Below are 57,671 nucleotides of genomic sequence, written 5' to 3'. Positions count from 1 at the left end.
GGATTCAATGTCTGAACCTGATCCGTATTTCTGGGCCAGCAAACTTCATTTCTCAATTTCTCAGGTGAGCTTCTATAACTACCCATATCTGTTTGGTTATCTGTTCAGTATTGGCGTATACGCACAGCGTGAGAGTAAAGGTGAACAATTCTACCAAGATTACGTTAATTTGCTTCGTGATACTGGTTCAATGATGGCGGAAGACGTTGTGCAAAAACACCTTGGTATGGATTTATCTAGCCAAGAGTTCTGGCAGCAGAGTATTGACCGTGTGGCAAGCAAAATTGATGAGTTTGAATCTTTGCTTGATCAACTATAGTCACGCTTTGTTTGTGGTATTATTGCGTAGCCGGGCTTGTTCCCCCGGCTATTTTGCATTTGCGAGCGCGCTTAGTAGTGATTAACTGAGTGCAAACTAAGCAAATTATTATGTGACACGTCAACGAGTGTTTATAAGTGAGATCCTCTCCATATAATTTGCGAATACAATTCATTAACATACTCGCTGTGCAATAAAGGAGTAGCGCATGACGAACAACCTCTTTCGCCAATCTTTTCTTTTTGACAGCTTAGATTTAGAACAAGAAATGCCCGCTGCAGAAATGACAGTGGCTGGTGGAACTGTCTTTAAACTGCATCAACGCGGTGTTTTGGAAGTTATCCCTAAGAATCTTTCTAACGACAGTAAACACATTATTTTATCTTGCGGTGTTCATGGTGATGAAACTGCACCGATGGAAATCGTAGATAAAATCATTTCAGATATTGAGTCCGGTTTTCAACCAATCACTGAAAGATTGCTATTTATTATTGCTCACCCTGAAGCAACCAATGCACATACGCGTTTTCTGGATGTGAATTTAAATCGTCTCTTTGATGATAAAGAGTACGAACCATCTAAAGAACGCGACATCGCGGCCAATCTTAAACACATCGTCACAGACTTTTATCAAGATACCGAGCAGCAACAGCGTTGGCACCTTGATTTGCATTGTGCTATCCGCGAGTCGAAACATTATTCATTTGTTGTCAGTCCCAAGACTCGTCATCCGGTAAGAAGCAAAGCGTTGATGGACTTCGTGGCAAGTGCTCACCTTGAAGCGGTGATGTTCTCTAACGCGCCGTCTAGCACGTTTAGCTGGTTTAGTGCCGAACACTTTGGTGCGCAAGCTCTGACGGTTGAACTTGGTCGCGTCGCACGCATTGGTGAGAACGATCTGGAAAAACTGGTCGCGTGTGATCTGGCTCTTCGTGATTTGGTTGCGTCGACAAAACCTGAGCATTTACCACGTAAGCCAGTGATGTACCGAGTAAGCCGTACTATCGTCCGTTTACATGATGACTTTGATTTTCTGTTCGATGACAATGTCGAAAACTTTACCGCGTTTAAACATGGCGAAGTGTTTGGCCACGACGGCGATAAACCTCTGATGGCTAAGAATGAAGGCGAAGCGATCGTATTCCCCAATCGACACGTTGTGATTGGTCAGCGAGCCGCATTGATGGTTTGCCCAGTCAAAACTCGTTATGAAGAAGATCAGATCGTTTACGACTAACCCCTTCACTGTCTAAATTCATGGTTCAGGCTTCCTATTTCAATGGCTTAACGGTATCGTTAAGCCATTAATTGTTGTGCCAAAATAATGGGCAACAAACTCAATTTTATCGAGCATTCATGGAATTTAGTCAGTTAATCCAGCGCAAGCAGCGCCGTTGGAATCTTTTTGCGATAGTCGCCACTCTCAGTCTCGTTTTCCTGAGCATTATCTACTTGATGGTCGGGGAAGTAATCATCTCGCCGTTTTCAGAAGTAACGCCATTAATGGAGAAACTTGTTCTCCAACTTCGTTTCCCTCGTTTATTGACTGCTATCGCGATTGGTGCGGCACTTGCTGTCTCTGGTGCGGTGTTGCAAGTGTTACTGGGTAATGTGCTTGCAGAACCCGGTGTCTTGGGTATTTCCGGTGGCGCCAGCGTCATGATGGTTCTGGTAATGTTTTTTCTTCCGATGTTTGCCACCCCTATTGGTTTTATGGTTTCTGCGGTTGCGGGGGCACTGCTTTTTACGTTGCTACTGGTCTTTTTTGCGCGCTCGGCAAGATTAACCACGACTCGGCTTCTATTAGTCGGGGTTGCTTTAGGCATACTCAGTGGGGCTGTGGTCACCTGGGCGTTCTATTTTAGCGATGAACTAAGTCTGCGTCAGTTGATGTACTGGCTAATGGGAAGCGTGGGCGGTGCAAGTTGGCATCACCATATTCTGACCTTATTCCTAATTCCTGTGTTGGTGTGGCTTTGTTTTAAAGGGCAGGTGCTGGATAAGCTCATGATGGGCGAGCTCCATGCCAAGCAGTTGGGGATTGATGTGGAAGCGGTTCGATGGAAACTGATCCTTGCCGTTTCTGTGCTGGTTGGTGGCGCAGTTGCCCTTGGCGGGATTATAGGTTTTGTGGGGTTAGTGGTCCCTCATCTATTACGATTGGCGTTGGGTAGCGAGAACCGTTATTTATTGCCGTTGTCTGCGCTAAGTGGTGCCACGCTTCTGGTGTTTGCGGACATTATCGCTCGTACCTCTTTGGAGTCAGCAGAGTTACCTTTAGGAGTCGTAACGACAACCATTGGTGCCCCTGTGTTTATTTGGATGCTGGTGAAAAATCATGATTCGCATTAATAGCCTATCTGTCGGCTCAAGACTGCTTCCTCTCTCGTTAACTGTCGAAAAAGGGCAAGTTCTCCATGTCATTGGCCCAAATGGAAGCGGAAAAAGCACGTTTTTATCGGCTTTATCAGGTCTACTCGAATGTGGTGGCAATGCGTTTATTGATGAGTTGGATGTAAGGCAGTCATCCCTTGAGGCATTAGCGAGTTATCGGGCTTTTTTAAGTCAGAGTGATCGACCTGCGTTTAACCTCATCGTTGCGCAGTACTTAATGCTGTCCATTCCAGCCAGCGCACAGGCAGATACTACTCAAGTAGATAGCACGGTCCGTGAGCTAGCTTGTTTATTAGAATTGGAAGATAAGTTGCTCAGACCTATTCATCACCTGTCTGGCGGTGAGTGGCAAAGAGTTCGGTTGTGTGCAATTTGTCTACAGATATGGCCGACATTGAACCCTAACGCAAAACTATTGATTCTGGATGAACCCGCCGCACCACTCGATATTGGTCAGGAAGGGCTGCTTTATAAGCTGATCCGTAAAGTAGCTGATATGGGCATCACGGTCGTAATGTCGAATCATGATCTTAACCGAACAATGCACAATGCGGATAAAGTATTGCTGTTGGAAAACGGCGTCATTCAGCAGTGTGGAGCACCGGAAACGGTATTAACAGAAGAAGAGTTGGCTCGCGTGTTTAAAACGCAGGTGACGAAGGCATTGGTTGACTCAAAACTGGTACTCATTTTTGATTGATGCGCCTGAACAGCATGTTCAATTTGGTGCATTTTGCACTTTCTCGGCTCATCGGGACGTTTATTTTGAGTAATACAGGTTTTAGTACTTAGTAAAATCAATGAGTTAGTTTAAATAAAAACTGGCACACAAATGGCTTTAGTTAGAACGATACATTCTCGTTCTTGTTAGGCTAAGCCAATGTAAAGGGAGACCGGCAGGTTGGTGAACGTTAAGCCTTGTTGCTTTATGGCAGCTTCCGCCACCTATGGTTAGCCCAAGGTGGCGGTTTTTTATCTGTACTTTACGCGGTTAGCGCCGCTAAATCAGCAGGACGGTAGTAAACCGATTTCAGTACTTTACCTTGGCGAATGGTTTTACTCTCTGAAACGAAATCTTCTGCGCACTTAGCAATAATGTAGTCGCCTTTTTGCACAGCCATCAATTTGATGCCTTGTTCTGCGTAATACGCTTCTGTATCGGCGTACTCTTTTTCACTACGACATACTTTGCTCATGTTACTTGAATGCACTTCGTCCCAGCATGGGATGAAGTCGATACCGCGGTTTACCGCAACATTAAGAAGTAGGTCAATCAGGTAAGTGATCGCGAGATTATCTTCAATCTTGTCATTGCCTAGGTGAACCAAACGGCCCATCAAAACATAAACGCTATCAACGATTGCATCTGCTTGCTCTGTTTTGCTATCTGCTTCTGCCAGTTCAGTCAGCTCTTCAATCGCTAGAGAAGTGTGTAGCGTATCTGCTTTCTCATCTAGGCTGTCTGGAGAAGCGACAGGGAGATCAAAAGTGCTACGGAACTCTGTGATATCGCGGTAAAGATGCTCAAAGATTTCGTTGGTAAGTTTAGAAAGGTGCATATCCTGGACCTAGATTGATTTACGGTGCCGCAATACTACCAAAGCAGAACGTAAGCCGCCATTTTTATGGGCTCTGTAGCAAAAAACAGCCCTAAACATAAGATTAAACTGCTGACTGTGCTTAAGATAACTCGATATCCATTAATTTTGTTCGCCGAGATTGCTTATGGTTAAAGAAAACGAAAGTGAAAAAGTCATCAGGCGCTTGTATCAAATCACCAGTAATTATCAGTGTGGCTTTGAGGTGCAAATGAGCCAGTTGCTGAAAATGGGCTTGGAACGTTTTGATCTTGATATTGGCATTCTTTCTTGTATTGAAGGTGATGTCTATACCGTACTTCATTGCGAAACCCCTGAAGGGGCGGAGCTAAACCCAGGTGATACATTTAACCTTGAGTCGACCTATTGCCAAATCACCTGTAGTGCACGTGAACCTATTGCGATTGAAAGTATGGGTAAGAATGACAAATACGCATTTCATCCTGCCTACAAAGCGTTTGGGTTAGAGTCTTATATCGGTATTCCTATTTTGGTTGAAGGGATGCTGTTTGGTACGTTGAATTTCTCTTCTGCGAAAGCCTATCCTCGGAAGTTTAAAGCGATTGATATCGATGCACTAAAGTTGATGGCATCTTGGATAGAAGTGGAGGTGATTCGAAGAAAACAGGAGCAGCGACTTCTGGAGCTAAACGAATATCTAGAATATCAAGCTCACCACGACCCTCTCACTAAGGTGGCTAATCGACGTAGTTTGTTTAAAACACTGAATTTGGAGATGGAGCAGCTCAATCGAAATTCTGGCCAAGGTAGCTTATTAGTCATTGATATAGATAACTTTAAGCGAGTCAATGACACCTACGGCCACCAAATTGGCGATGATGTTTTAAAGAAAACGGCCAATCAGCTCAAATTGGTACTGAGTGAGAACGATTTTATCGCCAGAATGGGCGGGGAAGAGTTTGTAGTGTGGCTACCAGAGCGCAGTCTATGGCGAAGAAGAGCGTTAGTTGAACAGTTGCATCGCGCTGTGAATGAGATTGTCTTGGATGGCGAACCCGTCACTGTATCGATAGGTGTGTGCGAGTTGGATTTGACTCACTCTTTGGCTGAAAGCTACAACAAGTCGCTTCTCGAACAGTCTCTGGCAATGGCAGACAGAGCTTTGTATGGAGCTAAGGATGAAGGTAGAAATCTGGTGCGTTATGAATCGTTAAGTATTGAGGCCGCCACGCAGTGAATGCAGTGAAGAGCACCACACGTGATGCTCATTAATACTCTGTTTATCGAAACAGATACGGGAAGAGCTTGCGACGTTCTTCTGCGGTGAGTGCTTCGACGCGAGCAATGTTGGTGTCAGGGATCGCTTCCGGGTTAGGGTAATGCTTCAACACTCGCTCCATACTCTCTTCACGAATCAAATGGAACACCGGATAAGGAGAGCGGTTAGTAAGGTTTTCATCGTCTTCTGGATCAGCGCCACCAAAGCAGTAATCAGGGTGGAATGTGGCTAACTGAAATACGCCTTCCCAATCTTGTTGGCGAATTAATGCTTCGACCCAATCGATAAACAAATTGTAGTCATAGAAATCATCTAACATATTAGGTACCACAACCAGTGTGGTCTCTAATTCATCGGGTGATTTTGACTCTAGCTCCAACAGCTGGCTAAGAATATCTTCCAATAAAGCTTCTTCTTTATCCGCTTCACTCACAAAGATCTTAATCTGTTTATTTCGTTGTGGTTTCGCAGCAAATGGGCACAAATTTAATCCAATAACGACATCGTTGAGCCATTGGTTCACTTGTTCTGCAATAGCAGTTGTTGAACTTTTATCCGTCATTTTGATTCCAGGTTTGAATTTGCTGCAAGAATAGCAGAATCCTCCAAATGTGGCTCGTTTTGTGTTTTGCCTGAATAGTCTTTGGCTAACTTATAGAACAAGATAAACATGAGTGCGTAGAGAGCGAGTCCGCCTTGTATTACGGTGCTCCACCCGCCACTTTGCCAACAATAAATAAGGAAGAACCCACCGATACTGCCTCCCACATAATAATGGACAAGATAAAGTGCAGTTGCGGTTGCTTTGGCATGCGTCGCTTTTTGGCTAACCCAAGCGTAAGCAAGAGTATGGGTGAAAAATGCTCCAGAGCTAATCAGCAGCAAGCCCAACACCATCATTGGAATACTCTCAAAATATGCGATTAGCATGCCCGTCAAACTGATCAAAGAACCCGCAATCATGCCCGGAATCTGTGGGTAGCGTTTGCTCCATACCGACGTAAGTTTAGAACTCAGTGTACCTGCCAAATAACACAAGAAGATAAATGAGGCTAAGCCTATTGGCAGCGAGTGGGGAGCCGCCACCATTCTAAAGCCCATCACCGAATAAAGGTTAACGAATAGGGCGAAATTAACGCCGCCAATCAGCATGGCAATCCAAATGGTTTTATTACGCAGATGTTTGACGAGCGCTCGGTTATGGTAACGGAGCATGCCTCGTTGTGGTTTGAAGTGTTGCTGTTTAGGTAACAAGTATGCTACGGCAATGCTTCCTACCAGCGTGACAGCCGCGATTGCGATAACCGCTTGTTGCCAGCCAAACGCGTCAGTCAGGGTTCCTCCGGCGATACGCCCGACGATGCCCCCCAATGAGTTGGCTGCGATATATCCACCAATTGCTCGGCTAAAAGCTTGTTCTGAAAGTTCTTCCACCATATAAGCAACGGCGACAGAGGCAAACGCCGCGAGCGCAATCCCCAGCACTGCTCTTAACAAGATCATAGCCATTAACGTTTGGCTAAACAGCATGGCGACACCAATGACTGGCATAGCAAGCAGTCCAAGCAGCATGACGCTTCTTCGCCCGAATGATTCGGACGCCACCGCCCACGGAACCAAACATACCGAGAGCGCTAACGTAGACGCTGCAAAAATCCAGTTGATTTGAGTTTCACTAACGGAGAAGTGTTGCGCCATGAAAGGCAGCATCGGCTGGAAAAGGTATAAATTACAAAACACTAAAAAAGAGCCCAGAGCGAGGCATAGTGTGACTTGTCGATACTCTTTAGTGCCAGATTCTATCATGCTAATGAAATACAAAATGAGTGGATAATGTGATCAAGTTATCAGTGGATGGTGGATTGATAAAATATATTAAAAATATCGATGTGATATATTTTTTATATTGGGTAATTATGGACTCGAAACACCTACGACATTTTGTTGCGGTTGCTGAACACAGCCATTTCACTTTGGCGGCAAAAGCGCTTCATATTGCGCAACCTGCGCTGAGTATCTCAATCAAAAAGTTTGAGCAACACCTAGGCGTAGAACTCTTTCGCCGTGAAGATCGCAAAGTGACGTTAACTCACGAAGGGAAAGTGCTGTATGAACATGCCAAGCGCGTTTTGCAGCAGCTTGAAGACGCGCAGCTTGCCATTGATGAGCTAAAAGGATTGGAGAAAGGGGAGGTCAGACTTGGGGCACCCAGTATGATGGGCTCTTACTTTTTCCCTGAGATAATGATGGCGTTTAAGATGCAGTACCCGAATCTTAAACTCACTCTGGTTGATGCAGGGACAGGCTCAATCAAACAAATGTTGCTTGATGGCGAGTTGGATTTCGGCGTTATCAATAACGAAGACGTGCCAGAAGATTTGGAGGTTGACCCTTTACTGGACAGCGAAATGGTTGCCGTGGTTGGCAAGCAGCACCCTATTGCACAGCAAGAAACCATTACCTTTGAACAGTTTTTTGACAATGAACTTGTGATGTTTCAGCCGGGGTATTTTCATCGGGATTTTATCGATAAAAAGATAAAACAATATGGAAAAGAAGTGCAGTTTTCCTTTGAAACCAATCTTTTACCAGTCATTTTGAATATTGTGAAACATGAGTTCGCTATTACGGCCTTGCTTGAGTTGGTCACCCAGCATGAAGCTGACGTGGTTGCTGTGCCGTTCGAAGAACGCGTCCGCTTAAACCTTGCGCTTGCATGGCGCCGAGATGGTTATTTATCCGTTGCAGATCGCACCTTTATCGAATTTGTAAAGCAATACACCTAGCCCGACGGTGCAAACTGTCAGTTTCACACTTTTATAAATATGGATCGCGCGAAATGGCTGATTGAAGTAGTTTGTTCTGACTAAAAATAAAAATGCCGTTATGAAGGTAAGGATACCCACCAATGCAAATCAACATACAAGATCTGAGCGTAGACTCGGGAAGTAACCACCTAAGAATCGATAGTTGGAGTATAAAAGAAAATCAATCGTGGGGAGTGTTCAGCACCGAAGGAGATATAGGTTCGGCCCTCGGTTGTCTATTGTGTGACGAACTGGAGGCCCCAGCCCATGCGCTGGATAAAAGTGTCGGGAGAGTCGCTCAAGTGTCGCTTGTTGAGCAACAGCGATTATTGGACGAGGAGATCGCCAAAGATGACACCGATTTTCTCGATAGGATTGATACAGGCAGCAGCGTGTATTCACTGATTTTCTCTCAATGCAATGATGAGGTGTTAACGCAGAAACTCCTCACTGATCTTGATATCGAGCACTTACAGAAAAGTGGCTTCCGAGTTCTTTCTACCGGGGAAACGCGCCGGGTAATGTTAGCCCGCGCTTTGGCCACTAAGCCCGATCTTGTCGTGCTTGATAACCCATTTACTGGTCTTGATATTGGGCACCGCGAGACCTTGGCGCAATACCTTGAGGAGTTGGCAAAAACGACGCAGATGATCGTCACGTTCAACCGAGAAGAAGACATGCCTACGTGGGTGGAACAAATTGCGTTGTTCAATCATGGTCACCTTGACAGCATTATGGATAAGGCTGAGTGGGAGAGTCACCCTGTTATTGCGCAGATTAAGGCACAATCCAAGCAACAAAGTGAAAAAATGCTGGCACTGATTCAGCGATATCAACACGACCCATACTTTTCGAATCCGTTGTTTGAAATTCATCAAGGGGAAGTGGCTTATACCGACAAGACCATCTTTACGGGGTTAAATTGGCGGATTGAAAATGGTCAGCATTGGCAAATCAAAGGCCCCAATGGTTGCGGGAAAAGTACGCTTTTAGGGCTGATTTTTGGTGACCACCCTCAGTGTTACTCCAACGATATCCATATCTTTGGTAAGAAGCGCGGCAGTGGAGAGTCAATCTGGGAGATCAAAAAGCACATTGGCATGGTTTCTTCAGCCTTACACCTACAATATCGAGTCAGTTGTAAAGCGATAGAGGTGATTCTATCCGGCTTTTACGATTCGATCGGTTTATATCAGCAGCCAACCAAGAAAGAGATTGAAATTGCCAGAGAATGGCTTGAGATCCTCCATATGTCTCATCATGCCAATGATTCGTTTCGAACGCTGGAATATGGACAGCAACGACTATTACTGATTGCTCGTGCGATCGTAAAACAACCTGCTTTGCTTATCTTGGACGAGCCATATCAAGGGTTGGATTATCTAGGACGTCGCTTGGTCAAAAATACTTTAGAGTTGATAGCGCGTGAGAATTTAAGCCAACTGCTTTATGTCTCACACTATCAAAAGGACAAGCTAGAGAGTATTCGCAACGAGCTGGAGTTTGTGTTTGATGATAGCAAACAGTGTTATCGCGCAGAGATAAACAGTGAGTTCTGAGGTTGCGCATTGCAGTGATGTAGCAAGATCTTTGATGTCACAGCGGCCATAAACCGATTACCGTGACGTCTGGCGAGTAAAATACAACAGGCGCGGACAAAACGTTCCGCGCCTATTTCGATCATTTACCCTTATACATACGTTCGAAGTTTTTCGGGTTCCAGCCAATCATATATTGGTCACCAACTTTCAGAACGGGTAACGAACGAGCGCCAATGGCGTCTAGCTCTTTACGGCCACGTTGCATTTTCGCGTTGGTCAGGCGGTACTGGTATCCTTTAGAATCCAGGTAACGCTGAGCGTCTTTGCAATGCGGGCATTTGTCTTTTACATACAGGACAAGTCGTTTCATTGGTTTTTCCTAATTCAAGCTCGTGGGAAGTGTAATGAAAAGACGGTGAATGGCAAGTCTGATTCGGGTAGACTACGCCTCTTCCAATCTAATAGCTAACCAACTGACTCATGAAACCGGTACTTAGATACATTCAAGGATATCCAGAGCATATCGTCACACCAGTCACGCAGCTGGTGGAATCTGGCAAGCTCACCACCTGGTTTGAGAAACGGTATCCGGAAAATCACACCATCAAGAGCGAAAAGGCACTGTTTGACTACACCATGGCGATAAAGAATCGCTATATGAAGAAAACCGCCCCTTTAAGCAAAGTGGTTTACGATAACAAGATTCATTTGATCAACAACGCGCTTGGTCTGCACACCTATGTAGCGAAAGTCCACGGCGGGAAGATTAAATCAAAAAATGAAATTCGTATTGCCAGTGTGTTTAAAAATGCCCCAGAGCCACTGCTGAGAATGCTAGTTGTTCACGAGCTTGCTCACTTAAAAGAGAAGGAGCATAACAAATCTTTTTACCAGTTATGCTGCCACATGGAGCCGGATTACCATCAGTTAGAGCTGGATGCTCGTTTGTTTATGATTTACCTTGAAACCGCAAAACAGAATTAAAACGCATGAATCAAGCTAATAAGCCAAACAGAGCGAAAGCCAAGCAAAATAAGTCATCTAAGGCAGAAACAAAGCAGCCAGAAATGAAAGTGACCACAGTGAAAGGTATCCCTGGCCTGCATAAGCGCAATCTTCACCAAGGGCGCTACGACTTTTCTAAACTCGTGGCAGCGCTGCCTGAGCTCAAACGTTTTGTGATTAAAAACCCTAGGGGTGAGCAGAGTATTAACTTTTCTGACCCAATGGCGGTTAAGTTATTAAATAAGGCGTTACTTGCGCATCATTACGGCGTCACGTATTGGGATATTCCGCAAGGTTATTTGTGTCCACCCATTCCAGGGCGTGCTGATTACGTCCACCGATTGGCCGAGCTCTTGAGCAAAGAATGTAAATCACTAAACCATAATTTGGTTCGCGCATTGGATATTGGTGTCGGTGCAAACTGCATATACCCGATTGTTGGTAGTACTCAATATGGGTGGGAATATGTTGGTTCCGATGTTGATCCTATATCGGTGAAAAACGCTAATCGGATTGCAGAACACAATCACGTGCTTAAAGGCAAGATTGAATGTCGACTGCAAAGCGATAGCCAGCACTTTTTTAAGGCCATTATTCAGCCCGGCGAGCACTACGACCTTACAACTTGTAATCCACCTTTCCACAAGTCTCTTCAAGACGCGCAACAAGGTACAGACCGTAAGTTGAAAAACTTGTCTGCCAACAAAGCAAAAAGAGGGCAGGAAGTTCAAAAACAATGCTCGAAAGAACCTAGTAAATTGAACTTCGGTGGCCAAAATGCAGAGTTATGGTGCCCGGGTGGAGAAGCGGCATTTATAAAAAATATGGCATTTGAAAGTCGTGATTTTTCGCGGCAAGTTCTTTGGTTTTCAACGTTGATCTCAAAGAAAGAGAATGTGCGCTGGATGAGGAAAAACCTAGAAAAAGCGGGTGCGAAAGAGGTACAAATCGTAGAAATGAGCCAAGGACAGAAAGTGAGCCGCTTTATGGCTTGGACGTTTAAAACCCCACAGCAAAGACAAGAATGGTTGAAGCTGAAGAGTAAATAACGCTAAAAATGCCCCCAACAACTGACAACGTTATTGGGGGCAAGGCATATAGTTAGACTCGAACTAGCATCTTACCTTTGTTTTTACCTTCAAACAGGCCGATAAACGCGTCTGCAGCATTGTCTAGACCTTCATATATGGTCTCTTCTGACGTTACTTTTCCTTCTTTCATCCATTGGCCCATTTGCTCAACGAATTCACCATAATGCTCCCAGTAGTCCATGACGATGTAACCTTGCATAGTGATCTTTTTAGTGTTGATCAGCAGTAAGTTGCTTGGGCCTGGCTGCGGAGTTTCGGCATTGTAATCTGAAATCATGCCACATACAGGAATGCGTCCATAAGGGTTCATCACATTAAGTGCTGCTTCTAGGTGAGCCCCACCAACGTTTTCAAAGTAAACGTCAATACCTTCAGGTGCGGCTTCACGCAGTGCTTTTGTTAAGTCATCTGTCTTCTTATAGTTGATAACCGCATCAACGCCCATTGCTTTGACCATCTCTGCTTTTTCATCTGAGCCGACAGAAGCGATCACCTTGCATCCATTGAGCTTGGCAATTTGGCAAACAACGCTACCTACAGCGCCCGATGCGGCGGAAACAAACACAGTGTCAGTAGGCTTAAGTTGTGCCACTTTGAACAAACCGACCCAGCCTGTTAGACCAGGCATACCCATAACACCAAGGAAGTGCTGCTCAGGAACACCAATAGCTGGAAGTAGCGCTAAATCGCTGCCATCGCTGATGAACGTGGTGCGCCATCCGCTGATGTGGCTTACTTTTGACCCGACAGGAAACGTTTCATTTTTTGATTCAACGACTTCGCCTACTGCGCCGCCTTCCAGAACGGCATCAATTTCGAAAGGCGCAATGTAAGAGTCGCTGACTACCATACGCCCACGCATGTATGGGTCAACAGACATCCATGTGTTTTTGACAAGTACTTCACCGTCTTTTAGTACAGGCAGTTCAATGTCAACAGACTTGAAGTTTTCTTTTGTAGGCATACCTGCTGGTCGAGATGCTAGGTGGATTTGATGGCTGTTCATTCTTTATCTCTCTTGCTATTTTATTTACTTACTCACAAATAGCTTGTGCGCAAATCATTTGTGAGTAAGTTAACTTTTAAAAAAGAAGAATGCAATATATTTGTTCAAAAATATTTTGCGCACAAATTATTTTAAAAGTCAGAAAATTTGATAACATATGCGCCCATACTAGAAAAGTTGGACCAACTCATGACTCAGAAATTATCAGATAACGTGTGTTTTGCTTTGTACACTGCGACGAACTCATTAGTTCGAGCGTTTCGTCCTATTCTGGATGAGTATGATTTAACTTACCCGCAGTACATAGTGATGCATTCCCTATGGTGCCAGGATAATGTTAGCCTGAAAGAGCTTTCGCATGATACGCATTTAGACTCGGGCACATTAACGCCCATCGTAAAACGGTTGGAATCGAAAGGGTTGCTAACAAGGAAAGTGTCGGAAGTTGATGAGCGAAAAAAGGTTATTTCATTGACTGACAAAGGGCTGCAATTACAAAAGGATGCGAATGAGCTTACGGCTGAACTCGAATCTCGTTCTAGCATGGCGGAAGATAGCATCGAAGCGTTAAGAGTGCTTTGTCTTGAACTGGATAAGAACCTACGAAAAAGTGATTGATGTGTGGTTAGTTGCGGTAAAGTGTGACGCTGGAAGGGCTATTTTCTCCAGCGTCTCGGGTTGTTAGCTGTGGAATGATTAGTTCATTTCTTCGAGCTTCTTACGATACTTGCTCTCTAAAGATTCATTTCCTGCTTTACCTTCCAGATCAGCGAGTAGTTTAAGCGACGTTTTTTGTACGCCATATCGCTGGTGGAACTTCATCAAACGAATTCTGGCTTTAACAAACTCGTCATCATCTATTTCTAATTTTGCCAAGTTAAGAAGCGAGCGGACTCGGTGAGGGTCGTGATCGAGCGTACGCGTGAAGTAGGTTTTGGCTTGCGCGGTATCACCGGATTTTAGTGCACAGAAAGCCGCATTCTCGTAGCTGGCAGATGTCAGATAATAATAGGGTTGTTCAATCGCTTTATTAAAGAACTTGTCTGCCTTTTCATAGTTCCCATGTTTACACAGAAATGTGCCGTAATTATTTAGGACATTCCCGTTTTTAGGGTGTTCTTTTAGCGCCGTTTCATACATCTGAGTGGCTAATTCTTTCTCACCAACCTTCTCGAAATAATGCGCCATAGAAAGTTGCGCACGGTAGTAGCCGGGATAGTGGTCTAACGCTTTCTCAAGATTTTCGCGTGATTTCACCATATTACCTTGTTCAAGGTAGCCAATTCCTAATTCAATCCTCGCTTCGGCACGCTCTTTTGGCGGTGCTAAGCTTTCAGCGTTTTGAGTAGATTCGACGGTAACACAACCAGTGATGGCAAAAGCTATAAGTATTGATAGACGACGCATAATATCTTTCTTATCGAATTATTTGTTGCATGTATAACGTAAAGAAAGCGCCGTGATGAGTTGATTCAAGGAACAATGCGACTGAGTCGGCAATTATAGTTGTGTGCCAGTTTCATATAAAACTAAAGGGCTGCAGTCAGCCCTTTAGTTAACAGTTTTAGTCATCTTTTGTGAAATTAGCTTCGCTAAAGTGGTCAAGGTCGTAAGGTGTTTGTTGGTAAACACAATAGTTCAACCAATTGGCGAAAAGTAAGTGGCCGTGGCTGCGCCAACTTGCAACGGGTTTGTTGTCTGGATTGTTATTTGGGTAGTAATTGACAGGGATTGCAGGTTCCATTCCTTCACCAAGATCGCGAATATATTCGTTGTGAAGGGTTAAAGAGTCGTACTCCGGATGGCCCGTAACAAAGACATTACGTTTATCTTTGGTTGCTGCTAGATAAACACCTGCAACATCTGAGGTTGCAAGAATATCTAGGTCGGTATGTTCTTCCAAATATTCAGGAGAGAAATCCGCATAGCGAGAGTGAGGTGCTAAGAATGTGTCGTCAAACCCACGCATTACAGCGTGGTATGGATGAAGCGTTTGATGATGGTAAACACCAGACAACTTTTCCTTACGCGTTCGTTTCGGTAAGTTGTAAAGCAGCTTTAATCCTGCTTGCGCCGCCCAACAGACGTATAGGGTAGAGGTCACATGCTCTTTAGCCCAGTTCATGATCGTTTGTAGATGATCCCAGTAAATCACATCTTCAAATTGGACCAAACCAAGTGGCGCACCCGTAATAATCAGACCATCAAAGTTCCTTTTTTGCACCATTTCAAATTGGCGATAGAAATTATCTAAATGCTCCGTAGGCGTATTTTTGCTTGGCCTATCGTCAATGCGTAGTAGCTCGATATCGACTTGTAATGGGCTGTTGGATAAAAGGCGTAGAAACTGAGTTTCCGTCTCAATTTTCTTCGGCATAAGATTAAGGATCAGGACCTTGAGCGGACGAATCTCCTGGGTAGAAGCACGAGATTCCGGCATAACGAAAATGTTTTCCTTTCGCAATACGTCAGATGCAGGTAGTTGATCGGGTATCTTAATCGGCACAGCTTACTCCCTAAGCAATGTTATGGACGTCTATACATCTAAACTTAACCCAATAACTTTGGCTTGTCGATAGCAATTTAGGGCCATTTCATATTAAGATCGGCGGCTATCGATTTTAATAATTATACCAATGACTTTTAAACTCACCCTAATTCGTGGTTTACCTGGTTCAGGAAAAAGCACGCTCGCAAAGAGCTTAGATATAAACCACTATGAAGCGGACATGTACTTCTTAGATCCAGAAGGGGTGTACAACTTCCAACCGAGTAAAATCGCATTGGCTCATGAATGGTGTCAGACCATGACGGAGAAAAGTTTGTCTCAAAAGCAGAGTGTTGTGGTCTCTAATACTTTTGTTCGTCGCTGGGAAATCGCGCCTTATTTTAAAATGGCAAAGCGCTATGGGGCAGAATTTCACGTTATCGAATGTGACGGTGAGTTTGGCAACGTTCATGGTGTTCAGCCCGATACGATCGAGCAAATGAAACAGCGCTGGCAAACATGGCAATAGACTAAAAATGCAATTGGCTGTATTTCCAGTTGTTTAATATGCTTTGGTGTTATTGAGCATGGGAACTGTTGTATCATAGTGATTTAAAGTCACATCACACCTATAATTTAGAGCTGCATCAAACAGGCTCTCATTTATTTCGCATACACTCGCATTAAAGTAAAAAAATAATAACAAAGCATGACAGGAATTCGATCAATTAACCTAAAGTTGCAAACCAAAACTGCTCTCTACTTTGTACTAGGCCTACTTGGTGTCATTCTGAGTAGTCTTTTTATTGTCCGATACTTTTTTTTGGTGAGCTTAGATAGCTTAGAAATCACCGAATTGAACACGGCTAGCCAGCAGGCCAGCAGTGTACTAAACATGATGATAAGAGAGCAGGAAGAGCATTCATACGATTGGGCATACTGGGACGAAACCCATAATTTGCTGATTGGCGGTGACGTTGAGGCGTATCGTGAACGTAACTTAATGATGGAAAGCCTAGACGCTCTCAAATTGGACTTGATGATATTCATTAATCTACATGATGATGTTGTCGATCATTTAGCTCGTGATTCGGATGACTACCCAAACCTTGTGCCACATGTTATCAACCATCCTAGTGTTTCTGACCATATTAACTCAATGAATCAGGTACTGGATGCTTATCGCGATAGTATCAGTGGCTTAATTAAAGTCGATGAACAAATATGGTCTATCAGTGTGACACCCGTTCGCAACAGTGAGGGTGTCTCAGCGTCTTCAGGCTGGCTTATCTGGGGACAACATATCTCGGCTCGTTTCCCTGGGGATTACGCCAGTATATTGATTGCGAAAAATGAACTGGTTCCGCTATCCGTGTTGGAAACTGGCACAGAGATTGTCAGTAATAAGATGCTCAAAACGAGTAACACTATCGTCAATTGGAATCAGCTTAAAGGACTCTCTGGCGAGCCTATCGTGGCCCTCAGATCAGAAATAGAACGCGTTCACTACGCTAAAGGTAACTTACTGTTTTTGTACTTGCTTGCTAGTGTCATCTTTACGACTACGATTATTGCTGTCGCTACTTTCTTACTGTTCAGAAAAAAAGTGGCGACACGTTTTTCTGATCTAGAAAGAGATATTGATGATCTGTTTACTTCTTATCAGCTAGAAGGGAAATTTGCGGGTAATCAAGATGAGTTTGAGCGATTAACGCATATGGTCCAGATACTTGCGGACAATACCTCAATAACTCAAGACAGGTTAAATGATACTCTGCAAAAATTTGATGCACTTTACCACAACCGAAGTATCGCAATGGTTTTGGTGAGAAATCGCGAGATCATCGATGTTAACCAAATGGCGTTGGGAATGTTGGATTATCGCAAAGACCAAATCTTGCACCAGCCTATAGATATTCTCTGCCCAGATCAAGGCCAGCCAGAATGTCAGGTTGATATGATGTACCGCGAGTTCAATAAAGGCAAAAAACACTTTGAAGCATGCGTTCTAACTCGGTCTGGTGAGCACGTTGACTGCCAGATAGAAACCACACTGATCAAGCATGAAGGTGAGGATGCACTCATGTTGTCTATTCATGATCTGCGTGAGAAAAGGCAGCAGCAGCAATTGATTGAAGACCTGAGTGAGCGAGACTACTTATCCAGTCTCAGTAACCGTAGAGCCATCCTCGAAAAAGTGGACCATGCCATCACTGAAACTGCTAATGAATTCTCATTTATTTACGTCACCATGCCTCGGTTAAAAATGGTGTCTGAAGTGTTTGGTCACCAGATTTTTGATGCTGCGATTAAGTATATCGCCTCAGTATTCCATGGTTGTTTTTCCCAGTACTCCATTGGGCGTATTAGCGTGAATGAATTTGTTGTGCTGGTTCCGAATAAGAGCGAATACGATGAAGCCGTGATATGTGCGCAAAAGCTGATTGATGAGCTTTCATCGAAGAAACCAATTTTAGGCGTTGAGCTGGATTTAAGTTGCCAAGCTGTGATTGTTGATCCTGAAATTACACATGAGCCTCTCGATTACCTTCTACAAGCGGCGATTTATGCTGTGCAGAGTAATCAAACACCTGCTCGCGTTGGCGTTGTTGGTAGTGAAATGTCTGAAAAAGCCAAGACGTCATCTGTTATTTGCCGAGAGCTTGGTGCCTCCATTCGTGAAGAACAAATATGCGCTTACTATCAGCCGATAGTCGAGGCAAAAACCGGAGAAGTGAATGGGTTTGAAGCACTCGCTCGTTGGCTCCATCCAACGCTGGGTATGATTTCACCCGCTGTATTTATTCCATTGACAGAGCAAAATAATCTTGAGATTGAGCTAGGGGAATCCATTATTTTGCAGACATGCCGTTTTATTGAGCAGCTCAATCGGCAACGTAAAGGCAGCAATCATCGACCGTTAACTGTTCACGTCAATTTAAGTGCGACGCACTTTTATCACTCTCAATTGAGCGCGTATTTAGCCTCAGCTATTGCCAAGTATAATGTCCAGCCGGGCCAGCTTGTTATTGAGATAACGGAAAGCATGTTGATGGGCGCAGAAGAGGAAGTGATTAGCCGCATGGAAGAGATTAAGGCACTGGGGGTTCAAATCGCGTTGGATGATTTTGGCACAGGTTACTCCTCGTTTAGTACATTATGCAGTTTCCCGTTTGATATCGTGAAACTTGATAAGTCTTATATTGATCAGATTGAGAATAATGATCGCGCGAAAACATTAGTACGCAATATTGCCAAAATGTCGCAGGAGTTAGGCTTAACGACGGTTGCTGAAGGGGTAGAGACGGCGTCGCAAGCGAGAAAAATCAGAAATTGGAATATTGAAGAAATCCAAGGTTTCCATTTCTATAAACCTCTTCCGAGAGAAGAAGCCATGAGCATTATCTGTGAGTAGGGTGATGGGGAGCTATTAGATCAGTGAGAATAAATGTTTAGAGACTGGTTTAAGTGACAATAACAAAGCGCCATCATTGTGATGGCGCTTTGTTTTAATGGTTAAAGGCTAGCCATTAAAGCGTGGTAGTAAACTTCAGGCGTTGCTTGGTTAGAAGCAAGCTTGTCTGCCATTTCATTACGTACGGAAGCAATTACTTGTTCGTGAGTTGAAGCTTCTAGTTCCAACATTTCAAGCATCGCCGTTAGGTGTTCACCAGAACCTTGAGAAGTTTCTTCTAGAACTTTGTTGTAGTTATCTTGGATAAATTGCGCTGTTTTTACTTCGCTGCCTTCACATGTGTATTCAGATGATACTTTTGAAGAGACAGCCGTTGTACCTAAATCCCAAATCACGTTAGAAATAGCCGCTGCTGGTGCCGTTTCTTGGAAAATCATTGCGCCAATACCACATTGAGTCCAAGGGTTAATTGGCTTTTTTTCTTCAGCCATAGCTTGAGTTGTAAATAGAGTGCTAGCAATGATTGAAACTAAAGTTAATTTATGCATTGTGTTTACCAATAAAATGAAAGGTTTACGGCGTATTCAAAATCATCTGCATATTGAACAGAGGTTCTAAGATCGATGCGGCGATCGTTAAGAAACCGCTGAGTCCACGCCAGATAATTTTGATACTCACCTATATCGTTGATATAAAAGTGACTGCCTAATTTAATTGAAGTTTTCCAATAAGGAGTGACAGTCCAAACTCCTCCTATCTCAGGGCCGCTTAATAAGTTGGCCTTTTTGAAGTTGTCTATGTTGAGCTCAGAAGACAACGCAATATAACCCGCAAAGTCTTCGAATAAGCTGGTGCTTTGGCCAATAAAGCCATTCACATAGGGATTTGAGCAGTCAACGCAATCTAAGCTTGTGGGTTTATAACCCGCGGCGAGAGCCCAGGCATATTGTTTATCTTCTGGTAAACCAGTTTGAGAAACATTGAGATTAATTATATCAAATAGAGTTAATTCTCTAATATACCATTTGTCTAATTTATTGGTATACAATAGACGCAGATCAAATGTGCTTAGCTGAGAGTGGGGAATTCTACCCGCGTTCAAGTTAAGCATATCGTAATAATTTGCTCGAAACCTGAACTCCATCCCCTCCCCAAAACTTTCGTTGTATAGAGGCGTGATTTGCATCATCGTCGTATTTTGCGATTGATGTGGTGGGTGCTTTTCAGGCTTTTCCCATTGTGCTTGGCCGCTCGGCAGAGAAAAGCTTTCTACGAGTAAGCGCTTTCTTTTTTGTATTTGAGCCTCGGTTAAACCTTTATTTTTAACATCAATAAATGCGTAGTAGTCAAACAAGGTATCAAGAATTTTTTTCGCCGTGAAATCATCATGCTGCTGAAGTAAACGATGTATGCTCTCTTCTGGTTGTTCTATTATTTCGGCGATCGTCTGCTGCTCTTTTGACGAGAGCTGTTTAAAGCGAGTATAGAGGCTTTCTTGCCTTGACTCGTGGTAAATGACGTCTGTTAGATAACTTGATTCACCAGCATCATGAACCATTTTTACCACGTCGTAAGGCATGACCCAGAGCTTATTTTCTTCTAATAGTGGCTTATTGATCACCAATTCTAAAAGCCTTGCCAACTGATGAGCGCAATTTTCATTAAAGAAATAATACGTCATGCTGTGATTTTCTAGCTCCCACAAGTGTGCAAGAAGAAAATTGATGTCATTTTGGGGTAATTGAAGCCGATATTCCCATAGATCTCTCAGCTCTGACTCGTTATAAGTTAAGTTCTGGTGATGGTATTTCTGGTTGGCAAAATAGCCTTGATACCTGCCCGTGATCCCTTTGACGATGTATTCGAGTTTATTGTCTGTTTCAGGAACCGTCGCGCCATAGCTAAAGGTATTATCAAGCAGCTCATGGTTTGATGAACTGTTAAATTTCAACAAAATATGACCGTACATCGACGCAGGGTTGCCTAGATAACCACTGGCGTAAACTAAGCTGACGCTATCTGCGGAGAAGGCAGTGCGATAATCCTGATATTCGTTACATTCAACTGAAGGTAAAGTTACATTGCTGATTTGCTGTTGCAACCAGAGCTTTCTCGCAGGGAATTTGCATTGCGATGTAGGGTTCTTATAAAAAGCGGCGATCATGGCTTTTAATTCGGCCTCAGGATCAGTGTTTCCCTCTTCAGAAAAGAAAAAACCGCCACTGCTGATTAAACTTTTAGTACCTAATATCCCTTTTTCGTAGTGGAGTAATCTATGCCAAATAGGATGCTGAGAGAGAGATTGCTGTTTCGCCGCTACAATCAATTCGTGGCGATCACTTGCTTGGCTGTTAAACGAAGTAAAGGCGATTAAAGTGGCTGCTGCGCGAACCCAAAAAGATTTCAAGAGTAATTCCGAAAGTAGTTGTGTGTTTAGCAAATGATTTCTCTCTTAGCGGCGTGACTTTTTAAGCCATTGATCGAAGAGAGAGGAGTTAGGTCCTAAGAACAGAGAATCCCCCGTATAAATCGGTGGAGTGTTCATTTTTCTTATTATTTTATGTAGGCCCAGTAACCCGAAAAGTTACTGGGTAGGTGATATGGTTACCACATTAAATCGTCAGGTACGACGAAATCTGCGTATGGGTCATCTTCATCGAAGCTGTCTGAGTCTGATTCATTTTGTTCAATGATGGCGTTCTCATCGCGCTGAGCAATCTTTTTCGCCACGCTAGATGGGATGACAACGTAGGTCTCTTCATAGCGAGCTATAGATAAAATACCTTTGGCCAATTGATCGCGAATGAGTGAAGGCACATACAAAGATTTTACAAGCGTGCCATCAGTGAAATTGTATTTAATATCGCCGTCAGTCAGTTCCAGCTTGTTCATCTCGATCAGTTGCTTAATCTGTGCTTGGATCTCTTTAGTTAGCCGCTGTTCTTTTTGTTGAGTGTTTAACTCTTTGTCACGCTCTTGCTGAAGGCGTTTGCTTTCTTCTACTGCTGCTTTTACTTCACGTGCTTGTACGCGGGACTTTTTAGAACCTTTTTTAGCCTTTTTGAGTTTCTTCTCATTCACTAAGCCTGCTTTTAGCATCTGTTCTTGAAGCGTTAGTTTTGCCATGGTATTTCCGTAATATTCGATGTTTTTAGCATTGTATAAGCTCACACAAATCAAATAAAGAAAACGCTTGAATCTTTGCTCGGTATCGATCGAGTATTAGTCAAAATAAGCGTGTATTGGGCAAAAATGTAGGAGGGTGGCCTATGATCAGCTGCAACGAATATGATTACATCGAAATCGCGTGCATGTACCGGTTTTCAATCCGTCTGACTTTGAAATCGGGAAAGGTAATTGAAGGGACAGCGATGGATACGGCGCGAAACCAAGAAAAAGAAGAGTGCATTAAAGTGGATCAAGGCGGAACTAACGTGCTGGTGGAACTCAACCAGCTTTCAGTTTTGGAAGTTATTGACGACAACCCTCATTTTCGCGAAGTGCGTTTTAATCCATAGTCAGAGTTATGCTTTGTACCGTCAAGGAAACACTAAACGTGCTAGGCTGGTATGAATATGAGCTTTATTTCATTTAAGGAGCACTACTTGTTTTCACTACGTAAATCTTTGTTCTTATTGCTGACTGCTGTGTCTTTTACGTCTTACGCAGAAGAAGCGGTGGATTGTGATAATGCCATTTCCACCTTAGATATCAATTATTGCGCTGGGCTGGAATTGGGCCGAGCGGAGGACAAAATGAATGCCTATTTGCAAGCGAGCTTCAAACACAATTCGTATGACCCTGAGTTGATTAAAGCGATTAAAGAGGCTCAAGTCGCATGGCAAGGCTACGTGGATTCACACTGCGACTCAGTTTACACCCAGTGGCGTGAAGGTACGATTAGGGGAGTGATGGGTATAACGTGTCAGACTCAATTGACCAAGCAACGAACGCATGTGATCTGGGAAAATTTCCTCACCTATATGGACAGCACGCCTCCGGTTTTACCTGAACCTACTCTTGAATAGTATGACAGAGTAAACAAAGTGGCTGGTATCTGCATAAAGGCGATCTTAATGGTCGCCTTTGTTGTATCAGTCAATCGCTGCAGGTAAAGAGCCTAGTCACCTAGTACTAAGAATGCCTGATGAAATGTGAGTGTCATCTCTCATATCTATGTAAGTATATGTTATGTGATTGTTTAAAGTTGTCACTGGTCACATTTAGAGCTTTGAATCTAAAATATTATGCGCGCGATTTATTTACAACAGAATGAATAACGACATGAAGAAGAACCTCCTCTCTAGCGCTATCTTACTCTCCCTCTCACTACCAGCATGGGCCGCGGATGGTGATATTCACCAAGTCACCGTTTTGGGTACATCTGACTTACATGGTCACTTTATGCCTTGGGACTACGCAGCCGACAAGCTCAATATGCGTGGTAGCCTGAGTCAAATTGCCACCAAGGTAAAATCCATTCGCCAAGAGCAACCAAATGTGATTTTGGTTGATGCAGGTGACACTATCCAAGGCAACTTTGTTGAAACGTTTAAAGATGAACCGATCGATCCAATGATGCTAGGCTTCAACGAAATGAAGTACGACGTTTGGGTCTTGGGTAACCACGAATTCGATTTTGGGCTCAATGTACTAAACCGATCTTTGACCCAGTTTAAAGGCCACTCCTTGGGTGGAAACATTAAGCGCCCAGACGGTAATCCGTTCTTGCCGGGTTACACCGTAATTGAGAAAAACGGCATCAAGATTGGTGTGATTGGTATGGATACACCAATGACGCAGGTCTTTGCTGAAGGTACTAACCGTCTAGAAGGGGTGACATTCACTAACCCAACTCTTGAAGTGAAAAAGCTGATTGCTGAAATCGATAACAAAGTCGATGCGATTGTTTTGGTCGCGCATATGGGCCTAGAGAATGAGAACGACATCGCCAATACCGGCGTGACGGATATTGCCAATGCCAACCCTGAGCTAGATGCGATTGTTGCTGGTCATATGCATACGCGTATCGACAAAGCAGTCGTGAATGGCGTTATCGTGACTGAACCAGATAAGTATGGACGCGCACTGTCGCGCATTGATCTTCAGTTTGAAGAGCGCGATGGCCAATTCACTTTGATTAACAAAGACAGCTTTACGTATAAGATCAAAGGTATCGACTCCGATAAGAAAATGGAAACGCTTTACCAGCCTTATCATAAGCGCCTGCGCGAGATGGCTAACCGCGAAGTGGCTGAGCTGAAAGGTGTGGATTTAGTGCCTGAAAATGAGATCCGCGGTATCCCTCAAGTTCATATTCAAGATACGGGTATCAGCGCACTTTTCCAAGAGGCGAGCTTCTTTTACGCGCCTAAAGCAAACGTGATTGCCCTTCAGATTGATAACGACAACGCGGAATTGGATGTTGGCCCAATCAAAGCGAAAGATATTGCCTATAACTACCAATATGCGGGTGGCGAGATCACCGTTTATAAGATGACGGGTAAAGAGCTGAAAACCTATATGGAGTGGTCGGCAGGCTACTTTAATTCGGTCAAACCGGGAGATGTGACATATAGCTTTGACCCTGAACGACGCGCTTCAAAATACTCGACCAATGATTTCTTCGCGGGTGTCACGTACACCATCGATCTGACCAAACCTAAAGGCGATCGCATCACGGATCTGAAGTTTGCTGATGGCAAAATGGTGCAAGATGATACTGAAATCCGCATCGGTATGAACAGCTACCGAATGGGGCATCTCACCAAAAAAGGTGGTGTGTTAGAAGGACGTGACTTCCCAGTATTGTTTGATACCGAAGCAGAATACGGTGAAGAGCAAGGCACTATTCGCAACTTGACTATTCGCTATCTAACCGAAGAGAAGAAGGGTGTTTACACTGGCAAGCCAATGCAGCGCTGGACGCTGAAAGGCCTAGACAACCAATACGCCAAGCAGCGTGAGGTAGTAAAAGAGCTGATCAACAGCGGCAAATTGGATGTTCCAAGCAGCGAAGATGGCCGTTATAGCAACATCGCTTCTATCAATGTGAAGCCACTGCTGTTTGGTTCTGATAAAGCCAAGAAAGAAGCAATGAAGGTACGTAAAGACAAGCTAGCTAAAGCAAGAGGTGCAGAAAAGGTCACCCTAGAGCGTGAATTGATTCTGATTGAAGCTTTAAACTAATTTTTCTAAAGCAATAACGACAAAGGCTTGGCAATGCGCCAAGCCTTTTTTATAAATAGTCAGGAGCTAAACATATAAAATACGTTAAGGGGAAATCAGCTTTAGACCTGTTTTCAGTAATATTTCTTTAGTTTGAAACTAATTAAATCTGATTCGTTTTAGAGAAGAAATCGTGCATTGTAGTAACAATGTTCTTTTCTAATAATTTAGCAGCTAAGTCTTGGCCAATATCAAAACCATCAAATCCACCACGTTCATGATCTACTTCATCATGGACAGTGTATGTATCTTGAAGTAGTAACTTACCATTACGATCTAGCAACTTATAAGTCACATCAAAATCAGCAATAATAGTGTACTCTGATGAGCCAAGTCCCAAGGTCAGGAGTTTTTTACCTGTGCTTAAAGCCATGTCATAGTCTGCGTATGCTGGGCCAGATTTATCTTTAGCTTGCAATTCTGTAATGAATAGAAAATCACCATTCTCACTAGAGGTCACTTTGGTATTCATTGGTAATTGGTTTGTTAATAGCTCATTGTAACGCGCTAAAACACGACTTGCACCTACGGATAATTCCGACTCTTCAATCGGTTTCATCGGTAGAACTTCTCCGCTGGAAAATATCCCAGGTTTCGGTTGACTATAATAAAGTTTTGTTGAAAAAGTTTTATCAGTAAAAGCTGGATTTTCTACTGCGCTCTGCACTGGTACTGTTACTACACCGTGTGTTGCACAACCAGATAAAATAATTAAGCCAAATAGCAAAGAGATTTTTTTAAACATATTATAACCTAGACGTTGAAATAACGGCAGGCATTGTAACACATTGAATTTAAAGCATGAATGCTATACATAAAAATTAAGTATTAAATTATTAATAGGAAAGTGAAATATTATAAGTAGCGGTTTTGGTTCTTTTAAAGAATAGTGATTGGTTTATAATTTGTAAGCATGTTCCGTAGTTTGTTAAAGCTATTATTTCCTTATGATAACGGAAATAATAGCCTTCACTCTGTAGTTTAAACTGTAGTTTAAAATTGATGATTATTAGGTAGCCAAGGAAATCCCCTTTTAACAAACAATAAACAGGTCAATACCTAGCCGCTCTAAAATCCAGATTCACACTCTTCTGATACGAAAAATAACCCACTAAGCACCAAACAGCAGCTTGTAACCAGAGCTGTGAATACTCTACGCGGATTTGTGTCCAGTCGGCGCCCATTTGATTTAATGCCAAGAAGCTTTGGATTGCTGGCGTGCTTGGGAATAGTTGTGAAAGCCAAACAATCGGTGATGGAATGGCTTCAACAGGCCAGATAAAGCCAGCACTAAACACCAGCGGCATAGAGCTGACTAGCACTACCAAAGTCACCAGCTCTCGCCTTGGGGTGATAGAACCCAGCCAAATACCGATTGCGCACGAGGCGATCAAAAATGGCAATAGCAGAGTGAGCAATTGACTAGCGTGGGCGAGTTGACTGACGCCTTGCAGCGAAAAGCTCGCGCCGAAGTAGTACATACTTAGCACATAGTAGATGGCGGTAAGCAAGGTAAAACGGACCACCAGCAGTCGGGCAGGGTGAACCTTACGCCAATAACCTTTGCCCAGTTTTTGTGTGCCTACCATCAAACCTGACGCCATGGCCATGGTTTGTTGCAGAATCAACACAAACACGGCGGGTACAACGTAATCCACATACCCCATGCGTGGGTTAAAGGTTGGCTTAAGGTTGAGTTGAGTCGCGGCGTATTGATCCGCGGCCAGTGCAAGTGGCTGACCATCTAATAGCAATTTGGTGACTTTGGTCTGCGCGGCCAGTGTTCCCCCCGCTTTGGCTAAACCTTCTACAATCGTGCCGTAAACCAAGAAGTAAGACGCGTCACCTGCATACGCTAGGGTAGGGCTCTTGCCGAGCAGTATGTCTTTGTAAAAATGCTCTGGAATCACCAAAATGCCGCTAACGTCACCCTTCATAAAGGCATCGCGAGCTTGCTCTAGTGTGTGGTCACGTCTCACGACTTTGACCTGAGGCGTGGCATCGACCATCCGTTCCAATTTAAAGCTGGTCTGACTCATATCCAAGTTCACAACGCTGATATGTTGTTCTCTTGGGGTTTGACTGCTGTACGGAAGTGGGTACAAGAAAGAGTAAAACACCACTCCGCCGAATACTGTCAGTACAACCACTGGGTTGCTTAGTAACGCTTTGAGCTCTGCTTTTATTAGAGTAAACAAGTTCATGCCGATTCCTTCAACGCAATTTGTTGAGTGGCTTTTAGGTGTTTATGAATCAAGGCAATACACAGCAATAGCGGTAAAATGTAACCTAGCATCGGAGTCAGATGACTAAGGGACTCATACCATGCATGCCCATAACTGACCTGGCTCACTTGTACTTCAATATAATGGCTTGCGGGTAACAGGCCTCGCCACCACTGCGCTAGGTTGTTCATGTCGGTGACGGGGAAGGTGATCCCCATAAAGGCAAAGCTTGGTGCGGTAAATGCGCCAGCAAAGCTCATTGCACGAGCGGGATCTAAAGTCAGGAAGAAGAATAAGCTCCCCATAATCATACAGGCGATCAGCGTGATCCACTGCGCAAGTAAAATGACTTCAAAGCTGCCATTCATTGGCCACTCAAAACCAAGATAAAACCACATCAAGAAAGCGAACCCTTGCAGCGCAAATACCAATGTATAGGGAAGTAGGGTACGCACAACAGATCTAATAGGTGAAGTGCTTAGCCAAGGTTGTAACCCTTTGTCCCTGTGATTGGCGGCCAAGATCAAAATGGTGCTCACCACCACCACAATTTGCCAAAGTGCAGGAATAATGGCGGACACAAGAAATTGTGCGTAGTTAGAGTTCTTATTAAACAGCGGTGTAATTTGCGTTCTAACCGGAACGGCTTGCCCCATTGCAGATAATAACGTGGCGTCACCTTTTGCCATATTGCTTATGGTACTTAACTGTGCGTTAAACGTGCCTTGCGCTTGAGTAAATGCCGAGCTAAGCAGCTTACCGACCAAAATCATTTGGCTGTTGTAATACACACTGACTTGAGGCGCGAGTTTTTTGTAGATATCTGAGTCGAACTGAGAAGGGATCACGGCATAGGCATAAATGTCACCACGTACTAGGGCATCTTTTGCTTGGGTTACGTCCGAATATTGTTGACGCACGCTCATGGTAGAAGTTGCATCGTAATAGCGAACCAGCTGCTGTGATAATTTTCCCGGGGCAAAATTCACCACACCGATAGGCAAGTCGCGGGCTATCCCCTGAGAGAAAATGGCCCAAATCATGACAGCCAGAGCGATCGGTAGCCAAGTCAAGCTAGAGAGCAGCCACTTATCGCGCCGGATGATAGACAATTGTGAGGAGAGTTGTTTGCGCATATTTCTGTTCGACTTATCCGTTCGCTCAGTTCAACTCGACGGCTAAACTCATACCCATTCTCAACTCGTCTATCGGTTGGGTTGGGCGAGCTTCCACTTCAAATGTCCTAAGATCAAACCCTTGAGAAGCATCAGTTGAACGCCATGTCGCAAAGTCACCCATTGCGGCAATGTGTGTCACCTTGAAGTTCACTTCTTTATCCAGTGCGGGCACATAAGCGGCGAACGTTGCGTCTTTTGTAAAATGTTTTAGGTAATCTTCACGCACATTTAAAACCGCCCAAGAATCTTGGGTGTCAATCACGGTCACAACAGGGAAGCCTTGCGGAGCCAATTCACCACTTTGCAGTAGCACTTGCGACACTTCGCCTTCAAACCAACTTTTGATGGAAGTATCTTGTGCGTAAGCTTCGACTTCTGCTACCGCGCCTGCTGCCATACGTGCTTTCTCTGCCGCGGCTATCTTGGTTTCATTGCGCGCACCTTCTTTCGCCATTTGATACATTTGCAGCGCGGCACTTTCGGTGTATTTGGCTGCATCCCACTGTGTTTTGGCTTCGTCACGTTTTTGCTCGGCAATCACGCCATCTTTGTACAAATTATTCACGCGTAGGTAGGTTTTTTCTCGTAGCGCTGTTGCAGCTTTGGCTTTCAACCATTGATCTTTAGCCGCTTGAACTTGCTGGGTACGCGCGCCTTTCTCTGCTTCCATAGCTAATGCGTCAGCTGCTTTTTCGCCCGCTTTGGCTTGCTCTAGCTTTGCTTCGATTTCTGGGCTGTGAAGGGTAAAAACTAGCTGACCTTTTTCTACGTGCTCGCCTTTGCGAACCAATACTTGATCGATACGCCCCGGGACTTTGGAGGAAATACTGTATTGCTGTGATTCAATTTGGCCTTGCAGACGAACAGGCTTAGGTTGGTAAGCCTGGTAAAAGCTGTATCCGACCCAAGATGCTAGGGCTAATGCGGCAGCCTTAAGAACAAGTGGTTTGGCATTTTTCATCTTAGATCCTTATTTATTCGAAATCTTAATTGCGTTGTGTTGGTACTGGCTAAAAGCGTCCATTTCACTTGAAAGGGCAAGCAGTTTGGACAGCGAGAGTAAATAATTGAAACTTGCCGCGGCTTTTTGTGTTTGCACGCTGGCCACATAAAGCTGTGCGTCGACAACATCAGTTGATGTAGACAAACCTTGCGAGAATGCTTTTTGTCTGAGTTTGAGGTTTTCGTCGGCCAGTAAGATAGAAGACTCTAAACCTTGCACCTCTTCTTGTGCTTGTTGCGCTTCAAGATACGTTTTTTGCACCAGTACGCTTAAATCTTGCTTGGCTTGCGCTTTCAAATATTTCACCTGTGAAACCGCACTGTGCGCTGCGCGAACTTGGTCGGTTCTACCGCTAGATTCAAGCAAGGGAACATTGACTCCTACACCTACCAACCAATCTGGTTTCATTTGGCTGGCTAGAGAGTCATCTTCATGAAGGCTGTAGTTTCCGTATAAGTAGACTTCTGGGTAGTACTTACCTTTTTCGGCTTTAATCAGGCTATTAGCTTGCTGTTCTTTGGCATCGAGCAAATCAAGACCAGGATAAGTCTCCAGTGTGCGTTCAATGAACACATTCAGCGGCGGCAGAGTGGAATTGATGAAAAGCGCATCGGCCGGTTCGACCGCTGAGTCTTGGTTCAGAATTTGAGTTAAGGCGGCTTTTGCTATCTCAAGATTTTTCTCGGCTTTTTTACGTTCGATTGTTGCTTGATCTAAGGCCGACTCGGCTTGCAAACGTTCAACACGAGCAATTTGCCCTTGCTGTTCTAGCTTAAGGGCATCATCTCTATGTTTAGTGAGGCCTTGTTCGACTAGCTGGCGTGTTTGCACCACCTCTTGAGCAAGCAATACGGAAAAGTAGTATTTACTTAAATCTTCAAAGCGGGCTTGCGTTTCCATCGCCAACTCACTTTGCGCTTGGTCTTTTTTACCTTCGGCTGCTGATTGCGCGGCGTTGATTCGACCACCAGTGAAAATCGGCCAAATAGCTCGGATGGAAGAAGTGAAAATCTCGCGTTCCGTAATCGTCGAGGTTGTGGCCGCTGCTCCAGCGATTAGGTTAGCAAGACCAGGAATAGGTACCGCACTCAAATCAGGTAGAGAACCGCCAGTACTTTCGAACAATTGCTTTCCGGAAACGGTTACATCTGTATCTAAACGCGTGTAGTTTGCGCCGACAGTAATCGAGGGAAGGTTGAGGCTGTCGGTTGCGTTTTGCAGGTGCTGATAGCGTTCGACATTAGAACGCTGAGCGGCCAGTGAGTTGTTTTCTTGCTGTAAAACCTGCCAAGCTTGTTCAAAACTGATCGCCGCACTGTGGGTGAGCGGGGCATACAAACCTAAGCAACCAATCAACAAAGCAATGGGACGCATCGACATGGTGATGTTCTCTAATTGTGAAAAAATAGAGTATATGCTCCATTAAGTTTTGGGGCAATGATGCGACGCAACTAACATCAAAAACAAAAAGTAGAAACGAAAAAAAAGGGGCGATATGCCCCTTAACGTACTCTATTCTATATTATTGTTCAACTTTGGCGGGTGTCGGTTTTAACTTTTGCACTAGCTTAACCAGAATTGGGCTTGCCAGAACCATCACCGCTAAGATGGTAAATGTCATGGTAATTGGTCGTTCCCACAAGAAGCTCAACTCACCATCGCTGATCATTAATGCACGGCGTAAGTTCTCTTCCATCAATCCACCAAGGATAAAGCCGAGTAGCAGCGGCGCGAGAGGGAAGTTGGCTAACCTTAGCGCAATCGCACCCATCGCAATCAACAGCATAATAAAGACATCCATAGTGTTGAAAGAAACCAGGTACACCCCAGTGATGGAGAAGAACAGAATCATCGGAAGTAGTACGGTTCTTGGTACTGCCAGCAGCTTAGAGATATAAGGGATAAGCGGCAGGTTCAAAATCACCAGTACGATGTTACCAAAGTACATAGAGATAATAACCGACCAGAACACGTCCGGATGCTCAACGAACAGACGTGGACCTGGCTGAATACCGTAAGCGATAAGTGCACCCAGCATGATTGCTGTGGTACCTGAGCCCGGAATGCCCAGCGTTAAAAGCGGTACGAATGAACCACTTGATGCTGCGTTGTTCGCTGACTCTGGTGCGACCAAGCCACGAATGCTGCCTTTACCAAACTCTTCTTTTTTGCCTTTTGGCGCTAGGTTACGCTCCATACCGTAGCTTAGGAATGCAGCAATCGTTGCACCCGCACCTGGAAGTACGCCTGTAAAGAAACCTAAGATAGAAGAACGAATAGAAACAGGGGCGACATCTTTGATTTCTTCTTTGGTGACTTTCATGCTGCCGATGTTGCTCATTTTGTTCTGCTCTTCGGCGCTGGTATCTTTCTCTGGCTTTAAAATGCCCATTAGGGTTTCGCCGAGAGCAAAGGTTGCCATCGCAAGTAACAAGAAGCTAAAGCCATCCATCAAATCTGTCATACCAAAGGTGAAGCGCTCAACGCCGACGCCTTTATCGATACCCACAGTCGAAAGCATCAAACCAAGGATCGTCATCATCCACGCTTTAATTACCTGACCTTTGCCCGCAAACGCCGCCACAGCAGAAAGACCAAGTAGCATCAGTGCAAAGTAGTCTGAAGACTGGAAGCTGAGTGATACACTCGCCAATGCTGGAGCGGCAACAAGCAACATGATTGCCGAAAGAGTACCACCAGTAAATGAAGAGTAGGCTGCAAGTGCCAGCGCTTTACCAGCCTGACCTTTTTGTGCCATTGGGTAGCCGTCAAACGCGGTAACCACCGTTGATGAACAACCCGGAGCATTAATTAAGATTGATGACGTAGAGCCACCGAATACCGCGCCATAGTACACACCCGCCATCAGGATTAAACCGGAAGAAGGGTCTAATCCATAAGTGATTGGGATCATCAACGCGATAGCTGAGATAGGGCCAAGACCCGGAAGCATACCGATAAAGGTACCCACGAAACAGCCAACGATCACCATCATAATGTTCATTGGCATTACTGCGGTCGAAAGACCTTGTAAGATTCCATCTAACATATTGTGTTCCTTACCTTAGTTCGACCACATAGTGAAAATGATGCCCGGCTCAAGATAGATATCGAGTCCCTGAGTTAACAGCAGATAGAATGCGATAACAAACGGGAAAGATGCGCCAAAAAGAACGTTTTTACGTCGTTCGCCAAGAATGTAGAAACCTGCCAGCAAGAAGAAGCCAGTGGCCAGAACAAACCCGAGATACGTAAGGCCTAAGCCGTACAACGCCATCAAAACTAAGAAACCACTTAGTAGTTTCCAGTTAAAGTCCATAACTGCGCCGCTTTGTTTATCTGGTTTGCCAGTCACAAGTAACATAAGGGCTAAACCAATTCCGATAAAGGTCAGCAAGGTCGGTAAGGTTCGCGCCGTAAACGGTTCGTATTCGTCACCTGGAAATAAAGGGATTTGTGTTGTTTGGTAGCCGTAACATAGGCAGACGATCAGAAATATCATCGCACCAACACGATCACGGCACAGGAGGTACTCTTTAGTAAAAAAGTTTCCTTTATTGAAAGAGTTCGTTGGCAAGTCTGACATATCCAACTCCATTTGCTGAAAGGAAGAAAAAGCCACGTACAAGGATTAATGAGCATGTTTCATCAATGAAGTTAGCCAATTTGCTGCTAGTCAAAAGGGCTAGGATGTTTATTTAAAGCCATAAACAAGGAGATTGAAGTGATATCTCGTACGCGGCGAAAAGGTATGGGCAGACAGCGCCTGCCCATGTTTACTGGGTTACTTCAGGAAGCCAAGTTCTCGCATTAGGTCACCCATCTGCTTCTCTTGATCTTCAAGGAACGCGTAAAAGTCTTTGTCTGCTTTGTAGTTGTCGATCCAACCGTTGCGGTCACGAACCACTTGCCACTCGTCCGTTTTGTACATTTTCGTCAGAGCGCTGTTCCACTCGTTGATTTTTGCTTGGCTAGTGCCTGGAGCGGCAAAGAAACCACGCCAGTTCGCAAAGACGGTTTCATTGCCATATTCAGTCAGAGTCGGGATGTTTGGTGCAGCCTCCAGACGTTTAGGTGCGGTGACGGCTAGTACTTTCACTTGGCCAGACTTTGACATCTCTAGCACTTCACCTAAACCAGTCGATAGGAGTTGAGTCTCACCGGAAAGCAGTGCTGCCATGGCTTTACCGCCCGCATCGTAAGCGATGTAACGGACTTTTTTAGCATCGAAACCTTCGCCTTTAAATGCTGCCGCAACCACTAGGTGGTCCATACTACCGCGCGCAGAGCCGCCCGCGATTTTGACTTTACGAGGGTTCGATTCAAACTCTTTCACTACGTCTTCCCAAGTGTTGTACTTAGAATCTGCAGACGTCACGATTGCGCCGTAGTCAGCAATGGTTGCGGCAACCGGGGTTAAGTCGCGGAAAGATTGTGGGAAGATACCTGTCAGTGAGCGAACCACGATTGGCGTTGAGTTCACCATTAGCGTGTCTTCTTGACGCTCAGCGGTTTCAATTAGGTGTGCAATGGCTTTACCGCCGCCGCCACCAGATAGGTTTTGGAAAGACACATTGTCGACAATGTCGGATTTAACCAAAACATCACCCGTCCCACGCGCGGTCATATCCCAACCACCACCAGCGCCGCCAGGGATCAGAAAGTGGATTTTGTCGAGATCGGCTGCAAAAGCACTGAATGAAAATGTTGCTGCAATAACGGATGCTGCCAAAGTTGGTTTTAGTACCTTCATCATGATTCACGTTCCTTATGTAGGTGCGCGTTTCTCGTTGGAAACTCGCTTATCGTTATCTATTTATCTGTCGAGTGTGAGGGATGTTTGTTAACAGATAGGATGAAGGTTAATGGAGTGTTAAATCTGTGTCTGCAATGCGTTGATAAAAACAATATTGGTCATTACGACGGTTTTGTTCATAAAGTTCACGGATAGAGTCGTGGGCAATAAAAAGCCGCACTGAACCGTGCGGCTTTGAAGTTGGCAACCCGAATCTCGCTATTCGCGGTCTTGGTCAAAGTCACCATGGAAGTGGTCGTGATCAGACACACTGTCAGCGGCTTTAAGTTTTTCACCAATGCGCAGTTTTTCTGTTGGTTCTGCGTCAACGCCGAAGGTACGCACCATAGGCGCAGGCTCAGCTTGTTGTTCTGGGAAAACAGGATCACTGAATGCGTAGTATGTTGTGACATAGGCAAGTGACTGTGTATTCACGTAAAGCGCCGTTTGGCTGACGTTGTTGAGGTCATCACATGCTTGGTGGTAACAAACGTCGTATGCCACACCCGTATCACCGCCAAATAAATCCGCTTCTTCAGCTGATTTTGCTTTTTCCGCGCCTGTGAATAGGCCACCGAATGCGACACCCCAGTCAGCGAATCCTGCATAGTCAGAACGTTTTGACAGTGCTTGCGGAACAGTCGCTTCTTTTTCCTTACTAAAGAAATCATTGAACTTGGATTCAATGTGAGACGTACCGTAAGGTGGTTTAAAGTCTCCGGTATACGCGTTGTCTGGGCTATCTTTGGTATCAGATAAATCGCCATCCATAACGCCAAATACATAGTTTGGTGAAGCGATCATATCGAAGTTTAGGTATAGCTTAACTTTGTTCAGTTCATTGTAACGCTGTTCAACAAGATCAAGCTGTGCTGGTGAAAGTTGGCTTGGATCACTGAGCTCGAACTGCGCCATAATTTCTTGCTGTGCTTGGTCATAAAGTGGGCCAATAGCTCGTTGGTGTAGTATTCCGAGCCGACTAACCCCGCTTCTTCTGCTGCCCACCAAGCGAAGCGCACTTTGTTCTTCACTGGAGCACGCAGATCGGCCAGCGTCACCGCGTATTCAAGTAAACCAGCGGTACCTGAGCCGTTATCGTTGATACCTGGGCCTTCAGGGACAGAGTCTAAGTGAGCACCCAGCATGATGACTTGGTCTTCGTCCCCGCCTTTGGTTTCTGCGAGTACGTTTTGAGTCAAAACAACGTCATCTTGAACATTGATATTGAGCACCACGGGCAGCTCAGCCGTTTGGCTTGTTTCATGCCACTGTTGACCTAATGCGAAGCGAGCGCCGAAGGCCGGAATGGTCGCCGTACTGTCACTGCCCAGTGTGCCGTTTACGACTGCGGTGCGTCCTTCTGCATTGCCTTGGTTAAAGATAATGACACCAACAGCCCCAGCGTTTTGTGCGTTGACCACTTTGTCATTGAAGCTACATCCGCCACGCTGGATTATGGCGACATTACCTTCTATGCTTTTGCCGTCAAAGTCGCTTGCTTCACAGCCATCGGTGCTGTCATAGTCTGGCGTGTCGAAGCGAAAATCTGGAGTCACAAATACCGCAGGTGCATTGATTTGGCCTGCCGAGCCACCAGAGTAGGACATTGCGGCGAAGTCGGGTTCTTGCCCTTCAACTGAGGAGCGCACGCTCACCAGATCGACACCACTCACATTCAGTGCTGTGCCTGCTAGCTCTTCCCATGCGCGGAAATCAAACTCTTGGATTTCGACTTCATAGCCATTGTCTTCCATGGTTTCAACAATGTAGTCAACCGAATATTGGTATCCATCGCTACCGGCGGCGCGGGTAACTGAACTGCCATCGGTGGTTTTAGAGGCTCTGCCTTCTAACTCAACGAGGTGTTCGACTACCGCTTTGCGGTCAATTTTATTACTGACGTGCTTCGCTGCTTTGTCGGGATCATCCCAGTAGCACCCAGATAATAGGGTTGCACTAATGACGCTAGCGAGAAATGTTTTTGTAGTTGTGATGCTTACTTGCATGTGTGACTCCTTGTATTAAATAAGCGACACAATGGTTGCTGATAAACAAGGTTAATAAAATGTTAAATTAACGGTGGTTTTCAGATTAGGAAGCCATGTCAATTTAGGTATAAGTGTGTGGTTTACTGGTTACATCTTCGTTTGGCAGGCAGTCACGTATTCAACAGTTTGATTAATCATGGTTTAACTATTGCGTGAGCGATTAGCTTAAATGGTGTTCAGCGCGCAAAGTTTCATTTCTTTAAGCATCGAGTGTGATCTATGTATCTTTACGCGACTAATGTCTTATACCTTAGTCTAAATTGTCGACACTTCTCTTGATTGTCGACAATTTAATGGTCTATTTTAAATCATAAGTTATGAGATTGTAGACACCGTAAGGTGTTATAGAGCGAGTGCCTTTAAATGAATGTAGAGCTTAAAACTCCTCTTAAAGCGGTTGGCGCTGATAAAGAGAACACAAAATCAGAGACGCTCACCGAGTCTTTGGTGGAAGCGATAGTCAGTGGGGAAATTGCACCAGGTAGCAAGATCTCCGAGCCAGAGCTAGCAAAGCGTTACCAGGTAAGCCGTGGCCCATTGCGTGAGGCAATCATGCGTTTAGAGGGATTAAGCTTAATTGAACGTATTCCTCATGTGGGTGCGCGTGTGATTACCTTTTCTCCAGAAAAATTGATCGAGCTTTATGCCGTTCGTGAAGCGCTAGAGGGCATGGCGGCGAGGCTGGCAGCCCGACACATTACGGAAGACGAGTTGGCAGGGCTGAAAAGACTATTGTCGACACATTCAAACCACATTGAAGAAGTTGAAGGTTCGTCTTACTTCCATCAACACGGCGATTTTGACTTTCACTATCGCATTATTAAAGCCAGCCGTAACAGCAAGCTAATTTCGCTGTTGTGCAACGAGCTTTATCACCTGCTGCGTATGTATCGTTATCAGTCTCCACGTTCTCAATCGAGACCAAAAGAGGCGCTAAACGAACACAAATTTATTCTACAAGCGATCGAAAACCGAGATGAGGAATTGGCCGAAATGCTGATGAGACGCCACATTTCAGGCAGTCGCTTATTAATAGAACAACAAATCTTGTTTGCTGAAAATGACTAGAAGGAAAGTGTCATGAGTTTATCTCCGGGGGCGAAGTTCAGACTCGCTATTGAGCAAAATGATCCACTACAAATTGTCGGTACGGTGAACCCATACTGCGCCATGATGGCAAAGAATTTAGGTCACCAAGCGATTTACCTATCGGGCGGCGGCATCGCGAATGCTTCTTACGGTTTGCCAGACCTTGGCATCACAACACTGAATGATGTGTTAGTAGACGTTGACCGCATCACCAACGCGTGTGATCTGCCGTTGCTGGTGGACATTGATACTGGTTTTGGTGGCGCGTTCAACATTGCTCGCACGATCAAATCGATGGAAAAAGCGGGCGCTGCCGCAGTTCATATGGAAGATCAAGTGGCGCAAAAACGTTGTGGTCACCGCCCAAATAAAGCGATTGTCAGCCAGCAAGAAATGGTTGATCGCGTCAAAGCGGCTGTGGATGCCCGTAACGATGAGAGCTTCGTGATTATGGCGCGTACCGATGCGCTGGCAGTTGAAGGTATCGACAGTGCGATTGAGCGTGCGATTGCATGTGTTGAAGCAGGCGCAGACATGATCTTCCCTGAGGCGATGACCAAGCTAGATCAATATGAGCAGTTCTCGACGGCGCTACAGCAAGCCACAGGTAAACATGTGCCTATTTTGGCCAACATTACCGAGTTTGGTGCAACACCTTTGTATGGCTGTGAAGAACTGGCGAAATCTAAAGTCGACATGGTGCTTTACCCATTGAGTGCATTCCGCGCGATGAACAAAGCGGCGGAAATGGTTTACAAACACCTGCTTGAAGTAGGCAACCAGGAAGCACTAGTAGACTCAATGCAAACGCGTAAAGAGCTCTACCAACACCTGAATTACCACGACTACGAAGACAAACTTGACCAGCTATTCTCCGAAGGGAAATAGCGGGAAAAAGAAACGGAAGCCCAAGAAAGTTAATACGAGAAGATAATCGGAATTTATCAAATCCAATAACGTGAATGATGTCTGGTGAATAAATAGACTCTTTAAGGAGCAGCCAGACTGAAAAGGAGTTCGAAATGCCTACTAAAGAATTAGGTGGCGCAGGTCTACGCGGCCAAAGCGCTGGAAGCACAGCTTTATGTACTGTCGGAAAAACGGGAACGGGTCTAACGTATCGTGGTTACGATATTACTGACTTGGCAAACAATGCTCAGTTTGAAGAAGTAGCACACCTACTGCTACGCGGGCATCTACCAAATCAACAAGAGTTGGATTCTTACAAAACGCGCTTGGTCAGTTTGCGTGGTTTACCTCAAGAGTTGAAAGAAGCTCTTGAGCTAATTCCAGCCAGCGCACACCCAATGGACGTTATGCGTACGGGTTGTTCAGTGCTAGGGAACCTCGAGCAGGAAATGGATTTTTCTGAGCAATTAGATGCGACGGAACGCATGCTGGCTCTTTTCCCCGCGATCATTTGTTACTGGTATCGCTTTAGCCACGATGGCGTGCGCATCAACACCGAAGACCAATCTGAAGATTGCATCGGCGGTTACTTCCTAAAACTGCTGACCGATAAAGCGCCAAGCGAACTGCATAAGAAAGTCATGCACTGTTCACTGATTCTTTACGCAGAGCATGAATTCAACGCATCTACCTTTGCTGCAAGGGTATGTGCATCCACTTTATCTGACATTCACTCTTGTATTACTGGTGCGATCGGTACGCTGCGAGGCCCACTGCACGGTGGTGCAAACGAAGCTGCAATGGAAATGATCGAGAACTGGATGACGCCGGACGAAGCCGAAGAAAACATCATGCAGATGCTGGCTAACAAGGACAAGATCATGGGCTTTGGTCATGCAATCTACCGTGAAAGCGATCCTCGTAACGCATTGATCAAACGTTGGTCAAAAGAGCTGTCTGAGGCGGTGGGTGATACCCACCTTTACGCTGTGTCAGATCGTGTTGAAGCGGTAATGAAGCGTGAGAAAGGCTTGTTCTGTAACGCGGATTTCTTCCATGCATCGGCGTATCACTTTATGGATATTCCAACTAAGTTGTTCACACCAATTTTCGTGATGAGCCGCCTAACAGGCTGGGCTGCCCACGTTTATGAGCAACGTGAGAACAACCGCATTATTCGCCCAAGTGCGGATTACACCGGACCAGATCATCAAGATTGGGTACCAATCGAAAAACGATAGGCGCAACGCCTAATCCTAACGACCTCTCGCACTGAGAGGTCGTTAGATACGCTGTAATTGTGAATGGAAGCAATCTATGACTATAAATACTCAATACCGCAAATCGCTTCCGGGAACCCATCTTGACTATTTTGATGCCCGGGAAGCTGTGGAAGATATCTCACCGGGTGCTTACGACAAGCTCCCATATACCTCTAAAGTGCTTGCTGAACAGCTAGTACGCCGCTGTGAACCGTCAGCTTTAACCGATTCCTTGAAACAGATTATTGAACGCAAGCGTGACTTAGATTTCCCTTGGTATCCAGCGCGCGTTGTGTGCCACGATATTCTTGGTCAAACGGCACTCGTGGACTTAGCTGGCCTGCGTGATGCGATTGCAGAGCAAGGTGGTGACCCTGCGAAAGTGAATCCAGTTGTGGAGACTCAGCTGATTGTTGACCACTCGTTAGCTGTGGAGCATGCAGGCTTTGAATCAGATGCGTTTGAGAAAAACCGCGCGATCGAAGAGCGCCGCAACGAAGACCGTTTCCACTTTATTGAGTGGTGTAAAACCGCGTTTGAAAACGTCAGCGTGATTCCTGCGGGTAACGGCATCATGCACCAGATTAACTTGGAGAAGATGTCTCCAGTGGTGCAGGCAAAACAAGGCATCGCTTACCCAGATACCTGTGTGGGAACTGATAGTCACACGCCACATGTTGACGCACTCGGTGTGATTGCGATTGGTGTGGGTGGTTTGGAAGCAGAAACCGTGATGTTAGGCCGACCATCAATGATGCGTCTGCCAGATATTGTTGGCGTGAAGCTAACGGGAAAACGTCAACCGGGCATTACCGCGACCGATATCGTGCTAGCGATTACTGAGTTCCTCCGTAATGAGCGTGTGGTGTCGTCGTATCTTGAATTCTTCGGTGAAGGCGCGAAAGACCTAACCATCGGTGACCGTGCGACGATCTCTAACATGACGCCAGAATACGGCGCGACGGCAGGTATGTTCTACATTGACGAGCAGACCATCAATTACCTGAAATTGACTGGCCGTGAAGATCAGCAAGTTGACTTGGTAGAGAAGTACGCCAAGCAGACTGGACTATGGGCGGACGATATGGTCGAAGCGCAATACGAGCGTGTGCTTGAATTCGATTTATCGTCTGTGACGCGCAATATGGCGGGGCCGTCGAACCCACATCGTCGTTTACCAACGTCTGAACTGGCTGAGCGCGGTATTTCTGGTCAGTTCGAAGAGAAAGAAGGCGAGTTGCCAGACGGCGCTGTGATCATTGCGGCGATTACCTCGTGCACCAACACCAGTAACCCACGTAACGTTGTGGCGGCTGGTTTGGTGGCGAAGAAAGCCAACGAGCTTGGCCTTGTGCGTAAACCTTGGGTGAAATCGTCTTTCGCACCGGGTTCAAAAGTCGCCAAGTTGTACCTTGAAGAAGCGGGTCTACTTCCAGAGCTTGAGAAGCTTGGTTTCGGTATTGTCGCTTACGCGTGTACTACATGTAACGGTATGAGTGGTGCGTTGGATCCGAAAATTCAGCAAGAGATCATTGACCGCGACCTTTACGCGACGGCGGTATTGTCGGGCAACCGCAACTTTGATGGCCGAATCCACCCATACGCGAAACAAGCCTTCTTAGCATCGCCGCCATTAGTGGTCGCTTACGCGCTGGCAGGTTCAATTCGCTTTGATATCGAGCGTGACGCGTTGGGCAAAGACGCGCAAGGTAATCCGATTTACCTTAACGATTTGTGGCCGACTGATGAAGAGATCGATGAAGTGGTCGGTAAGCATGTTAAACCTGAGCAGTTTAACCAAATCTACATTCAAATGTTTAAGCTTGATGATGCCGAACGTAACAGCAATCCGCTTTACGACTGGCGCCCGATGAGTACTTATATTCGCCGTCCGCCCTATTGGCAAAAAGAGGGGGAAGGGGCCTTGGCGGGCGAGCGAACCCTATCTGGCATGCGTCCATTAGCAGTATTAGGTGACAATATCACCACTGACCACTTATCGCCTTCAAATGCGATTATGGCCAGCAGCGCAGCAGGCGAATACCTTGCGAAAATGGGTGTGCCGGAAGAAGACTTTAACTCTTACGCGACACACCGTGGTGATCACCTAACCGCGCAGCGCGCAACCTTTGCCAACCCGAAACTGTTTAACGAAATGGTCAAAGAGAACGGCGAAGTGGTGCAGGGTTCTTATGCCCGCATTGAGCCAGAAGGCAAAGTAACACGTATGTGGGAAGCGATTGAAACCTACATGAATCGTAAGCAGCCGTTGATTGTGGTCGCGGGTGCGGATTACGGCCAAGGCTCATCACGTGACTGGGCAGCAAAAGGTGTCCGTTTAGCTGGGGTAGAAGCGATCGTTGCAGAAGGTTTTGAACGTATTCACCGTACTAACCTTGTCGGAATGGGTGTACTACCACTGCAATTCAAAGAAGGTGTAAATCGTCAAACACTTGAACTGGATGGTACCGAAACCTACGACGTTGTGGGTGACATTAAAGCAGGTACTGATCTGGCGCTGGTTATTACGCGTGCTAATGGTGAAAAAGTGGATGTGCCAGTGACGTGCCGTTTGGACACAGCTGATGAACTTCTAGTCTACAAAGCAGGCGGCGTATTGCAGCGCTTTGCTCAAGACTTTTTGGCGCAGTAAGGAGAGTGGCAATGAATCAAGCGACTCAAAGTCAAATTAAAGTGCCTGCCACTTACATGCGTGGTGGTACCAGCAAAGGTGTGTTCTTTAGTTTGCAAGACTTACCATTGGAAGCTCAAGTTCCGGGTGCAGCTCGAGATAAGCTACTAATGCGTGTTATTGGTAGCCCCGATCCTTATGGTAAGCAAATCGATGGCATGGGGGCGGCAACGTCTAGCACCAGCAAAACGGTGATTGTGTCGAAAAGCACTGAGCCGGATCACGACGTGGATTATCTGTTTGGTCAAGTGTCGATTGATAAACCGTTTGTCGATTGGAGTGGCAATTGCGGTAACTTGTCGGCGGCGATTGGTCCGTTTGCGATTCACGCTGGCTTAATTCCGACGGATCGCATTCCACAAAACGGCATTGTGACAGTCAAAGTGTGGCAGGTGAACATCAGTAAAACGATCCTGGTGCATGTGCCTATTGTGAACGGTTTTGTTCAGGAAACCGGCGAGTTTGAACTTGACGGCGTGACCTTTCCAGCGGCGGAAATTCAGGTCGACTTTATGGACCCAGCGGACGGCGACGGAAGCATGTTCCCAACCGGTAACCTTGTTGATGATTTGGAAGTGCCGGGGGTAGGGACATTCAATGCAACGCTGATCAATGCAGGCATTCCAACGATCTTCATTGATGCTGAAGCGATTGGCTACCAAGGTACTGAACTGCAAGACGACATCAATAATGATGAACAAGCACTGTCGAGGTTTGAAACCATTCGTGCTTACGGTGCGCTGAAAATGGGGCTCATTGAGAGTCTTGAAGAAGCAAAAACGCGCCAGCACACACCAAAAGTCGCTTTTGTTTCTAAGCCGAAAAGTTATCTGTCATCGAGTGGAAAACTCGTTGAAGACACCGACGTTGATATCCTCGTCCGAGCGCTATCAATGGGTAAGCTGCACCACGCTATGATGGGCACGGCTGCTGTTGCGATTGCCTCTGCGGCTTGTGTACCTGGCACGTTGGTGAACTTAGCGGCTGGTGGCGGCGAGAAAGAGTCAGTCACGTTTGGTCATCCGTCAGGGACGTTAAAAGTCGGAGCCAAAGCCAATAATACAAACAAAGGCTGGGTAGTCGAGAGAGCCATTATGAGCCGAAGCGCTCGTATCTTGATGGAGGGCTTTGTACGTGTTCCCTCCGATGTCTTTGAATAAGAACATTTCGTTTGCTGCAACAAGGCAATGTCGAGACATACTGGAGGAAGCAATATGTCTGCATATCAAAAAGAATATCAATGGGCACAGACTGAACCTGAATCATTCTGGAAAGCTCAAGCTGAAAATATCGATTGGTTCGAAGAACCAAAAACCATTTTGCAAAAGGATGAGAATGGTATCGAACGTTGGTTCCCTGATGGCGTAATCAACACATCTTGGCTAGCGTTGGACTATCACTGTGAACAAGGTCGTGGTGATAAAACGGCCTTGATTTATGACTCGCCAGTGACGGGTGCAAAACGCAGCTTTACCTATTGTGAAATGCGCGACCAAGTGGCAAAAGTTGCAGGAATGCTGGCTGCCCAAGGCGTCAACAAAGGTGATCGCGTGGTGATTTATATGCCAATGATCCCGGAAGCTGCGATGGCAATGCTGGCTTGTGCTCGTTTAGGTGCGATTCACTCGGTGGTGTTTGGTGGCTTTGCGCCAAACGAGTTGGCAGTACGTATCGAAGATGCTGAGCCAAAAGCCATTATGACGGCGTCGTGTGGCGTGGAAGTGAACAAGGTGATTCCTTACAAGCCGATGGTTGATAAAGCCATTATGGATAGCCGCTGGAAGCCGGAAAGCGTGTTTGTTTTGCAACGTCCTGAGTGTGAAGCCGAGTTAGGCCAAGAGCGTGATATCGATTGGCAGCAAGCCTATCAGAATGCATTACCTCATGCATGTGTACCTGTGCTTGCGACTGACCCGCTCTATATTCTGTATACATCAGGTACGACGGGTAAGCCAAAAGGCGTGGTGCGCGATAATGGTGGCCATGCGGTAGCGATGAAATACTCCATGAGTACCATCTACAATATGCCGCAAGACGGTGTATTCTGGGCGGCCTCTGATGTGGGTTGGGTTGTAGGGCACTCCTACATTGTCTACGCGCCACTTATCCACGGTTGCACAACGATTTTGTATGAAGGTAAACCAGTGCGAACTCCCGATCCAGGCGCATTCTGGCGCGTGTGTGAAGAGTACTCGGTCGATGTTCTTTTCTCAGCTCCGACGGCGTTCCGAGCAATCAAGAAAGAAGACCCAGAAGGTGCGTTTATTCAGAAGTTTGATCTATCCAGACTGCAAACCATCTTTATGGCAGGTGAGCGTTTAGATCCACCAACGTTGGAATGGGTGCAAAGTAAAGCGGATAAACCAGTGATTGACCACTGGTGGCAAACCGAAACTGGTTGGGCCATCGCGGGTAACCCAGTTGGTGTTGAGCTAATGCCAGTGAAAGCAGGTTCTTCAACTAAGCCTATCCCAGGTTATCAAGTTGAGATACTGAATGAAATTGGTGAGCCTGTTGGGCCAAATCAGCAAGGTTTTGTTGCGCTCAAGCGACCGCTTCCACCAAGTTGCTTGCCAACTGTATGGCGCAACCACGATCGTTTCGAAACCGGTTATTTGAGCCAGTTCCCAGGTTACTACGTGTCAGGTGATGGTGGCTATTTGGATGAGGACGGCTACCTGTTCATTATGGGACGCATCGATGATGTCATTAACGTTGCTGGGCACAGGCTCTCAACTGGTGAAATGGAAGAGATCGTTGGTGGACACCCAGCCATCGCAGAGTGTGCGGTTGTCGGTGTACACGATGACTTGAAAGGCCAGTTGCCGCTAGGCTTTGTAGTGCTTAAAGATGGTGTAAAAGTTGACTCTCTAGAACTGGAAGGTGAGCTGGTTGGTAAAGTTCGTTCAGAAATTGGTGCCGTGGCGTGTTTTAAACATGCACTGGTGGTTGAGCGCCTCCCAAAAACGCGTTCAGGCAAAATTTTGCGTAGAACGATTCGCCAAATCGCGGATGGGGAAAAATACACTGTACCGTCCACGATCGACGACCCAACAAGTTTGGAAGAAATTCAGAAAGTTCTGAGTTCTTAACCTGCTCAAGTTAGCGTTACTACTTTTAAGCCTCCGATATGGAGGCTTTTTTATTGATAAATTACGCCTGACGTATCACACTGTCAGTTTATTCGCTTCACGAAAATAAGATGTTCCCTTTGATTATCAGAGCCGCCAATCATGGCGATTTAGAGTCGCTTAATAGCCTCATGTATCAATTGCATGATGAGCACCACCAACAATGTCCTGAGCATTTTAAAACAGCAGAAGAAATTGAGCAGGAAAAAAGTATTGCTCGTTATCTCGATAACCCGGAGAGTTTAGTATTTGTCGCATGTGAGCAAGAGGGCGTTTGCGGTTTTATCTCTGGACACTTTTGTGAGCTGACTTCATCTGTTAGTAAGCCCGTGCAAATGGGGAGTATCGATGAATTGTACGTTTTGCCCGAGTTTAGAAAGCAAGGCACAGCCAAAATGCTCATCGAGAGAATAGAAACAACCTTTATCGACTATGGTGTAGAGCAGATGTTTGTTGAGGTTTGGCACTTTAATAAGCAGGCGACATCACTTTACGAAAAGGTTGGGTTTGGCCACCATATTCACTGGTTGAGAAAGCCATTAGCTGGCAGCGAAAGCTAACGTGTGCTCTTAGTGCGATAAAGTGATGATAACCATGCTGAATTGAAAACGCTTGGTGCAATAGAACGTGTGTATATTTAACCGGCTCGCAATGCGAATAAACTATTTAAAAACCTCTTTGGTATCAATGTCTTTTTCTGCTTGTTTATGAAGTAGCACGAGTATCGTGCTTACCAAAATAAGAGGATATTGACTTTGAAACTATCAAAATCATTACTTGCGCTGGCAGTTTTGCCCACGTTCGCAAGTGCAGATGTTTTATCACAGACGCAAAACCACTTTATTCAACCTAAAATTGTTGGCGGTATCACGGCTGATCCTGCCGACTGGAAGTTTTACACCCAAATTGTCAGCCGATATGGCAATCGCTCATACTGCGGAGCAAGTTACATCGGAGATGGCTATGTTCTGACCGCTGCCCACTGTGTTGAAGGCGATCACCCTAGCCAAATCGCCGTCAAAATTGGTGGCTCAATCTACAACGGAACCGACGGTGTAAGAGCCAATGTGAGTGAAATTCATATGCACCCTGATTATCGTCGTGCAACGCTTTCACATGATATTGCCGTGTTGAAACTCTCTTCTGTTCCACAAGGTGTATCAGCAGTCGAGATTGCCGCTGGGAGTCTTAGCCAGTATGCCGGAATCGGTGATTGGCTGACGGTTGCTGGCTTGGGTAGAACATCTGAGGGCGGTAGTTCTCCTACAAGGTTACAAGAGGTTGATGTACCGCTGGTTTCCGATGCGATGTGTCGTCAAGCAGGGGGTAACTATACCACGGTCGGTGATGTTGCATTCTGTGCGGGTGTGCCACAAGGCGGTATTGATTCGTGTCAAGGTGACAGTGGTGGGCCCATTGTGATTAATCGCGGTGGCGTAGTCACGCAGCTTGGTGTGGTGAGTTGGGGAATTGGCTGTGCTCGCCCTGGTCAGTATGGGGTGTACAGTGATATTGCAGCATTACGCAATTTTGTTGATGGCGTGATTGGAGCGTCTACTCAGCCTGTTGAGAATGTATCGGTCGGTTACACTGCGACTCAAACACTGGCTTCATTCAATGTCGGTGAGATCAAGCAGCACGGCTTTGTGATTAGTAATACGGGTAATACCGCCTTCACGGTTGAGAGTATCAATGCGATTGGCTCTGGTGTGGCGAATGCGCTTGTTGTTGCTAACGATCAATGTAGCAAGTCAACACTAGCAGCAAACGCGACTTGTCGTGTGGATGTGGAATTTGGTGCTGCACAAGCTGGCGAAGCTTCAGTCACACTGAATTTTGCGATTGATAAGACCACTACTCAATATCAAGCTGTCGCAAAAGCACAAGCAAAATCCATTACTGCGCCACCAACAGGTAGCTGCGCAAGTGAGTGGCAAGCGAGTGCGGTGTACAACAACGGTGATTTCGTCTCTTGGAATGGGAAATTATGGCAAGCTCAGTGGTGGACACAAGGTGATGATCCTGCAGAGTCTGGGCCGTGGGGAGTGTGGAAAGCCGTTGATGATGCGACTTGTTCATCTAACCAATTGCCAGTAGAACCACCAACAGAACCAGTACCGCCGACTGAGCCAACACAGCCAGCTACGGGTGATGCTTACCAAACGGGTGTTCAGTACCTCGCCGGCGATGTAGTGACAAACCACGGGGCATCTTATCAATGTCTGTCTTGGCCAAATAGCCTTTGGTGTAGTTCAACACCGAATGCGTATGAGCCGGGAGTTGGTTCAGCTTGGACTCACGCTTGGCTAAAACTCTAAACACTTAAGTGAAGAGGTGTATGGATTTTATGTCATACACCTTCTTTCTTGTGTTATTTTATAATGACTGATTGTTTATACAGTGGTGTGTGGTCTTCGTTTAATTTATGGCGAAAAAGTTCGGCTACACATACCATTATGTTTTGATACTACGCTCTTCATTAAAGGTAAATTTGTGCTGAGACAGTTGTTTTATCTCGCCTTCTGGTTCATTTCGTTACTTGTATCTCCAATTACAGCTGCCAAGTCTCCTGCAGACGAGGTTGTAGGGGCAGCTTGTATCGTACGAGTCGATGATAAGTTGGTACTTGTCCATGAAATATTAACTCGAAAGCTGTCACTGCCCGGCGGTCTTGTTGAATCGGGCGAAGATCCCGCGATCGCCGCGCAAAGAGAAACCTGGGAAGAAACTGGTCTGGTTGTGAGCATTAAAAAAGAGTTGGGGCGCGCAGACAACACCGTTTATTACGACTGTGTATCCGACTCAGATATCGTGTCGTTTCAGTTTAATAATGTTTACAACGGATATGAACTACCAATGTGGTTTGCACCTCACTATGGGGTGGAAATATCATCGGCGATGCTTGTGAATCCTAGTAATATCCCTTTAGCTGACTATCGATTTCCAGAGCAGACAAAGTGGATACAAGGGCTGGTAGCGCAAGCCAGTAACCAGCCGATCAAACAAGTTGGAAGTCTAGTGAAAGCGGCGCCGGATTTTAATCAAGTTGAACTCAACTGGATATTACAATTTCAATATGTCATCTCTGAGCTACCGGAAGAGATAAAAAATATTGTACGGCCACTGATATTGAGTGGAAACTTGTTGGCAGAGCCATTTTTGTTTGTACTTTTGTTCCCTCTGCTCTATGTCGGCTATGGTAAGAGTTTTGTCTCGAAAGTTCTCTTTGCTACGTTAACCACGGCGTTATTAAGCTTTGTCGCTCAGCAAGGATTTGCGCTTCCACATCCTCACGTTTATTTGCCTACGCTAAAACTAGTGGAAACATACGGTTTTGGCTTACCAAGCACGTCTGCAGCTTTGTGGGTCACAATTGGCGTTCTCGTGCTCAAACGCGAGCAGAGTCAGCGTGTTCACGCGCTTTCACTCGCTTTAATGGGTTGTTTAGCTTGGCTCAGTATGGCGAAGTTCTATACTGGAACAGCTTTCTTGCTGGATATCGTGAGTGGTGTTTTACTGGGTTTCCTCACCGCTTGGCATGTTATTCGCCTAGAAAATAAACCGAACTTGAATGTAGAAGCGTTGCTATCCTCTCGTAGTGTTTGGGTAGCACTGTTGCTGATTTGCGGAGCCATCGCTTTTGTGTGGCCGAGTTTGACGCTAGGGTATTGGTTTACGCTGGTGTTGGCAACGCTGGTACTTTTCCTGCCTTGGCAAGGTGGAACTGCTATGGCAAAAGTCCCAACCGCTATTTATGTAGTGCTGGTGCTTTTGGCAATGAATCTATCGATCAGCTATTTGGCCACGCTTGCCATACATAGCTCGATTTTGAGTTTAGCCGTTGAGTTGATTCGTTATCCGGTGCTGGTGGCATTGTTCGTTACTTTACTGAGAAGAAAACCAGTCAGCGTAACGGTTCCGTAATTGAGGTTGAAAAAATTGGAGGCGATTGCCTCCAATTTTTCTGAATCTATTTATTGATAACGAACGTTTCGATCACTTGAGCAACGCCATCGTCGTTGTTACTCCCTGTAATGTAATCGGCAATGGCTTTTGTTTGCTCCATCGCATTTTCCATCGCAACGCCAAGGCCAGCGTACTCAATCATATGGTGATCGTTTTCTGCGTCTCCCATACAGATAACCTCGCTTTGTTGGATACCTAAATACTCCGCGATGGATTGAACGCCCACACCTTTATTACTGTCTAGGCTGAGAAACTCTAGAAAGAACGGCGCACTTTGTACAACGGTAAACGCTTCTCGGTATTGCTGAGGAATGTCTCGGATCGCTTCTGTTAGTTTATTTGGCTCACCCACAATCATAGCTTTTACGATAGGGTGCTCATCTTCTAACGCTTCGAAATTCATCTCTGTCACAGGAAGCTTGTTGATTTCTGACTCTATTCGCGTGTATTCGTTATTTTCAGGGGTAATGAGGCCATGCTGAGTGCTGAATGCGTGGCAGTGAAGGCCGAGCTGGTTAGCCAGTCGAGCCACTTGTTTTGCCTCACGCCCGCTGATAATTGCTTGGTGAACAATTTTGTCTGAACCCAGCTCTTTAACCATAGAACCGTTAAAAAATACGACGAATTCGTCTTTTCCCTTAATACCAAGCTCTTCCAGTTTTGGCTGCATACCTTCCAGTGGTCTACCAGAAGCAAGAACTACCTTAACACCGAGTTCTCTGGCTTTAAGAATAGCCTCTTTTGTTCGTTGGCTAATACACTTGTCACTGGTTAATAGTGTGCCATCCATATCCAGTGCGATTAACTTATACATATACTTACCTAAACAACGTCGAATAAAAGTAAAGAAGGCAGAATAAAGCCTCCAAGAACAATGATCAATTTATGAATTGGTTGACCTTCTTCTAGGTCTCCTTTATCGTCTCGTTCCTGCAAAATATTGACGATGAGTTAGGCAAAGTAAGTTGTATAAAGTTAACGAGATGTTCGAAACCATTCAAGGCGAAGGTGTCTTTACAGGTGTACCTTCGGTGTTTGTTCGTTTACAAGAGTGCCCTGTAGGGTGTGCTTGGTGTGATACTAAGCAAACCTGGGATGCACTACCTCAAGATGAACGTAGCTTTGGCGAAATTCTTGTAAAGACGGAAGACAATACGCAGTGGTGTAGTGCATCTGCTGACGCCATCGTTAACCAATATCAAAATCAAGGCTATACTGCGCGACACATCGTTATTACAGGTGGCGAGCCGTGTATCTATGACTTACGTCCGTTGACTCGCGCATTTGAAGACATTGGCTGCAAGTGTCAAATTGAAACCAGTGGCACATCAGAAGTATTCGCGACAGAATCCACATGGGTGACAGTGTCACCAAAAGTGGCCATGAAGGGTAAACTTCCCGTTCTCGATTCTGCACTTCAGCGAGCGGATGAAATCAAACACCCTGTCGCAACACAGAAAGACATTGATCAACTTGATGAGTTACTCAGCCATGTAAACGTGTCGGATAAGACAACGATTGCATTGCAGCCAATTAGCCAAAAACCGCGTGCTACCGAACTCTGCATTGATGTTTGTGTCAAACGCAACTGGCGTCTATCGATTCAGACGCACAAATATCTCAGTATTGCTTAAAGGAACCTATCATGAGAAAAGCCGTAGTAGTATTCAGTGGCGGGCAAGATTCTACGACCTGTCTTGTTCAAGCTCTAAAAGAGTTCGATGAAGTTCATGCAATTACTTTTGATTATGGTCAGCGCCATAAATTAGAAATTGAGGTTGCGCAAAACTTAGCGAAAGAGCTAGGCGTTAAAGCGCACAAGGTGATGGATGTTGGTTTGCTTAATGAGCTTGCAATTAGCTCTTTGACCCGTGACGATATTCCCGTGTCTCATGAGCTGCAAGAAAACGGTTTACCTAATTCGTTTGTGCCTGGCCGCAATATTTTGTTCCTGACTCTAGCTGGTATTTATGCCTACCAGATTGGTGCTCAAACAGTGATCACCGGTGTTTGTGAAACAGATTTCTCAGGTTACCCTGACTGCCGAGATTCATTTGTCAAAGCAATGAATAATGCGTTAGTGCAAGGCATGGATCGAGAGCTAGAAATCGCGACGCCGCTTATGTGGCTTAATAAAGCAGAAACGTGGGCTTTGGCAGACCAAAATGAAGCCTTGCAGCTTGTCAGAGAAAAAACACTCACTTGCTACAATGGCATCATTGGCGATGGCTGTGGTGACTGCCCATCTTGTGAGCTCCGCAAAGTAGGGCTAAATGACTACCTTTCTAACCGCGAAGCAGTTATGTCTGAGCTTGTTCGTAAGCAGTCGTTGGCAAAGTAACAGGTGCGTTGAAAGCATCAATGATCTGATTCTTTCCATTTTGTTTCACCTGATATAAAGCTTGATCCAAAATAGAGTAGAGCACATCAAAGTCAGCTAAAGATTTTGATGTGTTCAGGTAAGAGAAACTCGCGCTTATCGTGAGTTTTTTGCTTTCTACGGTTTCAAGTGTGATTTGGCTAATGGCTTGGTGCAATGCTTCAACTTTATGCTGTACATCCAATTCATCGATATTCTTCATGACGATGACAAACTCTTCTCCCCCTAAACGGCCAAATATATCCCCGACAGCAATATGGTCCTTCACCGTTTTTGCAATCTCTGAAAGCACAGCATCTCCGGTAGGGTGACCATGATGGTCATTGATTTGCTTAAGATTATCTAAATCAAAAAGAATGACGAGATAGTTGAGGTTTTCGTTAGAGATTCTTGGTAGTTTTTTAATGTTCTGAATGGCTGGCGCCCGAGCCCAGGCCCCTGTCAACAAGTCCATTTCAGCTAACTGCTTTGTCTTGTATCGTGAGTAATAAGAGGCGAGTAATAGGGTTATTAATGAAATAGTGCTCATTGCAAGTATTCTATTGATAAACGTCAGCCAGTCTATCTGCTCAGCTTGCTCAACCCCTTTTTTTGCCATATCTCTATACTGTAAGTCAGTAATGTACTTTTGCCTTTCCGCGTCCAATGCTAAAGATGCTGACTGATGTCGCTTGTCCCTTTTGCTTAATTCAATATCTACATAGCTTTGATAGTAGTTGAGTGCTTGCTGATAATCTCCCTGAACTTCAGCAATTTCAGCGAGACTTTTTAATGACAGTCCTCTGAGTGGGTCACTATTAATTCGGTCGGCCAGTTTTTTTGCATTATTAGCAAAATCTTCTGCGAGAATGTATTTTCCCTGCTTTTGATGTGCCTTAGCGAGACTGAGGTAAATTTCTCCCCGAATTTGATCATTACCCTGAATAGAAGCGGTCTCCAAAGCTTTGAGAAGGTATTTGCTGCCCTCGTCAAATTGTTCTAGCTCAACGTGCGTTTTTCCTAATCCCAGCTGTGCATACGTTAAACCGTAAAGGTAATGAAATTTCTCTACAACATTTTCTGTTTTTTGGAAATGCTCAATGGCGCCATAAAAATCACCTTCTGTGAGTAATAACTCGCCCATATTGTAATGTGACTGAGCAAGCTCCAATTGAGAGTTTGATTGCGTTCTAAGCTTAATAGCAATGTTTAGGTACTCTTTCGCTAGTTTAAAGTTACCTAAACCGCTAAGTAGTAAACTTGCGTCATTGTATACGCCGGATGGGTCGACGTGTTCGGGAATGGTAGACAGGTATTCTTTATACACTTCCAGCGCCTTACGGTAATCACCAGTAAAGTCATAATTGTTGCCGATGACATGAAGTGCTCGGTAGTGGGGAAGGATAGAAAACGTGTTGTTTTGCACGTGTTCATGCAGCGAAGAACAATATAGAGAAGCTTTGCTAAATTTACCTTGACGGTTGAGTACGCGACACAGGTGATATTCAATCAACGCCTCACCTTCGGCATTATTTTCAGCAACATAATGCTTGAGTAATGAACGGTAAACGGCTTTTGCTGATTCAAAGTCTAATTTATCTTCTTGGTTTAAAGCCCCGATAAAATTTTGCTCTAATTCTGAGTATACAGGGTTATGGGTTAACTTATTCCCGTAATAAGGTTGGCCCCTTAAGAGCATGAAGGCGTGTATTTTTGAGCTGATATAAAGTTTCTCCACACCTGGTGAAAGAGCATTATATCTGTCCTGCAGCATGGAAAGAGCGCGTTGTTCATTTTGAGCTAACACTTCATAGTAAGTATCTTCCCAATGACTTAGCGTATCTTGTGCAGAGACCGTCAAAGAGGCGGTAAGTAAGGCAGCAATTGAAAATAGTAAATGTAGACGTTTCATAATTTTATAGATATTTTATTTGTCTACAATATAGAACTATTTGGTGTAATTACTCAATAGGGCAGTCATTTACTATGGCTGTTTTGCGAACTGAATAGAATTGTGTATGGTAAGACAAAAGCGCTCCCTAGAAAGAGCGCTTTACAGACAGTTAGTCTAAGTACATCTTAGCAAGATCGGACGGCTCGACTTCACGCCCTTCAAGCTGTGCATTCCAGTTAGTGCCAACCAGAACGCCGTCTTCAGAAAGAGTTAGAAGCCAGTCTTCGACGAAAATATCTAACGGGATCTCTAATACTTTAAAATCAGCCCATTCTTCGACATTATGCGCTTCAGCGTCTTCTTTTGCAGACCAGAAAGGCATGACTTCACTATTTTCAAACTCTGTAGAATCACAGGATAGCCAGCCTTCTTCATTACGCAAGCCCCAAACTAAATTGCTTTGTTTAGTTTCTGCAACGAACAGTTCTAGGTTAGCCTGAATGTCTGAAGTTAATTTACTCATTAGGTTTATCTCTTGATGAATATCGTTTCTAGGGTAGCACTGATAGCTTAAAAGCAAAAATAAAAAGGGAACTTCCGTTCCCTTAAATCGTTATTTATCAAGCTTAGTAAAGATGGTCCACTCTTCTTTCACATGACCCTTATAGCCAACGACGGTGGCAACCACTTTTCTATCAAGAGCATGAGAGAGTTCGTCGTTTGCATCATTGTCTGTTTTAGTGTCACCAAAGCCTACGATATTGACACGATTCGGTGCTAAACCGTTGCTGATTAACATACGTTTGACTGTTTCAGCTCGTGTTTTTGATAATGCCATATTGTAATCGGCTCTACCTACCTTACTTGCGTAACCTTGAAGTTCTATAGAGGTTGAAGGGTAAGCTTCCAAAAACTCATTCATTTCGCGGATTTGTCGTACAAATAAAGGTTGTATAGCGCTAGAATCATTGGCAAATAAAATATGCAGATTCATCTTGTCGGAAGACTTGACGTATTTTCCGCACCCGTCGTTATCTACTTCAGCTTTGATTGGTGTCCCCGGGCATAAATCTCGAGCGTTTATCACCCCATCATTATCTTCATCACGCAAATCATCTACCTGATTTGGCTCGGGGGTAACAATATAATCGTACTTATCATCTGCCGACACATAACCGCTAGAAACCAAAGTACTAATGATTAGAGAAAAAGCTAACTTATTCATATTAATACTCTACTACCTCGTTCCATTCTTCAGGTGTGTCAACTCTTAACGCATCGAGTAAATTACCCGTTGCATTCATAACTCGATACTTAGCATATTGCTCTTCATATTTTGCATCCAAGTAACCTTTACGAGCTTCAAACAGTTCATTTTCCGTATTAAGCAGGTCAAGCAGTGTACGTTTGCCAATTCGATATTGTTTTCGGTAAGCGACAACAGTTTCAGAAGCTGAATCAACATGGTCAGCTAAAAATGCTTTCTGCTGAGTGGTCATGTCCAGTGCACTCCAAGACAAGTTCAGGCCTTCTTCTACGCTACGGAAGGTTCTATCACGTAAGTCTTTGGCTTTATTTAACTGGTAAGCCGTACTTTGAGAGCGATTAGCGTCAGCATTTCCGTTATAGAGGTTGTATCTCATTCTTAACATTGCAGAAAACTCATCACTGCTGCCCTCGATACCGCTAGCATCTTCGCGCCATGTTTGATTTGCTTCAAATGAAAAAGCAGGGAGGTTTGCCCCCTTCGACTGCTGGTATTGGAAGCGTGCGGAGTCAACATCTACTTGAGATATTTTAATCACTGGGTGATTTTCAAAGGCTAAGCTGACTGCGCTGTCGATTGACTCCGGAAGAGCGGTCTGATCGGCGCGAGGAAAAATAAGGTCTTTTGGTGCTTGGCCAACAAGGCGTTTAAACTGTGTTTGGGCATCCCACAAATTATTTTGTGCGGCAATGAGATTACCATTTGCTTTGGCAAGTCGTCCATTTACTTGAGACATATCCGCTGTAGAGCCAATGCCCGAATCAACGCGTCTTTTAATATCTCGAGCAATGTCTTCATGAACTGCGAGATTGTTCTCTGATAGGGAAAGGACTTCTTCAGCTTTAATAACATCTAGGTAGGTTTTAGCCACTTTGAGAGCAATGTCTTGCGCATCAGAGAGCAATTGGAAGCGTACTGACTCTGCATCAGCAGCGGTGCGATCCATGTCATTTAAAGTGCTGGAACCATCCCAAATCAATTGTGTTAGAGATAGCGTTGCTTCTTTACGTGTGAGTTCGTTGTTTGTCCCTGATGCTAAGTCAACGTTCTCATAACCAATACCTGCGTCTAGGTCTATTTTAGGTAAATAGGCCCCTGTTGATGCATCTGATTCATAAACTTTAGTTTTAAATTCATTATAAGCAGCCTTAATTTCAGGGCTGTGGGTAATGGTGTATGCGACCGATTGCTCTAATGTTTGAGCACCGACAGGAAAGCTAAGTGCTATTGCGCAACTTAAAACTTTCAACTTAATCAACTTCACTCCAACTCTCCTATAAACTTTTACTCTAAGCGAATACTACCGAATGGAACGTCTCATTTCTGAGTAAAAAGTAGCGATAATCGTCAATAAAATAACATTAGTTGAATAAGAACACTAATTGAAATGCTGAATAAAATGTGTTTTCAAATCTTACACAATATTTGGATAAAGGATGTTGAACTGTAAATCCCACTATTGAGAATTTTTTGTTGTATTTCTGTTGTATACGTGCGCAAACGTGTCGCTTTCTCAAGCTTAAGAGTGACGAGTGTAATTTAAATTAAATACGCGTTTTAAAGAAAAAGTAGTTCAGAAAATAGAACGAAAATGTTAATTTATAAGGTTGGAGAATATAAGAAATGCCAAATTATTGTCGCTGAGTTTTAAGCGGCTGGGTCGTAAAGGGTTATAGGCGCAGTTATGAGTACATATGTAGCTTTAGTTAATTTAGTAAGTGGTCAAAAAGTAGTAGTTGACGCTAATGGGTTAGTACGAACTTTACTGGAAGGTGAACAGCCTAAAGCAGGGGAAGTAGTGCTTGGTCAAGAGTCAGCAATAGATCATGATCCTTCGGTTAATGTCGAGCTCTTTGGCGAAGATGGGTCGACTCAGAATATTTCGGATGATATTGAGGAAATCTTTGCAGCCCTTGAACAAGGGCAAGACCCTACTCAACTAGGTGAAGACTTTGCAACGGCAGCTGGCCAGCAAGTCAGCTCTAGCGTAACTCAAGCCAGCACTATTGTAAGAAATGGCGTTGAAACTTTAGCATCTACCGAATTCTCAACGGAAGGTTTTGATACTTTAAGCCTTTCAGAAACCCAGAGCCTTTCTATTCTTACTCAATACCAGCAGTTACAGCAGAATGTTGTTTCTGTTGATGCAAACTCTAACCCTGATGGCTTAGACCTAACCCTTATTACTCCAGAAGACCAACCACTAAGCGGCCAGCTAAGCGCAACTGATAGCGACGGTGATGAACTTTCATTTTCAGAAGGCGATGCACCGAGCAATGGTTCTCTCACCGTCGATGAAAGCGGCAGTTGGACCTATACGCCAAACCCTGATTTTAACGGTAATGACAGTTTTACGGTAATTGTGTCTGATGGTAACGGTGGGATGGATGAAATTATCGTTAACGTTGGTGTTACTCCAATCAACGACAATCCAGTATTAGTCGACGAAAATGGCGCACCATTAGGCGATGATTTGAGTGTATCTACTCAAGAAGATACACCAGTAAGCGGTAAGGTTAACGCAACAGATGTAGATGGTGATGATCTTACGTACACAGTAAATGATACTCCAACAAATGGCAGCGTATCGATTGATGCCGAAGGTAACTGGACCTATACCCCAGATGAAGACTTCCACGGTTCAGACAATTTTACCATTACAGTCGATGACGGTAATGGTGGTGTCGATCAAGTTAATATTGATATTAAAGTTGAGTATGC

The 57,671-nt window shown here is 44.9% G+C and carries 50 protein-coding genes and 1 pseudogene (1 of these 51 running past the window's edge); 27 read left to right on the top strand and 24 right to left on the bottom strand.

The window, feature by feature from the left end; translation table 11 throughout:
* The 4 genes from VNE01S_RS12675 to btuD all read left to right on the top strand — a co-directional run.
* Positions 1-319, top strand: partial view of a M3 family oligoendopeptidase gene (locus VNE01S_RS12675; RefSeq protein ID WP_053394026.1) — the 3' end only. It extends 1,472 nt beyond the left edge of the window; the window shows 319 of its 1,791 coding nt (coding positions 1,473-1,791); its start codon lies beyond the left edge, outside the window; its stop codon occupies positions 317-319.
* Between the two features lie 208 nt (positions 320-527).
* Complete coding sequence (locus VNE01S_RS12670; protein WP_053394027.1) at positions 528-1,556, top strand: succinylglutamate desuccinylase; 1,029 nt, start codon at positions 528-530, stop codon at positions 1,554-1,556.
* A 119-nt stretch (positions 1,557-1,675) separates the two neighbouring features.
* Positions 1,676-2,671, top strand: a complete 996-nt coding sequence (gene btuC / locus VNE01S_RS12665) for a vitamin B12 ABC transporter permease BtuC (protein WP_053394028.1) — start codon at positions 1,676-1,678, stop codon at positions 2,669-2,671.
* Complete coding sequence (gene btuD, locus VNE01S_RS12660; RefSeq protein ID WP_053394029.1) at positions 2,658-3,413, top strand: vitamin B12 ABC transporter ATP-binding protein BtuD; 756 nt, start codon at positions 2,658-2,660, stop codon at positions 3,411-3,413. Before btuC ends, btuD begins: the two co-directional genes overlap by 14 nt.
* Positions 3,414-3,696: 283 nt before the next feature.
* Here btuD and VNE01S_RS12655 read toward each other — a convergent pair whose 3' ends face one another.
* Positions 3,697-4,272: a nucleoside triphosphate pyrophosphohydrolase family protein gene (locus VNE01S_RS12655; protein ID WP_053394030.1), complete on the bottom strand. Its 576-nt coding sequence runs from the start codon at positions 4,270-4,272 to the stop codon at positions 3,697-3,699.
* Between the two features lie 166 nt (positions 4,273-4,438).
* On the opposite strand from VNE01S_RS12655, the gene VNE01S_RS12650 reads away from it, so the two are divergent.
* Positions 4,439-5,509, top strand: coding sequence for a sensor domain-containing diguanylate cyclase (locus VNE01S_RS12650; protein WP_053394031.1), 1,071 nt, complete (start codon positions 4,439-4,441; stop codon positions 5,507-5,509).
* Positions 5,510-5,552: 43 nt separating this feature from the next.
* Here VNE01S_RS12650 and VNE01S_RS12645 read toward each other — a convergent pair whose 3' ends face one another.
* Positions 5,553-6,113, bottom strand: coding sequence for a DUF1415 domain-containing protein (locus tag VNE01S_RS12645; protein WP_053394032.1), 561 nt, complete (start codon positions 6,111-6,113; stop codon positions 5,553-5,555).
* Positions 6,110-7,357 carry an MFS transporter gene (locus VNE01S_RS12640; RefSeq protein WP_053394033.1) on the bottom strand — a complete coding sequence of 416 codons (1,248 nt, stop codon included), beginning with the start codon at positions 7,355-7,357 and terminating at the stop codon, positions 6,110-6,112. Before VNE01S_RS12640 ends, VNE01S_RS12645 begins: the two co-directional genes overlap by 4 nt.
* A gap of 110 nt (positions 7,358-7,467) precedes the next feature.
* On the opposite strand from VNE01S_RS12640, the gene VNE01S_RS12635 reads away from it, so the two are divergent.
* Together VNE01S_RS12635 and modF are read left to right on the top strand one after the other, a co-directional pair.
* Positions 7,468-8,337 (top strand): LysR family transcriptional regulator, encoded by an 870-nt coding sequence (locus VNE01S_RS12635; protein ID WP_053394086.1) that lies wholly within the window; start codon positions 7,468-7,470, stop codon positions 8,335-8,337.
* A gap of 122 nt (positions 8,338-8,459) precedes the next feature.
* The gene (modF, locus tag VNE01S_RS12630) at positions 8,460-9,917 is read left to right on the top strand and encodes a molybdate ABC transporter ATP-binding protein ModF (protein ID WP_053394034.1); all 1,458 of its coding nucleotides are present in this window, start codon (positions 8,460-8,462) and stop codon (positions 9,915-9,917) included.
* A 121-nt stretch (positions 9,918-10,038) separates the two neighbouring features.
* On the opposite strand, the gene VNE01S_RS12625 is transcribed toward modF, so the two are convergent.
* Positions 10,039-10,269: a glutaredoxin family protein gene (locus tag VNE01S_RS12625; RefSeq protein WP_053394035.1), complete on the bottom strand. Its 231-nt coding sequence runs from the start codon at positions 10,267-10,269 to the stop codon at positions 10,039-10,041.
* Between the two features lie 110 nt (positions 10,270-10,379).
* Here VNE01S_RS12625 and VNE01S_RS12620 point away from each other — a divergent pair, with 110 nt between their 5' ends.
* Positions 10,380-10,883 (top strand): M48 metallopeptidase family protein, encoded by a 504-nt coding sequence (locus VNE01S_RS12620; RefSeq protein ID WP_053394036.1) that lies wholly within the window; start codon positions 10,380-10,382, stop codon positions 10,881-10,883.
* Between the two features lie 5 nt (positions 10,884-10,888).
* Complete coding sequence (gene rlmF / locus VNE01S_RS12615; RefSeq protein ID WP_053394037.1) at positions 10,889-11,953, top strand: 23S rRNA (adenine(1618)-N(6))-methyltransferase RlmF; 1,065 nt, start codon at positions 10,889-10,891, stop codon at positions 11,951-11,953.
* Between the two features lie 52 nt (positions 11,954-12,005).
* Here rlmF and VNE01S_RS12610 read toward each other — a convergent pair whose 3' ends face one another.
* Positions 12,006-13,001: an NADP-dependent oxidoreductase gene (locus VNE01S_RS12610; RefSeq protein ID WP_053394038.1), complete on the bottom strand. Its 996-nt coding sequence runs from the start codon at positions 12,999-13,001 to the stop codon at positions 12,006-12,008.
* A 189-nt stretch (positions 13,002-13,190) separates the two neighbouring features.
* Between VNE01S_RS12610 and VNE01S_RS12605 the strand changes: the two genes are divergently transcribed.
* Entirely contained in the window at positions 13,191-13,619 is a 429-nt protein-coding gene (locus tag VNE01S_RS12605) for a MarR family winged helix-turn-helix transcriptional regulator (protein ID WP_053394039.1), read from the top strand.
* A gap of 78 nt (positions 13,620-13,697) precedes the next feature.
* Here VNE01S_RS12605 and pilW read toward each other — a convergent pair whose 3' ends face one another.
* Both pilW and metA read right to left on the bottom strand, forming a co-directional pair.
* Entirely contained in the window at positions 13,698-14,408 is a 711-nt protein-coding gene (gene pilW / locus VNE01S_RS12600; protein WP_082331632.1) for a type IV pilus biogenesis/stability protein PilW, read from the bottom strand.
* A gap of 157 nt (positions 14,409-14,565) precedes the next feature.
* Entirely contained in the window at positions 14,566-15,507 is a 942-nt protein-coding gene (metA, locus tag VNE01S_RS12595; RefSeq protein WP_053394041.1) for a homoserine O-acetyltransferase MetA, read from the bottom strand.
* 130 nt (positions 15,508-15,637) lie between these two features.
* On the opposite strand from metA, the gene VNE01S_RS12590 reads away from it, so the two are divergent.
* Positions 15,638-16,018, top strand: a complete 381-nt coding sequence (locus VNE01S_RS12590) for an ATP-binding protein (RefSeq protein WP_053394042.1) — start codon at positions 15,638-15,640, stop codon at positions 16,016-16,018.
* Between the two features lie 180 nt (positions 16,019-16,198).
* Complete coding sequence (locus VNE01S_RS12585) at positions 16,199-18,904, top strand: bifunctional diguanylate cyclase/phosphodiesterase (protein ID WP_053394043.1); 2,706 nt, start codon at positions 16,199-16,201, stop codon at positions 18,902-18,904.
* Between the two features lie 101 nt (positions 18,905-19,005).
* Here the strand turns inward: VNE01S_RS12585 and VNE01S_RS12580 are convergent, their stop codons facing one another.
* The 3 genes from VNE01S_RS12580 to VNE01S_RS12570 form a co-directional block, all read right to left on the bottom strand.
* Positions 19,006-19,452, bottom strand: coding sequence for a DUF3015 family protein (locus VNE01S_RS12580; protein ID WP_053394044.1), 447 nt, complete (start codon positions 19,450-19,452; stop codon positions 19,006-19,008).
* A 5-nt stretch (positions 19,453-19,457) separates the two neighbouring features.
* On the bottom strand, positions 19,458-21,311 hold the full coding sequence (locus tag VNE01S_RS12575) for an Lnb N-terminal periplasmic domain-containing protein (protein ID WP_245649893.1): 1,854 nt from the start codon (positions 21,309-21,311) through the stop codon (positions 19,458-19,460).
* Positions 21,312-21,508: 197 nt separating this feature from the next.
* Positions 21,509-22,030 (bottom strand): DUF2058 domain-containing protein, encoded by a 522-nt coding sequence (locus tag VNE01S_RS12570; protein WP_053394045.1) that lies wholly within the window; start codon positions 22,028-22,030, stop codon positions 21,509-21,511.
* 143 nt (positions 22,031-22,173) lie between these two features.
* On the opposite strand from VNE01S_RS12570, the gene VNE01S_RS12565 reads away from it, so the two are divergent.
* The 3 genes from VNE01S_RS12565 (at position 22,174) to VNE01S_RS12555 (ending at position 25,093) form a co-directional block, all read left to right on the top strand.
* Positions 22,174-22,422: a Rho-binding antiterminator gene (locus VNE01S_RS12565; protein WP_053394046.1), complete on the top strand. Its 249-nt coding sequence runs from the start codon at positions 22,174-22,176 to the stop codon at positions 22,420-22,422.
* 87 nt (positions 22,423-22,509) lie between these two features.
* The gene (locus VNE01S_RS12560; protein WP_245649892.1) at positions 22,510-22,932 is read left to right on the top strand and encodes a lysozyme inhibitor LprI family protein; all 423 of its coding nucleotides are present in this window, start codon (positions 22,510-22,512) and stop codon (positions 22,930-22,932) included.
* Between the two features lie 256 nt (positions 22,933-23,188).
* Entirely contained in the window at positions 23,189-25,093 is a 1,905-nt protein-coding gene (locus tag VNE01S_RS12555) for a bifunctional metallophosphatase/5'-nucleotidase (protein WP_053394048.1), read from the top strand.
* Between the two features lie 142 nt (positions 25,094-25,235).
* On the opposite strand, the gene VNE01S_RS12550 is transcribed toward VNE01S_RS12555, so the two are convergent.
* The 9 genes and pseudogenes from VNE01S_RS12550 to VNE01S_RS12510 form a co-directional block, all read right to left on the bottom strand.
* Positions 25,236-25,877 (bottom strand): hypothetical protein, encoded by a 642-nt coding sequence (locus VNE01S_RS12550; protein ID WP_053394049.1) that lies wholly within the window; start codon positions 25,875-25,877, stop codon positions 25,236-25,238.
* A gap of 307 nt (positions 25,878-26,184) precedes the next feature.
* Positions 26,185-27,336: an ABC transporter permease gene (locus VNE01S_RS12545; protein ID WP_053394050.1), complete on the bottom strand. Its 1,152-nt coding sequence runs from the start codon at positions 27,334-27,336 to the stop codon at positions 26,185-26,187.
* Positions 27,333-28,493, bottom strand: coding sequence for an ABC transporter permease (locus tag VNE01S_RS12540; RefSeq protein ID WP_053394051.1), 1,161 nt, complete (start codon positions 28,491-28,493; stop codon positions 27,333-27,335). The genes VNE01S_RS12545 and VNE01S_RS12540 overlap by 4 nt, the downstream gene beginning before the upstream one ends.
* A gap of 25 nt (positions 28,494-28,518) precedes the next feature.
* Positions 28,519-29,496 (bottom strand): HlyD family secretion protein, encoded by a 978-nt coding sequence (locus VNE01S_RS12535; protein WP_053394052.1) that lies wholly within the window; start codon positions 29,494-29,496, stop codon positions 28,519-28,521.
* Between the two features lie 9 nt (positions 29,497-29,505).
* A complete protein-coding gene (locus VNE01S_RS12530) occupies positions 29,506-30,918 on the bottom strand; it encodes a TolC family protein (protein ID WP_053394053.1) in 1,413 nt (470 codons plus the stop codon).
* A gap of 142 nt (positions 30,919-31,060) precedes the next feature.
* On the bottom strand, positions 31,061-32,587 hold the full coding sequence (locus VNE01S_RS12525; RefSeq protein ID WP_053394054.1) for a tripartite tricarboxylate transporter permease: 1,527 nt from the start codon (positions 32,585-32,587) through the stop codon (positions 31,061-31,063).
* Between the two features lie 15 nt (positions 32,588-32,602).
* Complete coding sequence (locus tag VNE01S_RS12520) at positions 32,603-33,136, bottom strand: tripartite tricarboxylate transporter TctB family protein (RefSeq protein ID WP_174522338.1); 534 nt, start codon at positions 33,134-33,136, stop codon at positions 32,603-32,605.
* Between the two features lie 186 nt (positions 33,137-33,322).
* A complete protein-coding gene (locus VNE01S_RS12515; RefSeq protein WP_053394056.1) occupies positions 33,323-34,294 on the bottom strand; it encodes a tripartite tricarboxylate transporter substrate binding protein in 972 nt (323 codons plus the stop codon).
* Between the two features lie 258 nt (positions 34,295-34,552).
* Positions 34,553-36,339: pseudogene (locus VNE01S_RS12510) on the bottom strand (M28 family metallopeptidase).
* 405 nt (positions 36,340-36,744) lie between these two features.
* Between VNE01S_RS12510 and VNE01S_RS12505 the strand changes: the two are divergent.
* The 9 genes from VNE01S_RS12505 (at position 36,745) to VNE01S_RS12465 (ending at position 49,388) form a co-directional block, all read left to right on the top strand.
* Positions 36,745-37,449 (top strand): GntR family transcriptional regulator, encoded by a 705-nt coding sequence (locus VNE01S_RS12505; RefSeq protein ID WP_053394057.1) that lies wholly within the window; start codon positions 36,745-36,747, stop codon positions 37,447-37,449.
* 12 nt (positions 37,450-37,461) lie between these two features.
* The gene (gene prpB, locus VNE01S_RS12500; protein WP_053394058.1) at positions 37,462-38,358 is read left to right on the top strand and encodes a methylisocitrate lyase; all 897 of its coding nucleotides are present in this window, start codon (positions 37,462-37,464) and stop codon (positions 38,356-38,358) included.
* Between the two features lie 134 nt (positions 38,359-38,492).
* Positions 38,493-39,620: a bifunctional 2-methylcitrate synthase/citrate synthase gene (gene prpC / locus VNE01S_RS12495; protein ID WP_053394059.1), complete on the top strand. Its 1,128-nt coding sequence runs from the start codon at positions 38,493-38,495 to the stop codon at positions 39,618-39,620.
* A 76-nt stretch (positions 39,621-39,696) separates the two neighbouring features.
* A complete protein-coding gene (acnD, locus tag VNE01S_RS12490; protein WP_053394060.1) occupies positions 39,697-42,294 on the top strand; it encodes a Fe/S-dependent 2-methylisocitrate dehydratase AcnD in 2,598 nt (865 codons plus the stop codon).
* Between the two features lie 11 nt (positions 42,295-42,305).
* Positions 42,306-43,493 (top strand): 2-methylaconitate cis-trans isomerase PrpF, encoded by a 1,188-nt coding sequence (gene prpF, locus VNE01S_RS12485; RefSeq protein WP_053394061.1) that lies wholly within the window; start codon positions 42,306-42,308, stop codon positions 43,491-43,493.
* Between the two features lie 54 nt (positions 43,494-43,547).
* A complete protein-coding gene (locus VNE01S_RS12480) occupies positions 43,548-45,425 on the top strand; it encodes a propionyl-CoA synthetase (protein WP_053394062.1) in 1,878 nt (625 codons plus the stop codon).
* Between the two features lie 110 nt (positions 45,426-45,535).
* A complete protein-coding gene (locus tag VNE01S_RS12475; protein WP_053394063.1) occupies positions 45,536-46,024 on the top strand; it encodes a GNAT family N-acetyltransferase in 489 nt (162 codons plus the stop codon).
* Between the two features lie 195 nt (positions 46,025-46,219).
* The gene (locus tag VNE01S_RS12470; protein WP_053394064.1) at positions 46,220-47,782 is read left to right on the top strand and encodes a trypsin-like serine protease; all 1,563 of its coding nucleotides are present in this window, start codon (positions 46,220-46,222) and stop codon (positions 47,780-47,782) included.
* Positions 47,783-47,957: 175 nt separating this feature from the next.
* Complete coding sequence (locus VNE01S_RS12465) at positions 47,958-49,388, top strand: bifunctional NUDIX hydrolase/phosphatase PAP2 family protein (protein WP_245649891.1); 1,431 nt, start codon at positions 47,958-47,960, stop codon at positions 49,386-49,388.
* A 46-nt stretch (positions 49,389-49,434) separates the two neighbouring features.
* Here VNE01S_RS12465 and VNE01S_RS12460 read toward each other — a convergent pair whose 3' ends face one another.
* On the bottom strand, positions 49,435-50,244 hold the full coding sequence (locus VNE01S_RS12460; RefSeq protein ID WP_053394065.1) for a Cof-type HAD-IIB family hydrolase: 810 nt from the start codon (positions 50,242-50,244) through the stop codon (positions 49,435-49,437).
* 169 nt (positions 50,245-50,413) lie between these two features.
* Here VNE01S_RS12460 and queE point away from each other — a divergent pair, with 169 nt between their 5' ends.
* Positions 50,414-51,064, top strand: coding sequence for a 7-carboxy-7-deazaguanine synthase QueE (queE, locus tag VNE01S_RS12455; protein WP_053394066.1), 651 nt, complete (start codon positions 50,414-50,416; stop codon positions 51,062-51,064).
* A gap of 11 nt (positions 51,065-51,075) precedes the next feature.
* A complete protein-coding gene (gene queC / locus VNE01S_RS12450) occupies positions 51,076-51,771 on the top strand; it encodes a 7-cyano-7-deazaguanine synthase QueC (RefSeq protein WP_053394067.1) in 696 nt (231 codons plus the stop codon).
* On the opposite strand, the gene VNE01S_RS12445 is transcribed toward queC, so the two are convergent.
* From VNE01S_RS12445 to VNE01S_RS12430, 4 genes are all read right to left on the bottom strand, one after another.
* Positions 51,731-53,701, bottom strand: a complete 1,971-nt coding sequence (locus tag VNE01S_RS12445) for a tetratricopeptide repeat-containing diguanylate cyclase (RefSeq protein WP_053394068.1) — start codon at positions 53,699-53,701, stop codon at positions 51,731-51,733. The two genes, queC and VNE01S_RS12445, sit on opposite strands and share 41 nt — an antisense overlap.
* A 151-nt stretch (positions 53,702-53,852) precedes the next feature.
* Positions 53,853-54,206, bottom strand: coding sequence for a DUF2750 domain-containing protein (locus VNE01S_RS12440; protein WP_053394069.1), 354 nt, complete (start codon positions 54,204-54,206; stop codon positions 53,853-53,855).
* Positions 54,207-54,296: 90 nt separating this feature from the next.
* Entirely contained in the window at positions 54,297-54,908 is a 612-nt protein-coding gene (locus VNE01S_RS12435; protein ID WP_053394070.1) for an OmpA family protein, read from the bottom strand.
* A gap of 1 nt (position 54,909) precedes the next feature.
* Positions 54,910-56,214, bottom strand: coding sequence for a TolC family outer membrane protein (locus tag VNE01S_RS12430; protein WP_053394071.1), 1,305 nt, complete (start codon positions 56,212-56,214; stop codon positions 54,910-54,912).
* Between the two features lie 420 nt (positions 56,215-56,634).
* Between VNE01S_RS12430 and VNE01S_RS12425 the strand changes: the two genes are divergently transcribed.
* The coding region (locus VNE01S_RS12425; protein WP_156472004.1) for an Ig-like domain-containing protein at positions 56,635-57,671 on the top strand (1,037 nt) is incomplete at its 3' end.

Origin of the sequence: Vibrio nereis NBRC 15637 (genome assembly GCF_001591105.1) — a bacterium.
In the GTDB taxonomy this organism is placed as follows: Bacteria; Pseudomonadota; Gammaproteobacteria; order Enterobacterales; family Vibrionaceae; genus Vibrio; species Vibrio nereis.
The sequence above is the reverse complement of the archived record's forward strand: the minus strand, read 5'-3'. Positions and strand labels throughout refer to the sequence as shown.

Bases quoted from the DNA above. Each gene is read 5' to 3' on its own strand.
- VNE01S_RS12670 (WP_053394027.1), top strand. From the start codon at position 528: ATGACGAACAACCTCTTTCGCCAATCTTTTCTTTTTGACAGCTTAGAT.
- btuC (WP_053394028.1), top strand. From the start codon at position 1,676: ATGGAATTTAGTCAGTTAATCCAGCGCAAGCAGCGCCGTTGGAATCTT.
- btuD (WP_053394029.1), top strand. From the start codon at position 2,658: ATGATTCGCATTAATAGCCTATCTGTCGGCTCAAGACTGCTTCCTCTC.
- VNE01S_RS12655 (WP_053394030.1), bottom strand. From the start codon at position 4,272: ATGCACCTTTCTAAACTTACCAACGAAATCTTTGAGCATCTTTACCGC.
- VNE01S_RS12650 (WP_053394031.1), top strand. From the start codon at position 4,439: ATGGTTAAAGAAAACGAAAGTGAAAAAGTCATCAGGCGCTTGTATCAA.
- VNE01S_RS12645 (WP_053394032.1), bottom strand. From the start codon at position 6,113: ATGACGGATAAAAGTTCAACAACTGCTATTGCAGAACAAGTGAACCAA.
- VNE01S_RS12640 (WP_053394033.1), bottom strand. From the start codon at position 7,357: ATGATAGAATCTGGCACTAAAGAGTATCGACAAGTCACACTATGCCTC.
- VNE01S_RS12635 (WP_053394086.1), top strand. From the start codon at position 7,468: ATGGACTCGAAACACCTACGACATTTTGTTGCGGTTGCTGAACACAGC.
- modF (WP_053394034.1), top strand. From the start codon at position 8,460: ATGCAAATCAACATACAAGATCTGAGCGTAGACTCGGGAAGTAACCAC.
- VNE01S_RS12625 (WP_053394035.1), bottom strand. From the start codon at position 10,269: ATGAAACGACTTGTCCTGTATGTAAAAGACAAATGCCCGCATTGCAAA.
- VNE01S_RS12620 (WP_053394036.1), top strand. From the start codon at position 10,380: ATGAAACCGGTACTTAGATACATTCAAGGATATCCAGAGCATATCGTC.
- rlmF (WP_053394037.1), top strand. From the start codon at position 10,889: ATGAATCAAGCTAATAAGCCAAACAGAGCGAAAGCCAAGCAAAATAAG.
- VNE01S_RS12610 (WP_053394038.1), bottom strand. From the start codon at position 13,001: ATGAACAGCCATCAAATCCACCTAGCATCTCGACCAGCAGGTATGCCT.
- VNE01S_RS12605 (WP_053394039.1), top strand. From the start codon at position 13,191: ATGACTCAGAAATTATCAGATAACGTGTGTTTTGCTTTGTACACTGCG.
- pilW (WP_082331632.1), bottom strand. From the start codon at position 14,408: ATGCGTCGTCTATCAATACTTATAGCTTTTGCCATCACTGGTTGTGTT.
- VNE01S_RS12590 (WP_053394042.1), top strand. From the start codon at position 15,638: ATGACTTTTAAACTCACCCTAATTCGTGGTTTACCTGGTTCAGGAAAA.
- VNE01S_RS12585 (WP_053394043.1), top strand. From the start codon at position 16,199: ATGACAGGAATTCGATCAATTAACCTAAAGTTGCAAACCAAAACTGCT.
- VNE01S_RS12580 (WP_053394044.1), bottom strand. From the start codon at position 19,452: ATGCATAAATTAACTTTAGTTTCAATCATTGCTAGCACTCTATTTACA.
- VNE01S_RS12570 (WP_053394045.1), bottom strand. From the start codon at position 22,030: ATGGCAAAACTAACGCTTCAAGAACAGATGCTAAAAGCAGGCTTAGTG.
- VNE01S_RS12565 (WP_053394046.1), top strand. From the start codon at position 22,174: ATGATCAGCTGCAACGAATATGATTACATCGAAATCGCGTGCATGTAC.
- VNE01S_RS12555 (WP_053394048.1), top strand. From the start codon at position 23,189: ATGAAGAAGAACCTCCTCTCTAGCGCTATCTTACTCTCCCTCTCACTA.
- VNE01S_RS12550 (WP_053394049.1), bottom strand. From the start codon at position 25,877: ATGTTTAAAAAAATCTCTTTGCTATTTGGCTTAATTATTTTATCTGGT.
- VNE01S_RS12545 (WP_053394050.1), bottom strand. From the start codon at position 27,336: ATGAACTTGTTTACTCTAATAAAAGCAGAGCTCAAAGCGTTACTAAGC.
- VNE01S_RS12540 (WP_053394051.1), bottom strand. From the start codon at position 28,493: ATGCGCAAACAACTCTCCTCACAATTGTCTATCATCCGGCGCGATAAG.
- VNE01S_RS12535 (WP_053394052.1), bottom strand. From the start codon at position 29,496: ATGAAAAATGCCAAACCACTTGTTCTTAAGGCTGCCGCATTAGCCCTA.
- VNE01S_RS12530 (WP_053394053.1), bottom strand. From the start codon at position 30,918: ATGTCGATGCGTCCCATTGCTTTGTTGATTGGTTGCTTAGGTTTGTAT.
- VNE01S_RS12525 (WP_053394054.1), bottom strand. From the start codon at position 32,587: ATGTTAGATGGAATCTTACAAGGTCTTTCGACCGCAGTAATGCCAATG.
- VNE01S_RS12520 (WP_174522338.1), bottom strand. From the start codon at position 33,136: ATGGAGTTGGATATGTCAGACTTGCCAACGAACTCTTTCAATAAAGGA.
- VNE01S_RS12515 (WP_053394056.1), bottom strand. From the start codon at position 34,294: ATGATGAAGGTACTAAAACCAACTTTGGCAGCATCCGTTATTGCAGCA.
- VNE01S_RS12505 (WP_053394057.1), top strand. From the start codon at position 36,745: ATGAATGTAGAGCTTAAAACTCCTCTTAAAGCGGTTGGCGCTGATAAA.
- prpB (WP_053394058.1), top strand. From the start codon at position 37,462: ATGAGTTTATCTCCGGGGGCGAAGTTCAGACTCGCTATTGAGCAAAAT.
- prpC (WP_053394059.1), top strand. From the start codon at position 38,493: ATGCCTACTAAAGAATTAGGTGGCGCAGGTCTACGCGGCCAAAGCGCT.
- acnD (WP_053394060.1), top strand. From the start codon at position 39,697: ATGACTATAAATACTCAATACCGCAAATCGCTTCCGGGAACCCATCTT.
- prpF (WP_053394061.1), top strand. From the start codon at position 42,306: ATGAATCAAGCGACTCAAAGTCAAATTAAAGTGCCTGCCACTTACATG.
- VNE01S_RS12480 (WP_053394062.1), top strand. From the start codon at position 43,548: ATGTCTGCATATCAAAAAGAATATCAATGGGCACAGACTGAACCTGAA.
- VNE01S_RS12475 (WP_053394063.1), top strand. From the start codon at position 45,536: ATGTTCCCTTTGATTATCAGAGCCGCCAATCATGGCGATTTAGAGTCG.
- VNE01S_RS12460 (WP_053394065.1), bottom strand. From the start codon at position 50,244: ATGTATAAGTTAATCGCACTGGATATGGATGGCACACTATTAACCAGT.
- queE (WP_053394066.1), top strand. From the start codon at position 50,414: ATGTTCGAAACCATTCAAGGCGAAGGTGTCTTTACAGGTGTACCTTCG.
- queC (WP_053394067.1), top strand. From the start codon at position 51,076: ATGAGAAAAGCCGTAGTAGTATTCAGTGGCGGGCAAGATTCTACGACC.
- VNE01S_RS12445 (WP_053394068.1), bottom strand. From the start codon at position 53,701: ATGAAACGTCTACATTTACTATTTTCAATTGCTGCCTTACTTACCGCC.
- VNE01S_RS12440 (WP_053394069.1), bottom strand. From the start codon at position 54,206: ATGAGTAAATTAACTTCAGACATTCAGGCTAACCTAGAACTGTTCGTT.
- VNE01S_RS12435 (WP_053394070.1), bottom strand. From the start codon at position 54,908: ATGAATAAGTTAGCTTTTTCTCTAATCATTAGTACTTTGGTTTCTAGC.